Below are 57,067 nucleotides of genomic sequence, written 5' to 3'. Positions count from 1 at the left end.
GCAGGTCGTCGGAGCGGTAGGAGGCGACGATGGCGTAGCCGGCGGAGTCCATGCGGGAGAGCAGGAAGCTGAGCATGTCGCGGGTGGACTGGTCGGCCCAGTGCGTGTCCTCGATGACCAGCAGCAGCGGCGAACGGCGGGCGGCGGCCTCCAGGACGGCGGCCATCGCGCGGAAGAGGTCGGCGCGGTCGAGGGCGGAGGCCTCGGCGTCGACCTGGTCGGACTCGGCCATCTGGCGGCGCACGGGCTGCAGCCGGGCCAGGGCCGGATGGGTGGCGGCCACCTCGGCGGCGACCTCGGGAAGCTCGGCGGTGATCCGGCCGAGCACCTCGGAGAAGGGAAGATAGGGGAGGGCGCTGTCGCCGAAGTCGAGACAGTGCCCGGCGTACACCTGCCAGCCCTCGTCGAAGGCGAGGTCGCGCAGCGCGCGCAGCAGGCGGGTCTTGCCGACGCCCGCGTCACCCGACAGCAGCACGTCGACCAGCCGATCGGCCGGCCGGGAAGGACGAACGCCGAGCGACGAAGCGATCTCCGTCAGCTCGGCGTCTCGTCCGACCATAGTGCTGGATTGGATGGTCACGGGCTCCATTCTGGGCTACCGCTGGCGGGCGGTCAGCCGACGCGCCCGTTGATCTCGGACCGGGCCCCGATGAAGGGCACCCGGGTGCGCTCGGCGTGCCGGTACCGCTTGACGGGCTTGCCCTTGCTGAGCCGCTCGCGGCGGTAGTCGACCTCGGCCTGGACGGTCATCCGGTCGTACATGGTGCTGCTCCTCTACCTCAGTGCCGGTCCTGGTTCCGGCGACAGATAGAGATTCGTCCACTGAGGTAGGCCGCCACATCGGGAAACCGCCTTATCTCCGCGGCCGAGTGCCCAGGGGGTACCTCAGACGGGCGTGAGCCTCGTCATAGGACCCCCTCACCTGGGCTGGAAATGCCCCCCGACCAGCGGTTTTCCTGCTATCCAGGTGGCCGAGACGAGCGGTACGCCCGGGCGGTAGGCCAGGTGGCGGTGGCTGGGCGCGTCGAGCACCATCAGGTCGGCCCGCGCCCCCGGCGTGAGGCGGCCGACGTCGTCACGGTCCAGCGCCCGCGCGCCGCCGGCGGTGGCCGCGCGGACGGCCTCGGCGGGGGTCAGCCCCATCTCCCGGACCGCCAGCGCGATGCAGAACGGCAGGCTGCTGGTGAAGCAGGACCCGGGGTTGCAGTCGCTGGCCAGGGCGATGCTCACCCCGGCGTCGAGGAGCCGGCGCGCGTCGGGGTAGGGCTGCTTGGTGGAGAACTCGACGCCGGCCAGCAGGGTGGCGACGGTCCCGCTGGAGGCCAGCGCGTCGACGTCGGCGTCGGAGAGATAGGTGCAGTGGTCGACGGCGACCAGGCCGAGCTCGCAGGCCAGCTGGACGCCGGGGCCGTAGGTGAGCTGGTTGGCGTGCAGCCGGCCGCGCAGCCCGGCGCGATCGCCGGCCGCCAGGATCGTGCGCGCCTGGTCGGCGTCGAAGGCGCCCCCCTCGCAGAAGACGTCGATCCAGCGGGCGTAGGGGGCCGCGGCCTCGAGCATCGGGCCGGTGACGAGGTCGACGTAGGCGGCCGGGTCGGTGTCGGCCGGGACGACGTGGGCGCCGAGGAAGGTGGTCTCGTCGGTGAACTGGCGTGCGACGGCGAGGCTGCGGGCCTCGTCGCGGACGGTGAGTCCGTAGCCGCTCTTGATCTCGATCGTGGTGGTGCCCTGGCGGTGCATCTCGGAGACCAGCCCGGCGACGTGGGCGGTCAGCTGCTCGTCGGTGGCGGCGCGGGTGGCCGCGACGGTGGTGCGGATCCCGCCGGCGGCGTACGGCGTGCCGGTCATCCGGGCCTCGAACTCCTCGGCCCGGTCGCCGCCGAACACCAGGTGGGAGTGGGAGTCGACGAAGCCCGGCAGGACGGCGCGGCCGCCGAGGTCGACGGCGGTGTCGGCGTCCGGCGCGTCGGCTGCGGCGCCGGCCCAGGCGACGCGCGGCCCGTCGAGGACGAGCGCGGCGTCGGTGACGATCGGGCGCTCGTCGTCCCAGGTGACGAGCTCGGAGATGCCGGTGATGAGGGTCGAGGTCACGTGAGGATCCTCCCGATGATCTGGTCGAGGTCGTGGCCGAGCCGGCCGGGGTCGCGCTCGACCGGTACGCCGCCGCTGACCACCGAGACGACGTCGGCGCCGGTCGCGGCGAAGACCGCGGTGTGCTCGTCGGCTCCGGTGCCGGCCGTGCGCGGGGTGGCGGTGTCGATCGTCACCAGGTCGGCGCGACGGCCCACCGCGATCGCGCCGGCGTCGTCGAAGCCGAGGACGTCGTGGGCGGTGCCGATGCTCATCAGCTCGGCGGCGGTCCAGTGCCCGCGCTGCTGGGTGGCGAGCCGCTCGTCCATCTCGAGTCCGCGCAGCTCCTCGAAGGGGTCGATGATCGCGTGGCTGTCGCTGCCGATCGAGAGTCGGGCGCCGGCGTCCTGGAGGCGGCGTCCGGGGCCGATGCCGTCGGCGAGGTCGCGCTCGGTGGTGGGGGTGAGGCAGACGTTGGTGCGGGTGGCGCCGAGGAGTGCGATGTCGGCGTCGGTGAGGTGGGTGGCGTGCACGACGGTGGTGTGGGGGCCCAGCAGCCCCTCGTCGTGGAGCAGCCGCGTCGGGGTGACGCCGTAGGCCGCCACGCAGGCCTCGTTCTCGGCCACCTGCTCGGAGAGGTGGACGTGGAGCGGCGTCCGGCCCCGGAAGGTCGCCAGGTCCTCGCGCGGGACCGCGCGCACCGAGTGGATCGCGGCGGGCCCGGCACCCGCTCGCTCGGCCCACCGCGCGGCGGTGCCGTCGCTGTAGCGGCGCTGCACGCCCTCCGGCGGTGCGCCGAAGCCGCTGCTGAGGTAGCCGGTGTCGAGCAGGCAGATCCGGATCCGGGCCTCGGCCGCGGCCTCGACGAGCGCCTCGCGCATCGCGTTCGGCGCGTCGTAGGGGGTGCCGTCGGGCCGGTGGTGCAGGTAGTGGAACTCCCCCACGCTGGTGTAGCCGGCCGCGACCATCTCCCGGTAGACCGCCGTGGCCAGCTCCCGGTAGGTGTCGGGGTCGAGCCGCGCGGCGACGTCGTACATCTGGTCACGCCAGGTCCAGAACGTGCCGCGGCCGCGCTGGGTGCGCCCGCGCAGGGCGCGGTGGAAGGCGTGGCTGTGCGCGTTGGCGAGGCCGGGGATGGTGAGTCCGTCGAGCCTGGTGGCCTCCGGGCTCGGCGTGCTCTCGGGGGTGACGGCGGTGAACCGGCCGCCCGCGATCTCGACGCGCACGTCGTCGCGCACCTCGCCGTCGACCCAGGCCCGCTCGAGGTGGTAGCTGGTGGTCGGCTCGCTCATCGGGCCAGCCGTTCGAGGGTGTCGGCGAGGGCCTCGACGCCGGCGAGGCAGTCGGCGGTCTCGGCGTACTCGGACGGCGCGTGGGAGACGCCGGTGGGGTTGCGCACGAAGAGCATCGCGGTGGGGATGCCGGCCGCCGACAGGATGCCGGCGTCGTGTCCGGCCTGGGAGGGGAGGATCGGTCGCCACTCGGGACCCGGCAGGGCGGTGTCGAATCCGACCGAGGCCGACACCGACTCCGCGGTCACCGTCACCGCCGTGCCGTCGCGTCCGGCCCGCTCCCCCGCCTGCCGCTCGACCGCCGCGACCAGGTCGGCCAGCACGGCGTCGGACTCCGCGCGCGCGTCGAGCCAGGCGGTGACGCGCGAGGGCACGGCGTTGGTGCCGTTCGGCGCGACGTCGATGCGCCCGAACGTCGCCCGCGCTCCCGCGAGCCGGGCCTGCTTGTTGGCGGCGAGGGCGGTCATCGCGTAGGTGAGCATCGGGTCGCGCCGGTCCTCCATCCGGGTGCTGCCGGCGTGGTTGGCTTCCCCGGTGAAGTCGAAGCGGTAGCGCCCGTGCGGCCAGATCTCGCTGGCGATCCCGACCGCCTCGTCGAGGTCGACCAGCCCGCGGCCCTGCTCGACGTGCAGCTCGACGAAGGCGCCGACGTCGTCGAGGAGGGTCGATCTGCTCTGCGCGTCGTCGGGTCCGGCGATCACGTCGCCGAGGGCGACCCCTTCGCGGTCGCGCAGCTCGCGGGCGTCGTCCCAGCTGGTGGCGCCGACCGCCAGCCGCGACCCCAGACAGGCCAGCCCGAACCGCGAGCCCTCCTCCTCCACGAACACCGAGACCCCCAGCGGCCGCCCCGGCTCGAACCCGCGCTCGCGCAGCACGTCGATCGCCGCCAGCGCCGACACCACCCCCAACGGACCGTCATACGCCCCGCCGTCGAGCACGCTGTCGAGATGGCTCCCGGTCAGGACCCGCCCTTTGCCCCGGGCGCCAGTGGAGGCTCCCGGCTGGGTGGTGGGGGCACCCGGCTGGGATAGTCCCGGGACTTTGGGTTGGCCCGAGGCCGATTCGGCAACCCAAAGTCCCGGGACTATCGCCCCAGACGGCTCCCACCAGGCCGCGAGGTTGCCGAACGGGTCGCGTTCGAGGCGGAGGCCGCGGGCGGCGCACTGGCCCTCGAACCACGCCACCAGCTCGCGCTCGGCAGAGGCGAAGGGCTGGCGGAAGTAGCCGCCGGAGGACGCCGAGCGGCCGAGCGGGGCGAGGTCGCGCCACATCTGCTCGAAGTCGTCTGGCACGGTCGGCACGTCGGGCACGTCGCTTCCCTAGGATCGGTCGGATGGAGTTCCAGGACGTCGTGCGCCGACGCCGGATGGTCCGCAACTATGCCGCGCGGCCGGTCGACCCCGCCATCGTGGACCGGGCGCTGGAGAACGCGACCCGCGCCCCGAGCGCCGGATTCAGCCAGGGATGGGCGTTCGTCGTCCTCGACACGCCGGGCGACGTGGAGCGGTTCTGGCGGGCCAGCAGCGACGACGTCGACTCCCCCGGCCCGTGGCTGGCCGGGATGATGCGGGCGCCGGTGGTGATCCTCCCGTGCAGCAGCAAGGCTGCCTACCTCGACCGCTACGCCGAGCCCGACAAGGGCTGGACCGACCGCGACGAGGCTCGCTGGCCGATGCCGTTCTGGCACCTCGACGCCGCCATGGCGAGCCTGCTGATCCTCCAGACCGCCACCGACGCCGGACTCGGCGCCTGCTTCTTCGGGGTCGTGCCCGACCGCGCCGACGCCGTCCGGGAGGCGTTCGCGATCCCGCGGAGCCACGACCCGATCGGGGTCATCACGCTCGGCCACCCTGCCGAGGGCGGCGCCGGAGGCTCGCCCACCCGACGTCGGCGCCGGCCGTGGCAGGAGACGGTCCACCGCGGCGGCTGGACCGGCTCAGCGAGCGACGAACCCGGGGACCACCCGATCGACCGAGTCGAGTAGACCGCGCTCGCCGTCCTGGTCGGGACCCAGCCGGCAACTGGAGGCGAATGCGGCCACCAGGAACTCGTTCAGCGCGGCGAAGGCCGGCTGCTCGGGGTTGCCGTACTGCCGGCCGGTCATCGCGACGGTGACCCGGCGGCGTCCGTTGCCGGAGGTGAACGACAGCGTCTGCGTGCCGAACGACGCGCCGTCGTGGCCGTGGAGCGAGCCACCATTCCGGCACGGGTCGGGAAGCCGGTAGCTGCCGTAGCCGTAGGCGACGCCGAGACCGGTCTCCTCGGCGGGTGTCACGACCGATCGCATCAGCCTGACCAGCCGGGGAGCGAGCAGGTCGCCGCGGGACAGGCTCCGCTGGAAGCGGTTCAGGTCGCGGGCGGTCGTGACGAGCGCTCCGGCCGCGGAGAACATCGTCGGGCTGAAGGTGCTGAGATCGATCCGGCGTTTCCCGAACGCGGCGTACTCGCGCAGCTTCGGCGCCGGGAAGCCCTTGGCGAAGGGCCACGAGCTCCGCGTCATCCGCGCCGGGGCGAAGATCCGCCGCTGCGCCAGCTTCGGGAGTGAGAAGCCGGTGGCGCGCCGCAGCATCAGCCCGATGATCACGTAGTTGGTGTTGGAGTAGCTGAACCCGGTGCCCGGCTCGAAGAGCCAGTCCTGTCGCTTGGCCACCCGGACCAGGGCCCGGTCGGTGCGCCGATTGCTGATGATGCGGAGCAGCTTGGGCACCGTGGTGCCCCGCGACGTCAGCACCGACAGGTAGTCCGGTGCGCCGCTGCGGTGTGAGAGGAGCTGGGCCACGGTGACGTCGGAGCGGGCCGGCCACAAGCCCGGCAGGACGTCGCCGATCGTGGTGTCCATGGTCCACCGGCCGCGCTGGACCTGCTGGAGGGCCAGCACCGCGGTGAGCGTCTTGGTGACGCTCGCTGCTCGGAAGTGCGCTGACGGCACCGCCGGGCGGTTCGGACGCAACCGGGCCGCGCCCGCGGCGCCACGCCAGACCTCGCCGCGGTCGACCACCTGGGCGCTCACGCCCACTGCGCCGGCACGGACCACCCGCCGCAGCTCAGGTCGTAGCGTGGCGGGCACCGGTGCGGTGTCGGACTGATCGGCGACGTGCGTGGGGTTCGCCGGCGGCTCGGCGTTGGCCGGGGTCGAGAGTGCGGCGCCACTCGCGAGGAGCACTCCGGCGAGCAGGCTGGCAAGTGTCTTGGTCGAACGCATCATGACTCCCGAGGTGACGGCCGAGGACGCCCACACCTAATCAGGCGGCCGGCGCGATCGGTAGCCGGCGGCCCGTAGGCTGGACTTCTGGATCGGCGGGAGAAGCGATGAGCGAGGAACGAGACCCCCAGCGGGAGCGTCAGCTCCACGATCGCGACATGCGCACCGGCAAGGGCGCGGCGGCCGCCCGGATCGCCCAACAGCACAAGTGGGTGGAGGAGCAGGTCTCCCGCGCCATCGATCGCGGCGAGTTCGACGACCTCCCCGGCGCGGGGAAGCCGATCGAGGGTCTCGGCGACCAGCACGACCCCGACTGGTGGCTGAAGAAGCTGGTCGAGCGCGAGAAGATCGCGGTCCTCCCCCTCTCGGTCGAGCTGCGCAAGGAGGACGCCGAACTCGACGACCGCCTCGACACCGTCGGCTTCGAGGCCGAGGTCGTTCGGATCGTCACCGACTTCAACGAGCGCGTGATCGCCGCCCGCTACCGGCCACCCGAGGGACCGCCACTCATCACGATGCCGCGCGACGTCGACGAGACCGTGGCCGCCTGGGCCGAGCGCCGGGCGGCCCGGCGCGCCGCCGTCCAGGACTCCGTGGAGCCGGCACCGCGGCGTCGTCGTTGGTGGCAGCGGCGGGCCTGAGCACCTCTACATGAGCGCGGCGGTCAGCCGGCACACGTTGTCGACATATCGCTGCCGCCACGGCCGCTGCTGCCACTCCTCGCGGGTGAGGACCCGCGAGACGCTGCGGTAGTCGGCGTCGTTGCGCTGGAGCCGATCGACCAGGTCGCCGCCGAAGGCCAGGAGCATCACCTCGTAGGTGAGCGCGAAGGATCGGAAGTCCATGTTGGACGAGCCGATCACCGCGATCCGGTCGTCGACGGTGAGGTACTTCGCGTGCAGCACGGTCGGCGGCGGGTACAGGTGGATGGTCACCCCGGCCTCGAGGAGCGCGGCGTAGTAGGACCGCTGGGCATGACCGACGAGGAACTGGTCGGCCTGCTCGCCGACGAACAGCTCGACCTCGACCCCCCGGTAGGCGGCGGTCGTGATCGCAGCCAGCAGCGAGTCGTCGGGCACGAAGTAGGGGCTGGTGATCGCGACCCGCGACGTCGCATGGTTGATCAGGGAGGTGAACAGCCGCAGGTTCGGCTCGGTGGGATAGCCCGGACCCGACGGCACCAGCTGCATCGCGTGCCCCGGTCCACCGACCGCGCTCGGCGCGGGCACCCGCAGGTACCGATCGGAGACGAACATCTCGCCGGTCTCGGTGTACCAGTCGGTCGCGAACACGATGCTCGCCGACGCGACGATCTCGCCGCTCACCTGGAGGGACACATCGCTCCACGCCCGGCCGGACGCGATGTTCTTCGCGCTGCCGTAGGAGGGAGCGATGAGGTTGTGCGAGCCGAGGAAGGCGCGTTCGCCGTCGATGACCACGAGCTTGCGGTGGTTGCGCAGGTCGGGGCGGCGCCACCGTCGCTCCAGCGGCTTGATCGGCATCATCAGATGCCACTCGATGCCGGCCGCGGTGAGCCGGCCGCCGAGCTGCTTGCGGCCGGGATACTTGCGCGAGCCGAGATGGTCCATCAGGAGCCGGGTCTCGACGCCGCGGGCGCTCGCGCGGGCCAGCGCCTCGAAGACCGGGGCGGTCGCCTCGTCCCAGGAGACGATGTAGAACTCCACGTGCACGAACTCGCGCGCCTCGTCGATCGCCGCGGCCAGGGCCGCGAAGAACGCCGCCGTGTCGGGGTAGATGGCCTCGTGCGTACCGCTGGTGAAGGGCAGACCGGTCAGCCGCTGGTTCATCTGCAGCACCGAGGCCAGGCCGGGGTCGGCGACGGCGTCGGCGGGCGCCCCGGGAAGGTGCTCGCGACCCTCGACGAGTCCCCGGTTGACCTCGTCCTGGATCCGGTGCCGCCGGCCGCGCACGTAGGGACTGCCGATCAGCCAGTAGAGCGGGAACCCGATCACAGGGAGGAACAGGATCAGCAGCAGCCACGCCGAGGAGGACGCCGGGCGCCGGTTCTCCGGCACCGTGCCGATCGCGATCAGCTTCAGCCCGTACTCGACCACGACCGCGCATCCCGCCACCACCGCCGCCCACGTCACCGCGCCAGCGTAGTGACGAAGCGACCGGGGCAGCCCGGCGTCCCGCCCGAGCCGACGGTCGCGCAATCCCTGTCCAGCGAGAGATCGGTCATACCGGGGCACGGTGAGTGACTGCTAACTTCCGCCCATGCCCGCCTCCAAGAGCGCCAAGGACTTCTTCCGACCTCTGGCGGTCGGAGCGCCCACCCCCCTCACCGAGATCCCGTTCCGGCCCAGCCGGGCGATCCACTTCTTCGACCCGAGCAACGAGAAGATGGCGGCGAAGATCCCGACCATGGTCGGCACCGTCGACGTGCTGCTCGGCAACCTCGAGGACGCCGTCAAGGCGGACAACAAGGTCGCCGCCCGCGAGGGCCTGGTGCGGATCGCGCAGGCCACCGACGGTCTCGGCGGCGACGGACCGACCCAGCTGTGGACCCGGATCAACTCCCTCGACAGCCCCTGGGCCCTCGACGACCTCACCACGCTGGTACCCGCGATCGGCGACAAGCTCGACGTGATCATGGTGCCGAAGGTGCAGGGCGCCGAGGACATCCACTACGTCGACCGGCTGCTGGCCCAGCTCGAGGCGAAGGCCGGCCTGACCCGCCCGATCCTCATCCACGCCATCCTCGAGACCGCGCGCGGCGTGGCGAACGTCGAGGAGATCTGCGGGGCGTCCCCGCGCATGCAGGGCCTCTCGCTCGGCCCGGCCGACCTGGCCGCCGACCGCCGGATGAAGACCACCCGGGTCGGCGGCGGCCACCCCGGCTACCTCGTGCGACAGGACCCCGCCGACGGCTCGCCGGAGGCGATCGCGGCCGATCGCACGACGTACCAGCAGGACCTGTGGCACTACACGATCGCCCGGATGGTCGACGCGTGCGCGACGCACGGCATCTATCCCTACTACGGGCCGTTCGGCGACATCACCGACGTCGTGGCGTGCGAGGACCAGTTCCGCAACGCCTTCCTGCTCGGCTGCGTCGGCACCTGGAGCCTGCACCCCAAGCAGATCGCCATCGCCAACCGGGTCTTCGCGCCGTCTGCCGAAGACATCGCGCACGCCCGCCGCGTGGTCGCGGCGATGGGCGACGGCACCGGAGCGGTGATGCTCGACGGCAAGATGGAGGACGACGCCTCCCTCAAGCAGTGCCTGGTGATGGTCGAGCTCGCCGAGCAGCTCGCGGCGATCGACCCGGAGCTCAAGGCCGCCTACGACGGGATCGAGGACTGATGACCACCGACTTCACGCCCCTGCGCTCGGTCCTCTACATGCCCTCCTCCAACGCGCGAGCGCTGGAGAAGGCCAAGTCGATCCCGTGCGACGCACTGATCCTCGACCTCGAGGACGCCGTCGCCCCCGACGCCAAGGTCGAGGCCCGCGACGCCGCGTGCGCTGCCGCCGCGTCCGGGGAGTACGGACGCCGCACCCTCACCATCCGGGTCAACGGGATCGGCACCGAGTGGCACGACCGCGACCTCGCCGCCGCCGCGGCTGCGGGACCGGACGCCGTCGTGGTGCCGAAGGTCGACAGTGCCGCCGAGGTGCAGCAGCTGGTCGCCGCCCTGGAGCAGGCCGGCGCCCCCGACCACACCCGACTGTGGGCGATGGTCGAGACGCCGATCGCGATCCTCGACGCCCTCGCGATCGCCCGCGCCTCCGAGCGCCTGGCGGCGTTCGTGATGGGCACCAACGACCTGGTCAAGGAGCTCTACGCCGAGCACGTGCCCGGCCGCGCTCCGATCCTGGGCTCCCTGCAGACCGCGCTGCTCGCCGCCCGCGCCGCCGGGATCGCGATCGTCGACGGCGTCTACAACGACGTCAAGGACACCGACGGCTTCCTCGCCGAGTGCGAGCAGGGCCGGCAGCTGGGCTTCGACGGCAAGACGCTCATCCACCCCGGCCAGGTCGAGGGCGCCAACGCCGCCTTCGCCCCCTCCGAGCAGGCGATCGAGGACGCCCGAGGCCTCATCGCGGCCTGGGAGGACGGCGCCGGCGCCGGCGTGGTCACCTACCGCGGCAAGATGGTGGAGAACCTGCACGTCGAGTCCGCCCGCCGCACCCTCGCGATCGCCGACGCCGTCGCCGCACTGGAGGCCTGACCCGGAGGTTCGTGCAAGGCGAGGTCCCATGCGATGTCAACGGGACTGCTCGCCGGGGCGAGACCGACGGCGAGGAAGCGGCCGCCGGGCGGGTCGGCGTCGCACTGCCCGGCAAGAATCCGGACACGCGTGCGGAGCGGTTCCGCCGGCCACCAGGAGAGCGTCGAGGGATTCCCGGGGGACCACCGATCGAGGCCTGGACGGCGTTGATCAGTGGCTCTCTAGGAATCCCTTGGTGATGTAGGTCATACTCACCCCACGCCACTCGGGAGGTGAGCGCGTGGCCCCCACGCCGAACCACGTGGCCCCCACCAGACGTGGGGGTCAGACCTCGATCTGGCCAGCCCAGAACCCGGCGCGGCCGACCGAGACCCCCGGTCTCCACGATCGGCTCGGCGCCTCGATGCGACCGCGCGGACGCTCCGCCGACGCGCGCCCCGTCGACCGCATCTCGCTGCCCGACCGACGCGTCGGCGGCTCATGAGCGCAACCCAGACCGGCGACCCCCACCAGGTGCCGGAGGCCGTGATCGCGGGTGCCGGCCTCGCCGGCAGCCTGGCCGCCCTGGTGCTCGCGCAGGCGGGCTGGCGGGTCCGGGTGTTCGAGCAGCGCGCCGACCCCCGCGACTCCGACCAACGCGAGGGGCGCTCGGTCAACCTCGGGCTCTCGGCCCGCGGTCTGGCCGCACTGGAGTACGCCGGCCTGACCGACCAGGTGCGGGCGATGACCGTTCCCATGCGCGGGCGGGCCATCCACCATCACGACGGTCGGGTGCGGTTCGCCCCGTACGGCCTGGCCGAGCACGAGGTCCTGCGGTCCATCGACCGGCAGGAGCTGCTGAGGGTGCTGCTCACCGCGGCCGAGGGCACCGGCAGGGTGCGGTTCGACTTCGGGGTCTCGGTCACCTCGGTCACCCCCACGGGCCTGGTGCTCTCGCCCGCACCGCCGGACTCGGCCGACGGTCACCTCGCCGCGGATCTGGTCCTCGGTGCCGACGGCGCCTTCTCGGCCGTGCGGCGCGCCAAGGAGGTCGCCGGGGAGTGCCGGTGCGAGCTGACCATCGCTCCCTGGCAGTACAAGGAGCTCACCATCCCGGCCGCTCCCGACGGCACCGCGCGTACCAGGCTGGAGGCCCTGCACGTCTGGCCGGCCGAGCAGGCCCTGATCGTGGCGCACCCCAACCTCGACCGCTCCCTCACCGCCACGCTGTTCCTTCCCGAGTCGGCCGGGTCGGTCAGCGTCGACCGGCTCACCACCGAGGAGCAGGTGGTCGACTGGCTCGATCGCGACTTCCCCGACAGCGCCGAGCTGATGCCGGGCCGCGCCGAGGAGTTCCTGCACCACCCGCCGGGACGGCTGGTCACCGTGCGGGCCCGGCCGTGGTCCTTCGACGGGCGGATCCTCCTGATCGGCGACGCGGCGCACGGCGTCTATCCGTTCTACGGACAGGGCATGAACGCCGCCTTCGAGGACGTGCTCGTCCTCGCCGAGCTCCTCCGGGCCCATCGCGACGACGTCGCGGCCGTCGTCGCCGAGTTCGAGGCCGCGCGCAGGCCGCACCTCGACGTCCTCGCCGATCTCTCGGAGCAGAACTTCCATCAGCTCCAACGCACGACCGACCGCCTGCACCGATGGCGCTCCCGGCTCGACCTCGTTCTCGCGCGCGCCGCCCCCCGGGCGTGGGTGCCGCTCTACACGATGATCTCGCATCGCCGCACCCCGTACGCCGACGCGCTGCGTCGGGCCCGGCGCCAGGATCGGGTGCTCCTCGGTGCCGCCACGACCGTCCTGTCCACCGCCCTCGGCCTCGGTCTCCTCCTGGGTCGCCGCTTCGTCTCGGAGAATCGTCGTGCCCGATCCTGACTCGCCCGCGTTGCTCGCCCTCGACGATCCACGGCTCGACCTCGCCGATCCGTCGGTGGCCACGGTCGTGACGTGGGCCCGCGAGTTCCTCGCCGCACCGCACCCCGACCTGGGCCGCACCGGCAACGTGTGCCCGTTCGTGGGAGCAGCACTGGAGAAGTCCTCGATCTTCATCGCCGCACACCCGGGCGACCCCGAGATCGAGGAGGCGATCGCCTTGATGCGCGCCTACCGCGCTCAGTTCGCGCAGCTGGCCCAGGACGCCGGCCGCGAGCGGGTGTTCTTGGCCGTGCTGGTCGTGTTCGGCGACCTCGCGCCCAGTCGATACGCCGAGTTCATCGAAGGGATCCAGCAGCGACTCAAGCCGGAGTTCATGAGCGAGGGCCACATGATCGGCGAGTTCCATCCCGGCCCGCCCGATCGGCCCGGCCTGTGGAACCCGGACTTCCGGCCCTTCCATGCCCCCGTGCCGATCCTGGCGATCCGGCACATGGTCGCTGCCGACGTCCCGTTCGTCACCGACTCGAACGTGCACCTCGACCTGTATCTGGCCCGGTTCGGTGCCGAGGTTCCCCGCCACCTGGCTCGCCGGATCGCGGCGTCGCAGGAGGGCTCCTCGTGAGCGCACCGGCACCGGCCACCGACATCCAGCGCCAGCTGTGGTTGGCCGACCGCCTGGTGGCCGATGCGTCCTACACGGTCGGGATCTCGTGGCGCCTGGTCGGCGAGGTCGACGCGGACGCGCTGGCTGCGGCCCTGGAGGCCGTCCAGGCCAGGCACCCCGCGACCCGCACCACGCTGCGCGAGCACGACGGCGACCTTCGACAGTTCGTCCTCACCGAGGCTCCGCCGGTGACGTGGGTCGACCTCGACGACGACGCCGAGGTCGCGCAGGTGCGCGCCCGGTTCGGGTCCCGCGCGCTCGACCTCGAGAGCGGGCCGGTGAGCGCGGTCGAGGTGGTGCGGTCGCCGAACGAGACCGAGCTGCACCTGGTCGTCCATCACGCGCTCGCCGACGAGACCTCGCTGAGCATCTGGCTGGCGGACCTGATGGCGTTCTACCGCCACCTCAGCGCGGGCACCGCCCTCACCCTGGAGGAGCCGAGCACGACGCTCGCGGCGATCGGCACCGCGCAGACCGAGCCGCGGCATCGGCGGCGCGTCGAGGAGGCGCTGGAGTTCTGGGAGTCAGAGCTGGCCGATGCCCCTGCGGCGCTCGACCTGCCGCGTCCTCGCACCCTGCCGCCCGAGGACGAGCCGGTCGGCTACCTGCGCGCGGAGATCTCCCCGGCGGCGGGCGATTCCGTCGCGAAGCTGCGCGAACGGGGCTTCACCACGTTCCACTGCGTCACCGCCGCCATCGGCCTGGCGCTGGCGCGCTACAGCACGCAGGACGACGTCGTCATCGGCACCCCGATCTCGGGACGCCTCACCGCCCCACTGCAGGGCGTCATGGGGATGTTCGCCAACACCACGCCGTTGCGGCTGCGGCCCACCCCGTCCCGCACGCTGCTCGACTACCTGAGCGCGACCAGGGACTCGGTCTTCGACGCCGTCGACTTCGGCTCGGTGTCCTTGGAGCAGGTCGTCGACCGGGTGCGCCCGCCCCGGACCGGCCGGCACCCGCTGTTCCAGGTGATGCTCGCCTACAACCTGGAGCAGCCGGCCGACGGCCACGACGGACTGCGGGCAGTGCCGGTCTATCTACCGCCCGCCGGCGCCCGGTTCGAGCTCACCCTGTTCGTGATCGAGCGCCCCGACCGAACGCTGGTGATTCGTAGCGACTACCAGACCGACGCCGTCGATCCGGGCGTCGTCGAGGGGATCGTCGCCTCGGTCGACCGGGCGCTGGCCATGCTCGCGGAGCATCTGGACACCCCGATCGTCGACCTGCCCTGGTTCACCGAGCACGAGCGACTCCAGCTGACCGTGGGAGGCATCGATCTGCGCCCGGAGTTCGGTGCTCTCGCCCCCGTGACCGAGGCGGTGGCCGACCGGATCGCCACGCAGCCGGACCGCATCGCGGTGATCGAGGCCGACCACCGCGAGGTGACCTACGCCGAGCTCGGACGGCGGGCGGCGGCGGTGCGCGACGTCCTCGACCGCCACGGGCTCGGCCCCGGCGACACGGTCGCCGTCGAGAGGCCCGACGGCGCGGACGCGCTGGCCGCGATGCTCGCCGTCATGGGCTCCGGCGCCGCGTGGATGCCGATCGACCCCCACGCGCCCGCGGCGCGTCGCGAGCTGCTGCTCACCCTGGCGGGCGCCCGGGCCGTGGTCGGCAGCGGCGACGACATCACCCTGCTCCCGACCGATTCCGGCCCCGCACTGGAGGTCCACCCCGACCAGCGGCTGCCGGATCCCGGCGGGATCGCCTATGTGTACTTCACCTCCGGGTCCACCGGAGCGCCGAAGCCCGTGGCGGTGACCCACCGGTCCTTGTCGAACCTCACCGAGGGCTTCGTCGCGGCCCACTCGTTCACCGCCGACGACGTCGTCCTCGCGCTGCCGCCGCTCACCTTCGACGCCGCGCTCGGCGACGTGTTCCCGGTGCTGTGCTCGGGCGGCACCGTGGTCTTCCACGACGACCCGGCCGCGCTCGACGTCGCCGCACTGTTCGCGCTGTGTCGCCGGCATCGGGTCACGGCCGTCGACGCACCCAGCGCCCTGTGGCAGCAGTGGTGCGTAGACCTCTCGACCCGCTGCGCGCCGCTGCCCGCGACCTTGCGCCGGATGATGGTCGGCGGAGAGGCCGTCCCGGCCGAACACCTCCGGCTCTGGCTCGAGGGCACCGACGCACGGGTGACCCTCTACAACCACTACGGCCCGACCGAGACCACCGTGTGCGCCACCGTGCACGAGGTCGCCGAGCGGGTCGTCGACGACGAGCTCGGCGAGCAGGGCCTCACCATCGGGCGCGCCCTGCCCAACGTGGCCTGCTATGTCCTCGATCCCCAACTGAACCCGGTGCCGGCCGGCGTGCCGGGCGAGCTGGTGATCGGCGGCGCCGGTGTCGCGGCGGGCTATCTCGGGATCGCCGACGACTCCCCCGGCTCACCGTTCGTGCCCGACCCCTATCTGCCGCGGTGGCTCGAATCCTCCGGACAGGCGGGCCGGGGCGACTTCCCGGCCGGCCCCGACGCCCGCATGTATCGCACCGGCGACTTCGTGGTCCGCGCCGCAGACGGGCGACTGCACTTCCTCGGACGCCGCGACCAGCAGGTCAAGATCCTCGGACGCCGGATCGAGCTGGGCGAGGTCGAGGCGGCCCTGGCCGCCCATGACGCGGTCGCCCGGAGCGTGGTCACCGCGCCGCCGGACGCGACGGGTCAGCGCCGACTGGTGGCCTACGTCCAGCCCGGACCCGCCGCCGACGGACTCGACGCCGACGTCCTGCGCGACCATCTGGCCGACCGCCTGCCGAGGCACATGATCCCCACCTCGATCGTGGTGATCGAGGAGCTTCCCCTGACGTCGCGCGGCAAGGTCGACCTGGACGCGCTGCCCTCGCCGGAGTCGACGGACGGCCGGCGCGTCAGGTTCGTCGAGCCCCGGACACAGACCGAGCGCGATCTCGCGCGACTGTGGTCGGAGGAGCTCGGCGGCGCGCAGGTCGGGCGACACGACCGATTCGACGAGCTGGGCGGGACGTCGCTGTCGGCGGCTCGGCTCGGCGGCCGGATCGGAGCGTTCTTCGAGACCCGCATCTCTCCTCGCGACCTGCTCGACGGCAGTGACCTGGCCCAGGTGGCGAGCACGATCGAGGCTGGCCGGACGGACACCGACGCCGCCCACGGCGCGGCCCACGACGCGGCACTGTCCGGCGGGCCGGATGCGGCGGCCGAGGCGGTCGAGGCGCTCGCCCGGGCAGACCTGAGGCTTCTCGACGACGTCCCGGTGGCCAGGACTCGCCGAGCCCCGGGCACGGGCGGACCCCGCGTGCTCCTCACCGGGGCCACCGGCTTCCTCGGGGCCCACCTCGTCCATGCCCTCGACCGCGCCGGGGCCGGATCGGTCCGTCTGCTGGTGCGGGCCGGTGACGAGTCGGACGCCGCCGAACGGGTCGCGACCCAGCTGCGCAGCCTGGATCTCCCGGCGGCTCCGGACAGTTCGGAGTACCGGGTCGGCGACCTCGCCGCCGAGACCGGCGACCTGGCGATCTCCTGGGGCGATGCGCTCGCCGACGTCGACATCGTGCTCAACGTCGGCGGGCTGGTGAGCACCGAGTCCGACTATCCGGGCCATCGCGGAGCCAACGTCCTCGGACCGGCACGGGCGATGCGTGAGGCCGCTCGACACGGGATCGCGGTGCATCACGTCTCGACGCTGGGCGTGTTCTGGTCGCCGTCGTTCGGTGACTCCGCGCATGCGGTCCTCGAGGCCGACCGGCCCGACCGCGGGTTCCCCTCGGGCGGCTACAACCAGTCCAAGTGGGTCAGCGACGTCCTCGCCGTCGAGCTCGGCGCGCGGGGACTGCCGGTCACCGTCCACCGCCCGGCCCGCCTCACGGCCGCCTGGGGCAACCGTAGCGTCGCGCACGGCACCTGGTGGGGCGGGATGCTGGGCGCCTGCCTCGAGCTGGGCCTGGCGCCCGACCTCGGGTGGGCCGAGGACCAGCTGCCCGTCGACTGGGCCGCCGAGGCGATGGCGCGCGCCGTCCTCGGCGACGACGAGCGGCCGGTCTGGCACTACTGGTCGGGCGACACGCTCACCTACGCCGAGATCGCCGACGAGCTGTCCACGCCGTCCGCGCCGGTCGAGCTGGTCGGCTACGCACGGTGGTACCACGCGCTCCGCGACGCGGTGGCGGCCGGCGGCGTGACCGACTTCGCGCCGTTCGCCGGCGGCTTCCCGCCGCCCGGGAGTGCGGTCGGCGGGCGTCCCGCGTTCGACGCGAGCGAGTCGATGGCCGGCTTCGCCGCACTCGGTACCCCTGCCCTTCCCGGAGCTCTCGACCTGCTGCGCCGGGAGAGAGCGCTGCTCGCACAGAACCTGGCGACCGTGGGCGCGCCTCCAGTACGGAAGGAATCACGATGACGAGCGAACCCGACCAGCACGAGGTGTCCCGCGGGCGCATCCGCGCGCTGCCCCTCGGCCTGCTCACGGTGTGGTTCGGCCAACTGGTCTCCTCGGCCGGCTCGGCCATCACCGCGTTCGTGCTGGGCGTGTGGGTCTTCGAGCAGACCGGCTCGACCACTCAGTTCGCGATGCTGATGCTCTCGGCCGTCGTGCCCGGCATCCTCATCTCGCCCTTCGCGGGGATCTGGGCCGACCGCTACAACCGGCGAGTGCTCATGGTGGTGGCCGACCTGACCGGCGGGGTCGGGACGGCGAGCCTGCTGACGCTGGTGCTGACCGATCATCTGGCGACCTGGCAGATCTATCCGCTGACCATGCTCACCGCGGCCGCCGCAGCCGTGCACGGCATCGCGTTCTCCTCGACCCTGCCGGCGCTGGTCGCCGCCGCCAACCTCAGCAAGGCCAACGGCCTGACCCAGACCACCCAGGCGGTCCAGATCGCCGCGCCGGTGCTGGCTGCGGCGATGCTGGCCGCCTTCGGACTGCGCGGGGTGTTGATCCTCGACCTGGCCACCATGTTCTTCGGGGTGTTCATGCTGGTGAGCGCCCGGCTCCCACCCGGCTCCACGTCGCCGGCGAACAATGGCACGAAGATCACGGTGCGCTCGGACCTGACCCACGGATGGGCCTACCTGCGAGCCGACCGCCCGTTGCGCGACCTGGTGCTCGTCTTCACCGCCTTCAACGCGGTCTTCGCAGTGGCCGGAGTGCTGGTGCAGCCCCTGATCCTGTCCTTCACCGGAACCGAGACCCTGGGCGTCCTGATGCTGCTCGGTGGCGCCGGAATCTTCGTCGGCGGCCTGGTGATGGCGACGTGGGGAGGGCCGGTGCCTCGCATCCCCGGGATGGCCAAGTTCCTGGTCCTCGGCGGCCTCGCCCTCGCCGCCCACGCGCTGGCGCCTTCGGCGCTGCTGATCGGCATCGTCGCGCCACTCTTCTTGTGCGCCATCCCGATCCTGGGCGGTTCGGCGATGACCCTCATCCAGCAGCGCACCAAGCCGGAGTCGATGGGCCGGGTGATCGCGACCGTGCGGATCCTGGCCCAGGCGGCGATGCCGGTCGGCTACCTGATCGCGGGGCCGGTGGCGGATCGGATCTTCGAGCCCGCCATGCAGCCTGGCCACTGGCTCGGAGACACACTCGGCAAGGTGATCGGGACCGGCGAGGGTCGCGGGATCGCCGCGATCTACCTCGTGCTCGGGCTGTTGACCCTCCTGCTGGCCGCCCGGGTCGCCACCTGGCGCAACCTGCGCCTCCTGGAGGCCGAGGTGGACGCACGGCTCGCGCAGGCCGGAGGTCCCGCGGGCGCCGAGAGCCCCGTGGCCGACCGCGGCCGCGGCACCGGCGAGGCGGGCGAGCCGGAGGTCGCCGCGGCCCTCGACCCGGATGCCCCCGCCGCGTCCGATGCGGCGCTCGACGTGGAGACGAGAGGAGCCTGACGTGCCGGCACGACTCAACGAGGGCCAGCGAGAGAGCTTCGACTCCGGACTGGCACCGGCTGCGCACCTGGACATGATCGGCGCGCTCGCCTTCCGCGCGGTCGCCGCGGGCTCCCGCTTGGGCGTGTTCGCCGCTCTCGCCGACACAGAGGCCACCGCCGAAGCGCTGGCCGACGACCTCGGCCTCGATCGACGCGGTCTCACGCTGCTCCTCGACGCGCTGGCGGCCAACGGCTACCTCCTGCGCTCCGAGACCGGCTACGCCCTGTCGGAGGGGGCGCGCCGCTGGCTGCTCCCCGAGGGCGGCTTCAGCGTCGTCGCGGAGTTCTGGTCGGAGGTGCTGGCCGAGCAGTGGGACAGCCTGGAGGACTCGATACGCACCGGCACGCCGGCTGCCGACTTCTACGGCTGGCTCGAGGAGCGACCCGACATGCGGGAGCGGTTCCACGCCATGCTCGCCGGGATCGCGGAGTCGCTGAGTCCGGCCGCCGTGGAGGCGCTGGGACCGATCAGCGGCCACATCGTCGACGTCGGCGGTGGACACGGCGCCTACGCGACCGCACTGCTGAGCGCGAACCCGGGGACCGAGGCGACGATCGTCGACCTCCCCGGCGCCTTGGAAGTGGCTCGTGCGCGAGTGCAGCAGGCGGGCCTCGCCGACCGCGTCCACTTCGTGCCCGCCGACGTGACCGAGCCCTTGGACCTGCCCGCGGACACGTTCTCCGTGGCCCTGCTCTTCAACATGCTGCACGGCTTCGACGGGCCCGCGAACCGGCGCCTGCTCGGCAGCGTGCACCGCTCGCTGCGTCCGGACGGCCGGGTGGCGGTCGTGGAGCAGCTGGCCGGCGGGCCACCCTCCGACGACCTGGCCGGCGCGTTCGTCTCGGTGTTCTCCCTCAACCTGTTCCACACCCAAGGCGGGCAGGCGCCGCACGAGGACGACCTCCGGGGCTGGCTCGCCGACGCCGGGTTCGTCGACGTCGCCGCGAGCCCGTTGCGGGAGTCGGCCGCCGAGTGGCTCTTCGTCGGGTCGGCCGGCCCGAGGGGCGAGTGACCGACTGACAGGTTCTACCGGGCGTCGGCGAGGCGCTCCTCGACCAGGCGCGCGAGGCCGGCGACGGTCGGGGTGGCGAAGAACTGCCGGAACCGGAGCTCGACGTCGAGGTCGGCGGCGATCTGGGAGATCACGTTGGCGGCGAGCAGCGAGTGCCCACCGAGGATGAAGAAGTCGACGTCGACGGCCACCTCGTCGACGTCGAGGACGTCGGCGAAGATCGCCATGATCCGCCGCTCCAGGTCGGACGCCGGCTGGGCGCCGCCGGCGGCCAGGGGCGCCTCGATCAGGGGGAGCGCCTCGCGGTCCAGCTTGCCGGACGGCCCGAGCGGGAGGGCGTCCAGGCGGTGGATCGAGGCGGGGACCAGAGCCTCGGGCAGGCGGGTGGCCAGCCACTGACGCAGGGCCTCGAGGTCGGTGTCGTCGCCAGTGACGACGTAGGCCGCGAGCCGCTGGTCGCCGGGCTGCGGCTCGTGGACCCGGGCGGCTGCGGCGGCGACGTCGGGATGCTCGGCGAGCACCGACTCCAGCTCGCCCAGCTCGATGCGCTGCCCGCGCAGCTTCACCTGTCCGTCGGACCGGCCGAGGAACTCCAGGACGCCGTCGGATCGCCACCGCGCCCGGTCGCCGGTGGCATACATCCGAGCGCCCGGTGGCCCGTAGGGGTCGGGGAGGAACCGGTCGGCGGTGAGTGCCGGCCTTCCGAGGTAGCCGCGCCCCGGTCCGGTCCCGGCGAGGTAGAGGTCGCCGGAGACGCCGGGAGGCACCGGCGCGAGCGCACCGTCGAGCACCAGGCACCGCGCATTGGCGATCGGGCGGCCGATCGGCACGCGGGCGTCGAGATCGAGCGAGGAGGGCGCGCACTTCCAGGCGGTGACGTCGATCGCCGCCTCGGTAGGCCCGTACAGGTTGTGGAGCTCGCAGTCGGGGAGCACCTCGAAGAACCGGCTCACGATCGCCGGTGGCAGTTCCTCGCCGCTGCAGATGACGCGCCGCAGGCTCGTGCACTCCTCGACCTGCGGGGTCGCGAGGAAGGCGGCGAGCATCGAGGGCACGAAGTGGATCGTGGTGACGCCCTGCTCGATGATCGTGCGGCGCAGCCGGATGGGGTCCTTGTGGTCGCCGGGGTCGGCCATCACCAGGCGGGCGCCGACGGCGAGCGGCCACAGGAACTCCCACACCGACACATCGAAGCTCGTCGGCGTCTTCTGCAGCACGACGTCGTCGCGGCCCAGGTCGAACTCCCGCTGCATCCAGGCGATCCGGTTCGTGATGGCCGCGTGGGTGTTGATGGCGCCCTTGGGCCGGCCCGTCGAGCCGGAGGTGTAGAGCACGTAGGCGGCCTGGTCGCCGGTGATCGGATCCTGCCAGCGCGGCGACGACCGTTCGGACGCATCCTCGGGCGCACTGGCCGCGCCCACCCCGGCGTCCGCGATCTCGACGATCTCGACGGTGTCGGGGACGGCGAAGGCGGGGGCTTCGTCGGTGAGGAGCGCCGTCAGGCCGGCGTCCTGGGCCATGTAGGCCAGCCGTTCGGCCGGGTAGTCGGGGTCGAGCGGGCAGAACGCGGCGCCGGCGCGCAGCACGCCGAGCACCGCGACCGCGAGATCGGCCGAGCGGCGCAGGCTGATGCCGACCAACGACTCGGGTCCGACACCGAGCCTGCCCAGCCGGTCGGCCAGATCGGCCGTGCGCGCCAGGAGCTGCGCGCCGTCGAGGTGGCCCTGCCCGTCGGACACCGCGACGGCGTCCGGGGCGGCCGCCCACGCGGCCTGCATCCGTGCCATGAGGCCGGTCCCGGCGGAGGTACCGCCGACGAGATCGGGATCGGCGGTGTCGTTCCAGCGATGGACGACGTCGTCCCGCTCGTCGGCGGAGAGCCAGCCGACCTGGGACATCGGACGATCGACGTCGGCGACCAGCCCTTCGGCCATCCGCACCCAGCGCGCCCCGATCGATGCGACCGTTCCCGCGTCGAACAGGTCGGTGCGGTACTCGATGCGGGCCGCCGCGTCGGCGATCTCGAGCCCGAGCTCGTCACGGGTGGTGCCGAAGGAGCAGTTGAGCTCGGAGATCGGCAGCTGGTTGAACCCGATCTGGTAGATCGCGTGCACGCTGCCGCGGGCGGGCGCGAGCTCCTCGACGAGACGCTGGAAGGGCACCAGCTGATGCTCGGTGGCGTCGAGGATCGCGGCCCGGACGGCGGTCACGAGGTCGCGCATCGTCGGGTCCGGCGCCATCTGGATGCGGATCGGCAAGGTGTTGACGAACATCCCCACGAGGGGGGCCGTCTGCGCGGTGGGACGGCCCGCGAACGGCACCCCCACCACGAGGTCGCGCTCCCCCGACATCCGTGCCAGCACCGCGACCCAGGAGGCGAGCTGCACCATCGCCGTGCTGGCTCGCATCTCGGCGGCCACCGCGTCGATGCCGCGGCGCAGCCTCTCGGGGAGGTCGAGGATCACCTCGTCGCCCAGGGACGTGGCCGAGGACGGCCGTGGGCGGTCCAAAGGCAGGGCGTGCACGGGCGGGGCGTCGGCGAGCCGGTCGCGCCAGAATCGGAGCTCGGCCTCGAGCCGCTCGCCCTGCATCAGCTCGCGCAGCCAGTGCGCGTAGTCGGCGTACTGGATGTCGAGCTCGGGCAGGTCGGGCGCGGTCCCGGCGGCGACGGCGCGGGCGATGGCGTCGACGTCGTCGACCAGCACGCCGTAGGACGCGCCGTCGAACACCGTGTGATGGGCCACCAGGACCAGCAGCCACCCGCCCCCCACGGTGGGCCGTGCGGTGGCGCGCCACAGTGGCGCGCGATCCAGCGGCAGCTCGATCGTGGTCGCGACCCGGTGCAGGTCGGGCGACCTCATCACCTCGCGGGTCGGCTTGAACGGCGTCGGGTCGATGTCGGAGATGACCACCGGGACTTCGTCGTGGATCACCTGCTCGACGCGCCCGTCGACCTCGTGCAGCGTCGTCCGCAGGGGTTCGTGCCGTGCGACGACCAGGCGCAGCACCTCGTGCAGCTGGTCCAGGGTGAGGTCCTCGGTGACGTACACCGGCGCGACGAGGTTGAACGCGCGCGCGGTGGAGTCCAGCCGGCTGGCCAGCCACATGCGTTCCTGGCCGAACGACGACGGCGCGACCCAGCCCGGCTGCTCGGACTCGGGGGCACCGGGAAGGACCTGGTCGGCGGCCTCGGACAAGGTGGAGGACTCGGGCTCGCGGGTGGTGCTCACTGCGTCGTCATCGCCTCGCGCAGACGGTCAGAGCACGACGGGACATGGTGGGGGTACCTCCGAGAACGACCGACACACGAGAACGAGCCGGCGCGCCGGCTCGTCAGGCGCTCATGTTAGCCACGTCACACAACTCTGAGAAGGCAGAGCCACCCGATCGGCCGCCGACCGGTCACCTCACACCCAGGGAACCTAGAGCCGTCCGCCCGAGCTCGTCGAGCGTGGCTTCGGGGGTGAGGGGATGGAAGGGGCCGCCACGCACGTCGCGGTAGGCCCGCTCCAGGCGAGAGGTCCGGTAGAAGGCCGGCCCTCCGGCCACCTCCAGAGCGAGATCGGCCACGACCCGCGCGGCCGTGACCGCCTCTCTCTTGGCGAGCATCAACGTCTCCAGCGTGGGCTGGTCGAGAGCGAGATCCTCGCCGGTCTCGGCGAGCGCACCGAGCAGCGCCCAGCGAGCGGCCCGCAACCGCGCGGTCATCTCCCCCACCTGCCGTAGGACACCGGGCTTCGACACCGCCTGACGGCCCACGACACGACGCGCCTCGTCGTAGGCGCCGCGAGCCACGCCGAGGTAGGCCGCGCCGGCAAGAGGAGCGAAGTGCACCACCGCCGCGAGGAGCGGGCCTTCCAGGCGGCCGTACTGACGTCGTCCGAGCACCTTGTCGGCCGGAACGAACACATCCTCGAACACCAGGTCGTGACTGGCGGTGCCGCGCATGCCGAGGGTGTCCCAGGTCTCGACCAGACGCACCCCTGGGCCGGCCAGGGGCACGCCGGCGTGGAGTACCTCCGCCCCGGGGCCGGTTTCGCCGAGGACCGCGCTGGTCGAGAGCACCGTGGCGACCGGGGCCTGGGAGCAGAAGCCCTTGCGGCCGTTGAAGAGGTAGCCACCGTCGACCTCGGTGGCGACCGTGCTCGGGCACACCCAGTCCGAGCCGCCGCTGGTGGCCATCACCAGCCGGTCGTGAGCGATCCGGCCGAGCACGGCAGCGGCGTCGGAGGCCCCGCGCCGGTAGCGCCAGCACTGGACGAAGGTGAGGTAGTGATGCATCGTGCTGGAGAGGGCCGCCGCGCCCGACCAGCAGCCCAGCTCCTCCTGGGCGAGGGTCATCTGTCGCAGCGACGCACCGCGGCCACCGAGTTCGGCCGGCACGGCGAGCGCGAGGTAGCCGGAGTCGTGCATCGCGTCGTAGGCCTCGGTGACGAAGGTGGCGTCGCGGTCGTGGGCGGCGTCGTGCTCGAGAGCGACGGCGCCGACCGCGGCCGCCATCGCGAGCACCTCGGCATCGGCGATCGCTGTCTGTGTGTGGGCAGTGGGATTCGAGGTGAGAGTCATAGCGCGAGCGTCCGCGCGAATGACCAATGTGGATAGTTCACAAACTGAACTCCGAGGCCCACGCTGGATGGATGTCCCGGTACGGCCAGTACTGCCCGGTCACCCGATCCCTGGAGATTCTCGGGGATCGCTGGACCCTGCTCATCGTGCGCGACCTGCTGCTCGGCGCCCACCGGTTCAACGAGCTGAGCCGCGGCCTGCCCGGGATGTCGCGCGCGATCTTGTCCAAGCGCCTGGACCATCTCGAGCGGCACGGCCTGGTCGAGCGCGACCCGGGCGGCGACGGCTACACGCCGACCGCCTCCTGTACCGACCTCCAGCCGATCGTGTTCGGCCTGGCCGAATGGGGCGCCCGCTGGGCCTTCGGCGAGCCGCGGCCCGACGAGCTCGACCCCACGGTCCTGATGTGGTGGATCCGAAGCGGCATCGACCCGTCCTCCATCGACGGCTCACGCACCGTGCTCCAGGTGAACCTTCCCGGCGGGCGGCGCACCCGGTACTGGTTCGTGATCGCGCCCCACGATGTCTCGCTGTGCTTCACCGACCCTGGCTACGACGTCGATGTCGTCCTCGAGACGCCGCTCGCGACGCTCTACGAGATCTGGGAGGGGCGCATCGAGCTCGGCCGCGCCGTCCGCGACGGCCAGGTGAGACTGCTCGGTCGACGCGACGTTGTCCTGCGCCTGCCCTCGGCGCTCCTGCTCTCCCCGGTCGCGCCCTACGTGCGCCGGTCACTGGCGATGGGCTCGGGCCGCGACACCGCCGCTGCCGATCGAGGCGGCTCGTAGGCGGCCGCGTCGAAAGCGACCGCCGTCGCAACCTCCGGACCTCGGATCGCGTCTCCCCTACAGGCCTCTCAACGCTTCGGAAAGGAACCGACATGCACACCACGAGCCGATGGTCGCAGCGCCTGCTGGCCGGCGCCGTCGCACTGGCCGGCGTCGCGATCCTCGCAGCGACGCTCGCGAGCACCCCGAGCGGCGCCGCCACACCGAACGAGGCCGTGACGACGTCGGCTGCGACAGCCGCGTCGACGGCCGCCGATGCCACGAAGGTCGTCACCGTCCGCCCGGTCGACGCCGCCGGCCGGCCGGCCGCGGGCTACACGGTCAAGCGGGAGCGGCTCGGCGCCGGCATCACCTGCTGGGGTGCGTCGCCGTCGGCGGTCGAGTCCGGAATCGCGATCTGCGGCCCGTCGGCGGCGTACCTGCCGGCGTGCTGGAAGTCGCGCAACCACACCGTGCTGTGCCTGCGGGATGCCCGGTCGACCCAGCTGGTCCGGGTCCGCTACGAAGGGCGGTTCCGGACCCGCGGGCTGCAGGAGGTCGCCAGCCCGATCAACCTCGACCTCCCCAAGCAGCAGTGCGGCATCCGGGTTGGTGGCGCGTGGTCGTATCCCCCGAGCCACCCGCGCTGGGTCGGGTACTACTTCTGCCAGAAGGGCGGGATCTACGGCCCCAGCGACGGCAACGGCGGCATCGACCGCTCCAGCGACACCTGGACCGTGCGCTTCTGGAACGAGTCCGGGCCGCGGGTGCCGCAGCGCAGAGTCGAGACTGCCTACGTCGTCGGGACCGCCGCCTGAGCCACCTCGCGGGCCCGGTCGCTCGCCGAAATTGCCGGCGGTGCGGGACCTACCGCGTCGCCGAGCGAGCCCACAGCTCGCCGACCTCGTCGGCCAGCTCGCGCCCCTGCGCGTACCCCGCGCGGGCGGCGGGCGGTCGGGCCGACGGATCGAGGACGTTCTTGCCGATCGCGAACCGGGCGCCCTCGTCGGGGGTGATCACCAGGTGCGGGACGTCGAGGTCGGCGAGCATCGAGGCGGCACTGCGCATCGGCCCGATGGTGCGGTCCACGGGGGTCAGAGCGACGACCACGTCGCAGCCCGCGGCCAGGTCGGCGTTCGACCCGGACCGCACGCCACCATCGATGACGATCCGCGGACCGATCCGGATCGGCGGGTACACCAGCGGCACGGCGCAGGAGGCGTTCACGGCGTCCTCCAGACTCACCTCGGGCTCCGGCCCGCGCGGACCGTAGGTGACCAGCTCGCCGGTGACCGCATCGACCGCGGTGACGACCAGGTCGCGGTCGGGCCAGGTCAGCCCGCCGATCCGCTGGCCGATCTGCTCGTAGCGCTCGGCGACCGACGGCAGTCCGCCTCCCATCGCCTTGAGGACCGCGGCGCGGCCGAGCAGACGCCCGAACCGCTCCAGGTCGCCGCGCGAGCGCAGCAGGTACCAGCCGAAGCGCAGCACCACGAGCGGGCTGATCGAGGCCACCGGGATGTCGCCGTCGCCGAGCTCGGCCGGCGAGAGGAGCTGGCGCCGATAGAGCTGCTCGAGCGAGTCGCCGCCGGTGATCTGGGCACCGACCACCGAGCCCGCCGACGTCCCGATGACCCGGTCGGCGGCGGTGAGGTCGACCCCCTGCTCGGCGAGCCCCCAGAGCAGCCCGGTCTCCCAGGCGATGCCCGTGTTGCCGCCGCCGCCCAGGACCAATGCTCGCCTCGTCACAGGGCAAGTGTGCACGGCGCGGGGTCGAGCGCGTCCGGATGGCTGCGGCGACCCAGGACCTCCCCAGCGAGGTTTCACCGTTTCCGGGACGCGGTGGCCGGGGCTGTCTTAACTTTGCCGCTCCCCTCCCTCGCTGATCGCGTGCCGACGACAGACGCCCGCTCGCCTCGCCCCTAAGCGTGGATCCAGGCTGAAGGGCCGACTCATGTCACAACTTCGAATGAAGCTTGAGACTCTGGAGCGGAAGTTGCTCGACCTCGATGCCCCGCTGCTAGGTCATCTACGTCCGGGAGCAGAGCCCGACGTGATCACGGACACCCTGGCCTCCCGTGGGATTCCACCCCACCCCGACCTCATCACCTGGTTCGGTTGGCATGACGGCACCGACGAGCCTCGGTCAGTGCAACCCGCCGGGGGGTTGATGCCGGCGGACGGTAACCGCCTGATCGGTGACCTGCACCTACCCGGACTGGATGAAGCTCTCGTCGCGCACGACCATGCCATCGCTGGCGAGCTCAAGGTAAACCCGGAGCCTGCACACCCCTGGTTCTACTGGCCCGGCTGGTTTCCGGTGCTGAGGTTCACTGACCCGTGGACGGTCTGCATTGACACTCTCGGCTCCGCCGGACCAGCCGGGACCCTCTTCGTCCACGATGTCGGCGTCGACAACGATCCGCCTCGGGTGTTCTTTCGCTCCCTGAGCTACCTCGTGGACGCCGTCATCGAGACCTACGCCACCGGCCTGGTATCCCCAACCGAGCCACTCGTCGACTTCACGCTGGTCCCGCCCGCCGCGCAGCCGCTGGCCTACTGAGCGGCCAGGAGCTGGCGACGTCGCGACCGGCGGGGACACTTCGGCGCAATTCGAACAATTCGACACGTAGTCCTCAAGGGCGCGACGCGGCTATCTCTCATAGGAGACCGCCCGTACCGCGACCGACAGAGCGATTCCAGGGTCGTAACCGCCGATGCACGACAGGCGCACGCGCTCAGGTTGCCACACGCACAAGTTTTCGGCCCGCCTAATCAATATGCTCTTCGCGTCATTCCAGCCGATCAGATCGTCAGCCGCAAGTCGGCGCGGCCAAGCCAACGTCTGACCGGGCTGGACGTTCCCGTCGATCCCGAAGACCTCGACCCGCGAACCTGTCGCAGAACCGGTTTCGGCGAGACTGTCTATGAAGGCGGCAACATCTGAACCTATTGAGACGCCTGGAAGAGGATTCTTCCAGGCGAACGGGATCGCCAACTCGCTCCGCGTCCCGTCCGGGCTCCGTTTCCCTATGACGGCGCGCCCTCGAGTGCCTTCAAAACTCAGGATGGAACCGTCGTCTAGGACCTGCACCCGAAATCGCGGCACGTCGAGCGACGTAAGGGCCATCGTGTCGACGTTAACCAGATAGGACGCTCGGCGTCTGTCATTAGAGCCGACCACGAGCTGGTCTGGTCCGAACCATGCGGGGAGGTCGGCAATTCGCCGTCGGGCAACTCTGCGGTCTGGACCCGTCCCGTCGCTAGGGTAAGCGTCACGACCTTCTCTCGTGTGACCATCGCCCACATCTCACCGCTCGGCGAGAGAGCCCCCAGCCCCGAGCCGTCTGCAGCGATCCATTGATCTTGGCCTAGGCCCAAGTCGGTGGGATCGAGACTGCGCCGCTGACCCTCGGCGTCGATGAAAGTAACTGGTTGGTCGGCGAAACTCGTCGCCTCTGCTTCTGCATCGATCTGGACCGCCGCGACGATGGCGGGGCCGCTCAGGGGCTCATCCAGGATGCTGAGATACGACGACGGGTCGATGCTTGGTAATCCGGCGGGCAGATTGCTCCTGAGCGGTCGCGCAGAACCGAAAAGCCGCTGAGGGTCCGTTCTGACTGTCCCGCTGCTCGGCGAAGACGAGGGCGGTGCACCGACCACCGGCACTGACTCCTCCGTGGTACCGCCCGGCGCCGGATCATCGTCGCTGCAAGCGCAGAGGATGGAGGCAACTGCCACGATGACGACGCACGCGTGCACGTGCGAGCGGAGGATCACCGAGACAGTCCGGCCTGTGCCGGGTCAGGGCGTGTCGGGGGCAATGAGACAGCCTGTAAGGCCTTGGCCCCGTCCCAATCCGACATGGCAGTGAAAGTACGGGGTTCAACAGGCACCGCCGCTGGAGAAGTCCTCCAAGGATCGCGGCGCAGGGAGCATCACCCGTGGTGGCCGGATCGAGGTGGTGACGCCTGCCCGGCGGCCCGGAGGTCGCGCGCGCCGACGAGAGGAGCAGCGCTCCGGGTGCGATCGGTCCAGATCCCGGCCCGTCGGCTTGCGCACGACCGACGTTCACGGGCCTGATGGGAGCAGCGATCACGAGGGGGAGCCGATGGACGAGGAGACGACGGCGAAGGTGCCGCGGGCGGCCTACGAGACGGAGCTGCTGCGCCTGCAGGCCGAGCTGGTCGAGCTGCAGGAGTGGGTGAAGGCGACCGGCCAGCGGGTCGTGGTGGTGTTCGAGGGGCGCGACGCCGCCGGCAAGGGCGGGGTGATCAAGCGGATCACCGAGTATCTCAACCCGCGCGTCGCCCGGATTGCCGCACTGCCCGCTCCGAGCGACCGCGAGCGCACCCAGTGGTACTTCCAGCGCTACGTCGAGCATCTGCCCGCCGCCGGCGAGATCGTGCTCTTCGACCGCTCCTGGTACAACCGCGCCGTCGTGGAGAAGGTGATGGGCTACTGCACCCAGGAGGAGTACGAGCTCTTCCTACGGCAGTGCGCTCCGTTCGAGCAGATGCTGATCGACGACGGCATCCTGCTGCGCAAGTACTGGTTCTCGGTCTCCGACGAGGTACAGGAGGAGCGCTTCCGCTCGCGGCTGGAGGATCCGATGCGGTCGTGGAAGTTCTCCGAGAACGACCTGCTCACCCGCGAGAAGTGGGTCGACTTCAGCCGGGCCAAGGACGAGATGTTCGTCCACACCGACCTCGAGGCCTCCCCGTGGTACGTCGTGGAGGCCGACGTGAAGCGCAACGCGCGCCTCAACATGATCGCCCACCTGCTCGGATCGATCCCCTACGTCCCGCAGGAGCGGCCACCCATCGAGCTGCCGCCGCGCCCGCCCGCGGCGGACTACGAACGCCCGCCGCGGGAGCAGTTCCGCGCGGTCCCCGACCACGCGGCGACCCTCCTGGATCGGTGACCTCAGCCTGGATCCACCGATTGTCGGCTTGGCGAGCGTCACCAGATGGGTGCGATGGCAAGGCGCGGTCGCGAAGGGCGGTCTGGTTGACCCTCGAGCGGCCGCAACGCCGCCAGCGTGCCCATATGGTGGCGCGTAGCCGGCGAGAATCGGTGGATCCAGTCTCAGGCGATCCCGTCGAAGGGCCGCACCTCGACCCGGCTGCCGCACGCCTCGGACCCCTGTGCGGCGAGCCGGAGGGCGACGTCGAGGTCGGGTGCCTCGATCACCCAGAACCCCGCAAGCACCTCCTTGCTCTCCAGGAACGGGCCGTCGGTCAGCACGGGGGTCGGCCCGCGCCCGTCGACGACGGTCGCGGTGGCCGTGGACTGGAGTCCGCCGCCGAAGACCCAGTGCCCCTCGGCGACCAGCATCTGGTTGAAGACGCCGGTGTCGGCGAAGGACTGCTCCATCGCCTCACGGGACGCGTAGCCGGAGAACTCTCCCGGCTCGGCGGGTCCGATCACGCTCAGCAGGTAGTGCGTCATGTCGATCTCCTCGTGGTGTCAGGGCGGTCCGGGTGACCGTCCGTCGAACTCACCACGAACGAGACCGTGCCGATCCGACACCGAACCGTCATTCTCCCAGCGGACGGAGCTCATCGGCGTAGGAGACGGAGTACCTGCGCATCACGCCCGAGGCGGAGATGGAGTACTGCCCCATCCGCCACAGCGGCGGGGAGTAGGCGTGGATCGACACCGATCCGTCGACCGCGCCGCCCATCCGGTGGATGTGGTCGGGGCCGAAGTCGAAGACGCGTCCGGCGCGCACCGTCCGGGACGACGGCGTCCCACCCAACCGCGGACGGCTCTCGGTGACCGCCCCGCGGGTCACGGCCACCGCGCCCGACGACGTGTCGTGGTCGTGCCATCCGGTGTCGTCGACGAGGTTCCAGCACAGCAGCCAGACGTCGATGTCGGCGTCGCGGTAGAGCGAGACGTAGTGCCGGCCGCTCTCCGGGTCGTGGCGCACGTAGCGCTCCCACAGCTCGGGCCGGGAGGCCACCTCACGCACCCAGGCGTGCAGCTCGTCGCGGGTCAGCGTCCGGCCGGGAAGTGCCGGGAGCTGCGCGGCGTCCAGGACGCTGGCGGTCGCGGGGGGCGCGGGGGAAGGGGCGAGGGTCATCGGAGACCTCCGTTCATCAGGTGGTGGGGATTGGCGGCGTGGACGGCGTGGGAGAACGCCGCGCCCAGGCCGGGGTCGGCGGGGACGGCGTAGGGCAGGTCGGAGCCGTGGACGATCGGGTCGACCCCCACCACCCGGACCATCGCGTCGATCGCGCGCGGGCCGTAGGACGAGGTCTCGTAGTAGACGTGCCGGTCGATGGCCCCGAAGCTCCCCCCGCGGGCCACCAGCCTCTCGTGGTGCAGGGGCGCGAGCCCCGCAAGCGCGACGAAGGCGATCCGCAGCCGGGGCAGCAACGATCGGCCCGCGACGTGCCAGGCGAACCACGCGGCGGCCTGTTGCGCGGGGTAGGAGGCCAGGGCGGGCCACCAGCCGGGAACTTTGTCGGCACCCGGGCTCGACTGCGCGGGCCCGGGATGCACCAGCACCGGCAGGTCGGCGTCCTCGACGACGGCGAGGACCGGCGCGAGCCGCTCGAGTGCGGCCGGGTCGGCGAGCGCGGTCGCCGGCACCTGGAGGCCGTGGGCCGCGGGCGCGGCGAGGATCGCGCGTAGGACGGCGAGGTCCGGCTCGATCAGGTTCACCGCTGCCCAGATGCCGTGTCGGTCGTCGAGCCCGGCGACGATGCCGTGCCACGCGTCGAGGAGCGGCTCCGCCTCCTCCGGTGGCAGCGTCTCGATGCCTAGCGGGCTCGACAGCGAGAGCAGTCCGAGATCGACGTCCTCGCGAGCCGACGGGGTGCGCAACGCCGGGTCGATCCGGTAGGGCGGCTCGCCGTCGAGGATCAGCTCGTCGCCGTCGACGTACGGCGCACGCGCTCGTCGACGCAGGGCGTCGACGAGCGCTTCGGGCCACGCGTGCTGGTGGCAGTCGATCCGGATCACCTAACTACTATAATCCTATTGAATCACTGCACTACTCGAACCCCGTACGGTGAGTCCATGGTGTCCTCTCTCGCCTGCATCGGATTCGACGTCGCCGATCTCGACGAACTGGGCGGCATGATCCAGCCGATGACCGCCGAGGTCGTCGGTCGAGCCGGCGAGGTCGTCACCGCTCGCTACGCGGACCCCAGCGGTGCGCGGCTCCTGATCAGTCGCCGCGAGGGCACGCCGGTCGACCTGGTGGCCTCCTACTCCGCCGCACCCGGTGCGCTGCTCGCCGCCGCCAGCCAGACGCCCGAGGGCCACACGATCGCCGATCTGGTCGACGACGACGGCCGCGTCCTCACGCGACTCCGCGTCGACCTGGAGCAGCACCGTCAGCTGGGCGACGAACCGCGCTCGCTGCACGTCTCGCTGGTCGCCCTGGGCGTCGAGATGGCGGTGTACGCAGACCATGAGGCGTTCGCCGCGTCGCCCGCGAGTCACGTCGGCGACGCGGCCGGCCCCCAGTGGTCGGCAGAGTCCTTCGTGTCCTACGGGGTGCTCCACGACGCGGACGGGTCTGAGCTGGCCGAGCCCACGGGATTCCTCGCCGGCACCGTGCTCGAGTGCACCACCCAGGAGAACGCCGCGTCGGGCCAGTCGTTCCACGCCGCCCGGGTACGCAGCGCCGGCTTCGAGGCCACCGTGTGCCTGGCCGCCTCGGAGTTCCCGACCGCCCCCGAGCCCGGCAACGTCGTCGCCGGGTCGTGCTACCTGGTGGCCGACGCGCCGCAGCTGTGGTCGCCCGAGGTGCCTCCGGGACAGCGCAAGTGGTGGCGCCCCACTGCGGAGTGAGTGGTTCGCGGGGACTGCCTACCTCCTCACCCGGATGGTCGGGCTGGTCGCCGCCCGACAGCCGGGCTTGGCCTTCACCCTGGCGAAGAAACGTCCGGTGGTGCCGGTGTTGCCGGCCGACCAGACGTAGCTGCGCCCCTGGAGCTGGGTGGTGTCGCTGGCCCACAGGTGCGGCTCGCCGTCGACGAGCTTGTAGAGGTCGACGGTGCGGTCGGCGGCACATCGCAGGAGTGCCGAACTGGTGACCGTGCCGTGGATGTCGGTGCCGTCGGCGGTGATCGTGACCGCGACCCGGGCCCGCGCCGGAGCAGCGGACGCGGGCGCGGGCTGCACGAGTCCCGCTGCCAGGGCAGCGCCGACGACGACTGCGGCGGCCGGAGCGAGGGTGGACTTCTTCATGGGTTCCTCCTGATGGGTCGGACTACTGATCACCGGCGGGGACGCCGGTGAAGGTCGTGGTGAAGTAGCCGAAGAACGCCTCGACCTTGGCTTGGTCGGCGTCGCTGATCTCGTCGGCGTCGGCCTCGTCGACGAGCACCTCGAATCCCGCCCGCGCATCGCCCGGGATCCCCGGCGGAGTGCCGGTCTCGAACAGGTCGTGGGCGAACGTGTCGGGCGCGGAGGTCTCGATGCTCCCGATCACGCGGCAGAAGTCGACGACGTCGGCGTCGGTCGGCGCATCGGCCCCCTCGGGCCCTCCGCAGGCAGTGAGAACGAGCAGGGCGAGCAGGACCAGCGCGGCCCCACAGCGACGTGGCGCAGTCATGGGATTCCTTCCTCGGCGTTGTCGGAGGCTCACCTTCGCCGCGCGGCCTTTCGGCTGCCTGTCGCGCACCTCGGATGCCCCGACTGCCGACGACAGGACAGCGACAGATAAGCGACGCACCCTCGCGCCATGGAGACCACCGCACCCCGCGCATCCCGCACATTCCGCAACGCAGTGGCGACGTCGCGCCTGACCCTTCCGCTGATCTGCCTGGCCCAGTTGATGGCGACGCTCGACGTGACGATCGTGAACCTGGCGCTCCCAGCGATCCAGCACGACCTGGCGATGTCGAACGCCGGGCTGGCGTGGGTGGTGGACGCCTACACCCTCGGCTACGCCGGCCTCCTGCTCCTGGGTGGGCGGGCCGGCGATCTACTCGGGCACCGGCGCACGCTGATGATCGGGATCGCGGCCTTCACGATCGCATCGATCGTGGCCGGGCTCGCAGAGGGCGCCGGCGTCCTCCTCGGCGCCCGCGCCGTGCAGGGTCTGGGCGCGGCGCTCGCCACGCCGACGACGCTCTCGCTCATCACGATCCTCACCTCGACGGGTCCGCGTCGCACCCGGGCGATGGTGGCCTACGGATCCATGGCCGGCATCGGCATCACCCTCGGCCTCGTGCTCGGCGGCGTCCTGACCGAGCACGCCTCGTGGCGCTGGGTCTTCTGGGTCAACGTGCCCCTCGGCGTCGTGGTGCTGATCGGAGCGGCGCGACTGTTGCCCGATACCCGCGGCCGCCGCCGTCGCCTGGATCCCGCCGGCGCCGCGCTCAGCACGGCTGCCCTGGTCGCACTGGTGTACGGGATCGTCCGCGCCGGGACCCACGAGTGGGGCGAGACCTGGTCGACGGCCGGCCTGGCGACCGGTGTGCTCGGGCTCGCGGCATTCGTCGTGGTCGAGAGCCGTGTCGCGGAGCCGACGCTGCCACTCGCACTCCTGCGCCACCGCGTCCGCCTCGGCGCCTATCTGGTGGCCGGCCTGCTCTTCGCGGCCCTGTACCCGGCCTTCTTCCTGCTGAGCCGATCCCTCCAGGACGTCGCCGGGCTCGATCCGCTGGACGCCGGGCTGCGGTTCCTCCCGATCGGTGCGGGAGTCCTGGTGTTCGCCGTCGCCGCCCGCAGGCTGCTGCCCCGGGTCGGGACCACTGCGCTGGTCGTGGGCGGCACCGCTGCGGCGACGCTCGGCTCACTCGCCCTGGTAGGTCTCGACCCCCACTCCGGCTACGCGCTCCTTCTGCTGCCGAGCCTGGTGGGCCTCGGCGCCGGCGTCGGGACGACGTTCGTGGCCACCTCGGCGATGGCGATGACCGACGTCGAGGAGTCCGACATGGGCATCGCCTCGGGACTGGTCAGTACCTTCCAGGCCGTGGGTGGAACCCTCGGCGTGGCGGTCGTCGCTGCGCTTGCAGCGGCCCGCACCGAACGATCGCTCGACGGCCTCGTGCCCACCCCGGAAGTCGTGCGGGCCGCGCTGCTGCACGGTTTCGATCTGGGTTTCGCAGTCGCCGCGGCACTCGCCGCGCTGGCGACGCTCGTCGCCGCGCTCACTCCGCAGCTGCGGCGGTGACGAGTTCGACCAGTCGCGGCAGCGGCGACGTCCCCCAGCCGGGGAGCTTCGCGCCGGTCCGGATGCGGGCCTGGGCCAGGAGACCGGTCTGCCATCTCGTGAGGTGGATCCCGGTGCGCTCGAGGATCGCCTCGGTCGCCTCGAGGATGGCGGTCGCCTCCGGACGCTCCAGGCGAAGGAGCGCCAGACCCGCACCGAGGGCCGACTCGACCGTGCGGTGATCCTCCGCGCGCCCCCGGCCCGCACCTGCGACGAGGGCGAATCGCTCGAGAGCCTCACCCGGGGCGCCGCTGACCAGCAGTGCCCAGGCATGGTTGAGATGCAGGAAGGCGGGGATGGCGCCGGGGGGCTGGAGCACGACGGCCTCGGCTGCCACCCGCAACGCGACCTCGGGGCGCTCCGCACCGAGAGCCGCCCAGACCACGTTGGTGCCGACCGAGGCGGCCGCTGCGGCCGAACCGGAGGCCAGCGCCAGCGACCAGGCCTCCTCACCGGCACGTCGAGCCAGGGCGGGGTCGTACTCGGCTGCCACCGCGGCGAGGGTGCCGAGTGCGTCTGCCTGCCGTTCCGGCGTCGAACTGCGAGCAGCGCTCACTGCACGTTCGGCCAAGGCGCAGGCCTGCGCGGACTCGCCCGCAACGTCTCGCTCGAGGGCCCACGAGTCCAGCGCGCCGATGAGCCAGCTGGTCTCCGCATGTCGCTCGAGCACCGGGACGGCGCGGACGAGACCGGCGCGAGCACGAGCGGGGTCGTGCTGGAAGAGCAGCACGCTGCGCATCGTCAGCACTCGCGCCGCGGAGAGCTCGTCGAGCAGACCGGAGTCCAGCGCCCGCTCCGACCACTCGAGGCCGGGACCGAGTTGGTCGCCGTAGATCCACAGCCGCCCGAGCGTCAGGGTGAGGTCTGCCAGAGCGGCCGCGTCGCCGTCCTGCAGGCTGGATCGCAGCGCCGCCAGATAGTCGCCGTAGTGGTCACGGACATCGAGGAGCAGGGCGTCGCTGCGCAACGCACCGCGCCAGCGCTCGGCGTGCCAGGTTCTGTGGCGCGCCCGGACGACGCCGGCCTCGCCGGTGGCCTCCAGCTCTTCGAGGGCGAGGTCTCGGACCGTCCGCAGCAGCCGGAGGCGGATCCCGTCGGGGCACCGCTCCAGGTGCACCAACGCATCGCGGACCAGCGCCTTGAGGGAGTCCCGTACGGCGCCTCGATCCGGGGATCGGCCGGCCACGGCCTCGGCGGCATCGCGACCGAAGGTCCCGGCGAAGACGGCGAGGCGGGCAAGGGTCGCGCGGTCGCGGGGTTCGAGTCGGCCCACGCTCCACGCGATGGTGTCGCGGATGGTGCGATGGCGCGCCGCACGGCCTGCCTCGTCGGAGGCGAGGGCGAGCGGATCGTCGAGCGCGGCGTCGAGGTCGTCGAGGTCGTGACCCGGCATCTGCGCGGCAAGCAGCTCCAAGGCCAACGGGAGGCCGTCGACCCGACGGGCGAAGTGGCCGAGCCGGACCAGGTCGTGGTCGCCTGGCTCCCAGGCGCCGATCCGGTCCGCGATCCGCTCGACCAGCAGGCTCACCGCCGGAGACCGAGCCGACTCCGCCGCGTCCGACCGCGGCGCGGGGCAAGCGAGAGGGGCGAGCGGAAGCTGCGCCTCACCCAGCGCGCCGAGCGGCCGGCGAGACGTGACGACGATCCGGAGCCCGGGCCAGCTGCGAAGCAACGTCTCCAGGACGACTGCCAGCTCGCCCGGGCTGCGCTCGCCCTCATCGATGAGCAGCCGGACGGGCCCAGGCCGACTGGCCCGGGCCAGCGAGGCCGGGCCGTCCTGGGCGATGCCGACCCCCAACGCCTTCCCGACCAGGTCGCTCACCGCCTCGACGCTCGCCAGGGACTCCAACGGCGCGAGGTCGACGTAGGCGAGGTCGTACCCCAAGAGCAGGGCGAACTCGGCCAGCAGCCGGCTCTTGCCGACCCCACCCGGTCCGACGATGGTGACGAGCCGCCGGCTCTCGGCCAGTCCGACCAGCTCCGCCAGTTCGGCCGCACGGCCGATCAGCCGGTTCGTAGGCGCCGGAAGGGCTGGGCGGATCGCCTCCGGGCCCTCGTCGAAGGTCTCCTGCTCGAGGACCCGCCGTTGGATCTCGCGCGCGGTCTCACCCGGATCGATCCCGAGCTCCTCCCGAAGGGTTCGGCGCAGCTCGTGGAAGATCTCCAGGGCCTCCGCCCTAAGGCCTGAGCGCGCCGCGGCCACCATCGCCAGCTCGTAGGCCCGCTCGCGCAACGGTTCACGCCGGATCAGGTCGCGAGCCAGCGTGAGCGCGCTCGGCACCCCATCACCACCGGGGACGTCGAGATGCCGGGCGACCAACACCTCCTGCGCCTTCGACCGCGCCTCCCCGAGCCGAGCCACCTCCGGATCGACGAGTCCCGGGGTCACATCCGCGTACGCGCGCTCGCCGCGCCACAGGGCCAGCGCCTGCTCCAGTGCACTCACCGCGGACCGCGGGTCGGCGGCTTCGTCGGCTCGACGCACCAGGCGGAGGAACGAGTCCGCGTCCGTTTCGTGCGGACCGAGGCGGTAGCCCGTCGTCGTCGTCTCGATCGCCTGGCCGCCGAGGGCGCGCCGCAGCCGCGCGACCTGCGTGTGTACCACCGCGACGCCGAGTCCGGCGCCGTCCCACACGGCATCGAGGAGAGCGAGCGGGTCGACCGACTGACCGGCACGCGAGAGCAGCACGGCGAGCAGATCGCGCGACCGCGGGCCACCCACCGAGCGAACGAGACCGCCCGCGTCGTGGGCGCGCAGATCGCCCAGGACGCCGAACTCCATCCGTCCACCATCGCCCCCTGGCCACACCCCTCGCATCGCCGAATCCGGGGTTGATCGACGCCGGGCGCCGCGCGTTCGCAAGCAGGACAGTTCGGTGACAGGCCGGACGCGGACGGTGGGAACCCGCCCGAGATCCTCCGAGGAGCGCTCATGATCCAACTGCCGTCCCAAGACCCCTTCTACGACCCGGCTCCGGTGCGTGGCCTGCCCGGCGATCCGATCCGGGTGCGCCGCGTCGCCCTACCACTGCAGGAGCGCTGCCGCGCCTGGCAGGTCGTGTACCAGTCGACCGGCGTACTCGGTCGCCCGGTGGCGATGTCGGGGACCCTCCTCGTCCCCGCGAGCCCTGCTGCCGGTTCCGGCGACCGTCCGGTGCTTGCCTACGGCGTCGGCGTGCACGGGCTCGGGCGGGACGCGGCGCCAAGCCATCTCCTGCGCGTGGGCACCGAGCCCGAGCAGCCGGCGATCGAGGCCGCCCTCGCCCGCGGCTGGGTGGTCGTGGTGCCTGACGGTGAGGGCCTGGGCATGCCGGGACCTCACACCTACGGCGCCGGGGAGCCCGGCGGACATGCCCTGCTCGATCTCGTCCGCGCCGCACGGGTCCTCACTCCTGAGGCGTCGACCGCGTCTCCGGTGCTGCTGTGGGGCTACTCCGAGGGCGGACGGTGTGCGGCGTTCGCGGCCGAGAGCGCCGCTCTCTATGCCCCCGAGCTCGACGTCGTCGCCGTCGCCGCAGGAGGGGTGCCGGCGGACCTGCGGGCCGTGGCACGCGCGATCGGGCAAGGACCCTTCGCCGGACTCGCGCTTGCCGTCCTGATCGGCCTGGCGACGGCGTACGACGACGATCGGCTGTGGCACATCCTCACCGAGGAAGGACGAAAGACCGCACGCCGTGCGGCCGACTGCGACGTCGTCGGACTGGTGCTCGAGCACGGGAGGCCGCTCACCGAGCTGACCGTGCGGGAGGAGCCGTGGGACTCGCCGCGCTGGCGTGAGGTTCTGAGCAGGGAGCTGGCCGGCACCCGGGCGCCGTCCGCGCCGGCCTACCTCTACCACTGCGGTGACGACGAGATCGTGCCCGTGCCGGTGGGGCGCGCACTCGCCTCCGCGTGGATCGCGCGCGGCGGCGAGGTGACCTGGAGCGACGTCGACGCCGAGTCCCATCTCGCCGGCGGGCTGGCCGGCATGCCCGACGCGCTGGCCTGGCTCAGCGCTCGGCTCGAGACGCGATCCTCCTTCGAGGCGAGGCTTGCCCGATAGAGTCCGCGGCGATGCGGATCCTGTTCACCTTCATCGGCGGCGTCGGCCACTTCCACCCGCTCGTGCCGATCGCCCGCGCGGCCCAGGCGGCCGGCCACGAGGTCGCGGTCGCCTGCGCCGCGGGCCTGGTCGGCCCGGTGGAGTCGGCCGGTTTCGCCGCGATGCCGACCAGCGAGCCGCGTCCGGTGCCGGCGTCGACGGGATCCGCACGAGACCTGACCCCACTGGCTCCGACCGACGCCGGGGCCGCCGAGATCGAGTTCGCCGAGAACTTCGCCGACAAGGGCGCCCGCAGACATGCGACTGCCATCCAACGGTGGATCCGCGAGTGGCAGCCTGATGTCGTCGTCCGCGACGAGGCCGACCTGGGCTCGGCGATCGCGGCCGAGGTGCTCGGCGTCCCCGTCGCGTCGGTGGTGGTGCTCGCCGCCGGCATGCTGATCCGGCCCGAGCTCGTCGGACCGCCGCTCGCCGCCGTCCGCGCCGAGCACAGCCTGCCGCCGGATCCGGATCTTGCGATGCTCACCCGTGGCCTGGTGCTCTCGCCGGTCCCGCCGTCGTTCCCCGACCCGGCCTCGCCCCTTCCCACCACCGGGCTCACCCACCACTTCCGGACACCGGTCGCGCCGCGGGTCGAGCGTCTCCCTGGGAGGCAGCGCGTCTATGCGACCCTCGGCACCGAGTTCGGGACGACGTCGGGCGATCTGTACGAGCGGATGCTCACCGGGCTCGGCACCCTCGACGCCGACGTCCTGCTGACCGTCGGGAGCCGGATCGACCCGGCCGAGCTCGGTCCAGCACCTCCGGGCGTCCGCGTCGAGCGATTCGTCCCGCAGGACGAGGTGCTGTCATCGGTCGACGTCGTGGTCTCCCACGGCGGCTCCGGCAGCCTGCTGGCCGCGCTCGCCCACGGGCTGCCGTCGGTGCTCCTCCCTCTCGGCGCCGACCAGCCCCACAACGCCACACGCGCCGAGGCCCTCGGCCTCGCCACCGTGCTCGACGCTGCCTCGGCCACCGCCGACGACCTCGCTCGTGCCGTCGGCGAGGCGCTCCACGACGTCGAGATGAAAGCGCGAGCGCAGGCGATCGCCGTCGAGACCGCCGCCCTCCCCGACGTCACGACCACCGTGACCGCCCTGGAGCACCTCTCACGCACCGAAGGTTGAGCAAGCGCCAACGAAACCCCGGCAACCGCCCCTGCCAACGTCTCCGAGGGAGGCTTACGAGGTTTCGTCAGCGCCGGTCAGGCTCGTTCCTCGCCCTCCCGGCTTGCTCAACCTCCGACGCTGACAATCGGGCCGGAGGTTGAGCAAGCGAGCGCCAGCGAGCGCCGACGAAACCCCGGCAACCCTCCCAGCCAACGCTCCCGTGGACCTCGCCCTCCCGGCTTGCTCAGTCGCCGCGCCGGAAGCGCTCGTCGAGCCAGAGCTTCATGCTTCCCGCCGCGCCGGCGATCTGGTGGACCAGGTTGCCCAGCGCGTCTTGGGACGCCTCGAACGCCTCGCCGTACGACTTCGCGGCGTCCTTCGCCGCCTCGCTGACCAACGCGTCGTCGTCGTCACCGCGGCGGGGGTAGTCGCCGCCGAGGATCGCAGCGTAGGCGCCCGAGTCGACCCAGCGCCGCAGCTCCGCCGCCCGCACCACCGCGAACGGGTGGGTCGTCTTCTCCACGAGCATCAGCTTGAGCACCGAGTCGCGCAGGTCGCCGCTGTCGAGGTACTCCTGGCCCTGGGCCATGAAGGTGGCGAGGTCGAGGTCGCCCATCAGCCCGCCGCTGGCCAGCTGCATGTGAGCGCGGGTCGCGGCGGCGGGGTCCTGGGTGGCGAGCAGCCCGGCGCGGTCGGCGGACAGCTCCGACTTGCGAGCCCACTCGTAGAGCGCGGCGATGATCGCGCGGAGCCCGAGTCCACCGAGGGGGACGCTGCCGAGAACCCCGGTGAGGTTGATGAGTCGCAGGAGCAGCGTGCGGTAGACGGCGTGGCCGCTGAGCGCGTGCCCGAGCTCGTGGCCGACGACGAACCGGAGCTCGTCCTCCTCCAGTAGATCGACCAGCGCCGAGTTGAGGACGATCACCGGCTTGTCGAGGCCGATGGTCATCGCGTTCAGGGTCGGGTCGGCTCGGACGTAGAGCTCCGGCAGCGGGCCGTCGACGTCGAGCACCCGACCCGCGTCCCGAAGCAGGTAGTGCAGGGTCGGGAACTGACGCTCGTCGACGCGTACCGCGGTGCCGAGGAGCAGCAGCCGCGTGGTGCGCTCGTTCACGAGGCCGGAGACCGCCTTGAGCACGGTGTCGAAGCCCTTGAGCCGACGCAGCGCGACCAGCGCGCCACGGTCGGCCGGGTGCTCCCAGGCACGGGAGCTGATACCGGGAAGGGGAGCCCGCTTGCGGGCCGGCTGCGTCGTCACGGTGACACTGTGACACGCGATGTCGAACCGTCACCGCGTCGTGACGGATCGGGTACGTGGCGGATCGCGCACGTGAGGGACCCGCTACGTGGGGGATCCGCTACGTGGGCGATCGCTCTCAGCGCAGGTAGACCGACACCTCGGTCGCCTTGACGCTGAAGGTGACCAGGTCGCCCGGCACCAGGGAGAGCTCCGCTGCCGCCGATGCGGTCACGTCCGCGCTCAGTGTGGCCGACCGGATCCGGATCAGGTCGCCGCGCGGCTCGATCCGCGTGACGGTCTCGGTCAGCGCGTTGCGCGGACTCCCATGTGGCGGATCCCGGTAGAGCGCGACCGCGGTCGGCCGGAACACCGCCAGCACCGGCGCACCGCCGGTCGGCGCAGGACCGACCGGGAGACCCTGGACGACCCCGCCGCCGTCGAGGCGCACCGCCCCCGACTCCCACCGGCCGGCGAGCAGGTTCAGTCCGGCCAGCCGGGCCGCGAACGCGCTGCGTGGACGCGCCAGCACCTCGGCGCTCGCGCCCTCCTCCACGACCGCTCCGTCCTCCACGACGACGATCCGGTCGGCGAGCAGCAGGGCGTCGAGCACGTCGTGGGTGACGACCACCGCGGTGCGCTCGGCCAGCACCTCGCTGAGGGTGTGTCGCAGCGCGGGGCGGACGTCGACGTCGAGCGCCGCCATCGGCTCGTCGAGCAGGAGCAGGTGTGGGGAGGCGGCGAGCGCACGGGCGATCGCCACGCGCTGGGCCTGACCACCGGACACCTGCGCCGGACGCCGGTCGGCCAGGTCGCCGACGTCCACCCGGGCCAGCCACCCCTCAGCTCTACTGCGGGCGGCAGCACGGCCCGCTCCCCCGCTGCGCGGGCCGAAGGCCACGTTGTCGCGCACCGACAGGTGCGGGAACAGCAGTGGATCCTGGGCCAGCAGCGCGACACCGCGCCGGTGCGGCGGGAGGTCGATGCCGGCGGCGGAGTCGGCGAGGGTCCGGCCGTCGAGCACCACCCGACCGGCATCGGGTCGCAGCAGCCCCGCGATCACGGCGAGGGCCGTCGACTTCCCGGCGCCATTGGGCCCCAGGAGCGCGACCGTCTCGCCGTCGGCGACGTCGAAGGCCAGTTCGACGCCTCGTTCCTCGACCCGGGCCGAGAGCTCCAGACTCACCCGACACCCCGTCTGTTGCGGGCGAGCCCGATCACCAGCACCGCGACGACCACCAGCACCAAGGCGAGCGCGACCGCGGCGTCGGGGTCGGTGACCCGCTGCTGGTAGATGAGGGACGGCAGCGTCTGCGTGGTGCCCTGGAGGCTCCCGGCGAAGGTGATCGTCGCTCCGAACTCCCCCAGCGACCGAGCGAAGGCAAGCACCGCCCCCGACAGCAGTCCGGGCAGCACGAGGGGGAGGGTGATCCTGCGGAACACGGTGGTCGGCGCCGCACCGAGCGAGGCCGCCACGGTCTCGTAGCGCTGACCTGCGGTGCGCAGAGCACCTTCGAGGCTCACCACGAGGAAGGGCATCGACACGAATGTTTGCGCCATCACGACCGCCGCGGTGGTGAAGGCGATCTCGATCCCCCAGGCGCTGAGAGTCTCCCCGAGCAGGCCGCGGCGTCCGAACGTGTAGAGGAGCGCCAGCCCGCCGACCACCGGCGGCAGCACGAGCGGGAGGAGCACGAGCGAGCGCACCACCCCCTGTCCCCGGAACTCGGTGCGCGCCAGGACGACGGCCATCGGCACCCCGAGCAGCACGCACAGCAGCGTGCTCGTCGCCGAGGTACGCAGGCTGAGCCAGAGCGCCGCTCGCGCCGACTCGGAGGTGATGAGCGGGAAGAAGTTGGCCCAGTCGACCTGCGCGACGATCGCCGCGAGCGGCAGCAGCACGAACGCCGCCCCGAGCGCCGCGGGCACGAACACCCACGCCGGAAGCCCGAACGAGCGCGGTCGCCCGTGCGACGACGTCGTCATGGTGCAGGTGCGAATCCGGCGTCGCCGAGGACCTTCTGCCCGGCCGCGCTCGTCACGAGGTCGACGAACTCCTGGGCGAGGTCGGCCTGGCCGCTGTCGCGCAGCGCGACGATCGGATAGGTGTTCACCGCAGCCGAGGACTCGGGGAACTCGATGCCCTCGACGTCGTCGCCCGCGGCGATCACGTCGGTCACGTAGACCAGGCCGGCGTCGGCCTCGCCCGAGGTGACCTTGCCGAGGACGTCGGTGACCGACTGCTCCTCGCTCACCGGCGAGAGCGTGACTCCGGCGTCTTCCTCCACCTTCGCCGTGGCAGCCCCGCACGGCACCTCGGGTGCGCAGACCACGAGCTTGACGTCCGCACCGGCGAGGTCGGCGAAGCTGGAGATGCCCGCGGGATTGTCGGGTGGCACCGCGATCTCGAGGGTGTTGGTCGCGAAGTTGACCGGGTCGGAGGCAAGGCCGTCGGCGGTGAGCTTCTCCATGGTGGCCAGGTCGGCCGAGGCGAACACGTCTGCCTCGGCGCCCTGCTGGATCGAGGTGACGAGGTCGGAGGAGCCGGCGAAGTTCAGCGTGACGTCGACGCCGTCATGCTCGGCCTCGAACTCGTCGGCGATCTTCTCGAAGGTCTCGGTGAGGGACGCGGCGGCGTAGACCCGGATCGTGATGTCGTCCTGGCCGTCGCCCGCCCCACCGCAGCCGGCGAGGGCCGGGACGATGATCAGAGCGGCCAGCACGCCGCGGGAGAGCACGCTCATGGCGTCTCGACGACGACGTTGGTGGCCTTCACCGACGCGACGATCCGCGACCCGGGCTCGAGTCCGAGCTCGTCGGCGGCCTCGGCGCTCATCAGGGAGACCAGGCGGTAGGGGCCGCAGACCATGTCGACCTGCGCCATCACGACGTCCTTGGTCACGCCGACGACGATCCCGGCGAGCCGGTTGCGGGCGCTGACCGACGCGGCGCGGGTGAGCCGGCGGTCGGGGTCGTCGGCGAGGGAGACCGCGAGCGCGGCCAGCTCGGCCCCGGCGATCTCGGTCGGCCCCGAGCCCCCGCCGGAGGTCGCAGGCAGGCGGCCGGCGTCGATCCAGCGCCGCAGCGTGTCGTCGCTGACGCCGAGCAGCGCGGCCGCCTCGGCCACTCGATAGGTCGTCATGAGAGTCACAGTATCCGCATCTGCGGATGCCGTGCCACGGATTCATCCGCAGATGCGGGTCCCAGTCCGCCCCGCGCGGCGCCCGATAGGTTGCAATCGTGCCGGCGGTCCTCGATCACGCGCTGTTCGGCCTGGGCCTGGCAGTGCTGTGCAGCCTCACCCTCGCCCTGGGCTTCTGGGCGCGCGTCGGACTCGCCTGGCTGCCCCTGTGGGCGCTGGTCCGCGCGACCGTGCAGTTGGCCGCCGTCGCCCTCATCCTCAGCGGGGTACTGTCGGCGCCCGCGACGGTCGCGGCCTTCCTGGTCCTCATGCTCGCGACCGCCTCGCTCACCGCCGCCGGACGCCTCAAGGGCCTGCGTCACGGACGCCGGATCGCGGCCCTCGGCGTGGTCGTCGGCGCCACCGCGACCGTCGCCCTGATCCTCGCGCTCCGGCTCGTCGAGTTCGAGGGGCGCTACGTGATCGCGGTGGCCGGCATCGTCATCGGCAACACCATGTCGGCAGCGACCCGGACGGGCCGGAACTTCCGCGACTCCACACTGCAGCGTCGTGACGAGGTCGAGGCGTGGTTCTCGCTCGGCGCGACGCCGAGCCAGGCGCACGACGAGATCGCCCGTGCCGCCGTCCGCGAGGCGCTGCTGCCGAACCTGGACCAGACGAAGACCACTGGACTGGTCACCCTTCCGGGAGCCTTCGTCGGCGCACTGTTCGGCGGGGCGGATCCCGTCGAGGCGGCGCAGTTCCAGCTCGTCGTCCTGGCCGGACTGGGACTGGCCGGGATGCTCACCGGCGTCATCGTCGCCCGGCTGGCCGCGCGGACGCCCTACCTGCCACCGGACGTCGCGGCCGAAGTTCAGCCTGGATCCGCCGATTATCGGCTTGGCGAGCGTCACCAGATGGGTGCGATGGCAAGGCGCGGTCGCGAAGGGCGGTCTGGTTGACCGTCGAGCGGCCGCAACGCCGCCAGCGTGCTCATATGGTGGCGCGCGTAGCAGGCGAGAATCGGTGGGTCCAGGCTCACACGGCGCCGTCGGCCAGCAGTCGGTCGAGCTTGGCGTAGCCGTCGTTGACGCCGACCTCCATGCCGCTGCGCAGCCAGGCGTCGCGGCCCTCGAAGCTGTCGACCAGCGACTGAGCGTGCAGGCGGGTCCGGCCGTCGCCGAGGTCCTCGAAGCGCAGGGTCTCCAGGGAGACGCTCTCCGGCATCCCCTCCCAGGTGAAGGTCTGCACGATCCGCTCCGGCCCGACCTCGTGGAAGCAGCCGCGGAAGGCGTACTCCTCCTCGCCGCGCACGTTGCGGAAGCGCCACGAGCCACCGGAGCGGGCATCCCACTGGTCGATCTCGGTCGCGATGTCGTTCGGTCCGACCCAGCGGACGTACAGCTCCGGATCGGTGTGGGCCCGCAGCAACTGCGCCGGGGTGGCGTCGAAGTCGCGGGTGATCCGGATCATCGGCACCCGGTCGTCGGCCTCGATGGCGGCCTCGGCGTAACGGCTCTGCACAGCGGTGTTCTCGGTCATGACTCGTTCTCCTTCATCTCCTCCAACACCGCGTCGAGCCGCGCGTAGCGCTCCTCGGCCTGGCGTCGGTAGCGCTCGATCCATGCGGTCATCAGGTCGAGCACCTCTGCCTCCAGATGGACGGGCCGGGTCTGGGCGACCCGGCCCTTGGTCACCAACCCGGCGTCCTCGAGCACCCGCAGGTGCTTCGAGACCGCCTGGACGGACACGTCGTAGGGAGCGGCCAGCTCACCGACCGTGGCGTCGCCGACGGCGAGTCGGGCCACCAGGTCGCGGCGGGTGGGGTCGGCCAGCGCCGAGAACACCCGCGAGAGCTGATCGGTCATCACCGCTCCTCAACTAGTTGGTTGATTAAAGGATGGCCCGCGGCCGGATCGTTGTCAACCCATTGGTTGAATAAAGATCAGGAGCGCCACTCGTGGAGCAGTCGCGCCATCAGCCGGAAGGGGATGGCCTGCCCACGGACCTGGTCGACGGTCCCGGCCAGCGTCAGCCCCAGCTCGGGGCACCAGAAGAGCCACGTGCCGCTGACGCCGGAATGCCCCACCAGCGTGAGCGGCGGGCGCCCGGCCGTCATCGTCCGGCCCAGGCGGAAGACCATCGTGCCGAGGCCGTAGCGCATCGGCAGGCCGCGGAGCCGGCGAGTGCGCTCGGTGAGCAGGCGCGCCGTGCGCGGGTCGTCGAACACCTCGCCGCGCCGCAGCGCGCGGCCGAAGGCGATCAGGTCGGCGGTCGTGCTCACCAGGTCGTTGCTCGACGCCATCAGCCCGGGCACGTCGATCCGGCGGCTGCCCGAGTAGACCGGAAGCGGCGCCACCGCGCCGACGCCCCCGGCCGGCCGGGTGGAGGCCAGCCCGAGTGGCCTGGCGATGCGTTCGGCGAGCAGGGCACCGAACCCGCGGTCGCACGCCTGCTCGAGGATCCGGATCAGCAGCTGGAAGCCGGTGTCGCTGTAGCGCGCCGTGGCACCGCGAGCGGCGAGGTCCCGAGGAGGGAAGTGCGGGCGCTGCCGGGTTCGGATGGTGGCGACCACCTCGTCGAGGCCCCAGGTCTCGTCGCGCCCGGCGAGCATCGCGTCCCGGATCGACGGCCCACCCGCGCGCCGCTCGAAGTAGTCGGGCAGTCCCGACGCATGGCTTGCCAGGTGCCGCACCGTGACCTGCTCGGTGCGGTCGACTCCACGAAGGACGTGCAGCCCACGAGCCATGCCGGCCGGCAGGTAGCGCGAGATCGACGCGTCGAGCGCGACCTCGCCGCGCTCGTGCGCCTGAAGCAGCAGCGCGACGATGAAGAGCTTGGTGACCGAGGCGGTGAAGAACTCCGCGTCCGGCCGCACCATCGGCCCGCCGTCGGGCACCTCCGCAGGTCCTAGGCCGACCGACCACGCGTCGCCACTCTCACCCGAGAGCGCGACGACGGCGTGAGGCACCCGTCCACGCTGGACCGGTCGCGCGACCACCCGGACCAGGCGGCCGGCGAGGTGCTCGTCCACCAGGGCATCGGCGCCCACCGTCGTTCTGATCTCCGTTGCCACCGTCATCTCCCCTTCGAACCAACATATCTCATAGACAGGTCTTGTAGACATGTCTATGGGGCACAAGGCCCTAGGCTCTACGCCGTGGCGCATGTGATCCTCGGACTCCTGCTGATCGCTCCGCGGAGCCTCTACGACCTGATCAAGGGATTCGAGTCCGGAGTCGCGCTCTTCTACAGCGCGAGCTCGGGCAGCATCAAGCGCTCCCTCGACGCCCTCCTCGAGCAGGGCCGCATCGAGGTCGCACACGTCGAGCCCGGCGGGCGAGGGCGCAAGACCTACCGGGTCACCGACGCCGGGCGCGCCCACTTCCACGAGTGGATCAGGTCGACGCCGTCCGGATCCGACATCGAGACCGCCGCCCTCTCCCGCCTGTACTTCCTCGGCCTGGTGCCACCGGGCGAAAGAGGCGACGTGCTGCGCGCCCTCACCGGGCGCATCGAGGCCGATCTAGCGACGCTCACCCGGCTCGAGGGGTCACTCGAGTCGGTCGAGGTGCCCGCCGAGCTCACCGACGTCGCCCGGTTCCAGCGGGCGACGCTGGACTACGGCCTGGCCTCCCACCGGTTCGCCGCGAAGTTCCTCACCGACCTCGCCGACGACCTCTGAGGACCGGCCTGCCCCGGTGGCGACCTTCATCCTCGCCGGATCATCGGAAGGCTCGAGCACGACCTCGCTGGACAGGCCGCGGACGGCGGTCACGACATCGCGACTGCCCGCCGGAACGAGGCCAGATCGCCCCACGCGTCCGGTTCATCGAGCGGGTGCTCGTCATAGGCCGCGTAGCTCGCACCGACCTCGGCGGCAGGATGACGCGCCAGTAGCGCCGCGAGCGCCTCGTCGACCAACGCGGCGTCCGTAGACCCGGATCGGATCCCCCGGGCGGCGGCCAGCAACTCCGAGTCGACCGTCGCGCTCAGTCGTATGCGCGCCATGCCATGACCTTGCCACGCCAGGGAGCGTAAGCGTCTCACCCCTCCCGCATCGGGATCCGGACATCGCGCTCGGCGGCCACCTCGGCGGCCCGGTCGTACCCGGCGTCGACGTGCCGGATGACGCCCATGGCGGGGTCGTTGGTGAGCACCCGCTCGATCTTCTGCGCGGCCAGGTCGGTGCCGTCGGCGACACATACCTGCCCGGCGTGCAGCGAGCGGCCCATCCCGACGCCGCCGCCGTGGTGGAAGGAGACCCAGGTCGCGCCGGAGGCGGTGTTGACCAGGGCGTTGAGGATCGCCCAGTCGGCGATGGCGTCGGAGCCGTCGAGCATCGCCTCGGTCTCGCGGTAGGGCGAGGCGACCGACCCGCAGTCGAGGTGGTCGCGGCCGATGACGATCGGCGCCGACAGCTCGCCGGAGGCCACCATCTCGTTGAACTTCAGGCCGGCGAGGTGGCGTTCGCCGTAGCCGAGCCAGCAGATGCGGGCCGGCAGGCCCTGGTAGGAGACCCGCTCGCCGGCCATGGTGATCCACTTCCGCAGCCGCTCGTTGTCGGGGAAGAGCTCGAGGATGGCGCGGTCGGTGGCGGCGATGTCGGCCGGGTCGCCGGAGAGCGCGGCCCACCGGAAGGGCCCCTTGCCCTCGCAGAACAGCGGCCGGATGTAGGCCGGCACGAAGCCGGGGAACTCGAAGGCCCGGTCGTAGCCGCCCTTGCGGGCCTCGTCTCGGATCGAGTTGCCGTAGTCGAAGACCTCCGCGCCCTTGTCACCGAACTCGACCATCGCCCGCACGTGCGCGGCCATCGAGGCCTGGGCGTCCTTGGTGAAGCCGTCGGGGTCGCGCTCGGCGGCGTCGGCCCAGTCCTCGACCGAGACGCCGACCGGCAGGTAGCTCAGCGGGTCGTGGGCGGAGGTCTGGTCGGTCACGATGTCGATCGGGGCGTCCATCTCCAGCAGCAGCGGGAAGATCTCGGCGGCGTTGCCGAGCAGCCCGATCGAGAGCGGACGCCGCTCGTCGCGGGCCGCGACGGCGCGAGCGATCGCGTCCTCGACGGAGTCGGCCTGCTCGTCGAGGTAGCGGTGCTCGATGCGGCGGGTGATGCGCGACTGGTCGACGTCGACGCAGATGGCGACGCCGTCGTTCATGGTGACGGCGAGCGGCTGCGCGCCGCCCATGCCGCCGAGCCCGGCGGTGAGCGTGATCGTGCCGGCCAGGGTGCCCCCGAAGCGCTTGTCGGCCACGGCAGCGAAGGTCTCGAAGGTGCCCTGGAGGATGCCCTGGGTGCCGATGTAGATCCACGAGCCGGCGGTCATCTGGCCGTACATCGTCAGGCCGAGGTCCTCCAGGCGGCGGAACTCCTCCCAGTTGGCCCAGTCACCGACCAGGTTGGAGTTGGCGATCAGCACGCGCGGCGCCCACTCGTGGGTACGCATGACGCCGACCGGCCGGCCCGACTGCACGAGCATCGTCTCGTCGTCGGCCAGCGTGGTGAGCGTGCGCACCAATGCGTCGTAGGAGGCCCAGTCGCGCGCTGCCTTGCCGGTGCCGCCGTAGACGACGAGGTCCTCGGGACGCTCGGCGTTCTCCGGGTCGAGGTTGTTCATCAGCATCCGCAGCGGCGCCTCGGTCTGCCAGGAGCCGGCGGTGAGGTCGGTGCCGTGCGCTGCATGGATGGGCAGGCGGGGGTTGGCGTCTGGGGCGTTCATGCGAGGTCTCCGATCACTTCTTCGACGGCGGCGAGCACGGCCCCAGAGGCGACCAGCTCGACGACGGTCTCGATCTCCGGGGCCAGGTGACGGTCGGGGCCGGGGCCCGGCACCCCGGCGTCGTGGAGCAGGGCGATGACGGCGGCCGAGGCCGGCGACGGCTCCAGCGGAGCGCGCAGCTGGAGGGCGCGGGCCGCGGTAAGGATCTCGATGGCGATCACGCGGGTCAGGCCGTCCAGCGAGCGGCGCAGCTTGCGGGCCGCCGACCAGCCCATCGAGACGTGGTCCTCCTGCATGGCGCTGGAGGGGATGGAGTCGACCGAGGCGGGCGCGGCCAGTCGCTTGAGCTCGGACACGATCGCGGCCTGGGTGTACTGGGCGATCATCAGGCCGCTGTCCACGCCCGGGTCGTCGGCGAGGAAGGGCGGCAGCCCGTGGTTGCGGGCCTTGTCGAGGAAGCGGTCGGTCCGGCGCTCGCTCATCGAGGCGACGTCGGCGGCGGCGATCGCGAGGAAGTCGAGCACGTAGCCCACCGGCGCGCCGTGGAAGTTGCCATTGGACTCGACCCGTCCCTCCTCGGGCAGGACCACCGGGTTGTCGATCGCCGCCTGCAGCTCGCGCTCGGCGACCAGCGCGGCGTGCTCGGCGGTGTCGCGGGCGGCGCCGTGCACCTGCGGCGAGCAGCGCAGGGAGTAGGCGTCCTGGACGCGGTTGCAGTCGGGCCCGCGGTGCGAGGCGACGACGCCGGAGTCGGCCAGCACCCGGCGCAGGTTCACCGCCGAGGCGGCCTGCCCCGGATGGGGTCGCAGCGCCTGGAGCTCGGCGGCGAAGACCCGGTCGGTGCCGAGCTGGCCCTCGACCGACATCGCCGCGGCGATGTCGGCGGTGCGAAGCAGCCGGCCGAGGTCGTCGAGGGCCAGGACGAGCATCCCGAGCATGCCGTCGGTGCCATTGATGAGGGCCAGCCCCTCCTTGGCCACGAGGTCGACCGGCTCGAGGCCGGCCGCGGCGAGCGCGGCGGCGGCGTCGACGAGGTTGCCGTCGGCGTCGCGCACCTGGCCCTCCCCCATCAGCGCCAGCGCGCAGTGGGCGAGCGGGGCGAGGTCGCCCGAGCAGCCCAGCGAGCCGTACTCGTGGACCACGGGCGTGATGCCGTGGGTGAGCAGGTCGGCGAGCAGCTGCGCGGTCTCCCGGCGGACGCCGGTGTGCCCGGTGGCCAGCGTGGAGAGTCGCAGCAGCATCAGCGCCCGGGTGACCTCGCGCTCGACCTCCTCGCCCGAGCCGGCGGCGTGGGAGCGCACCAGCGAGCGCTGGAGCTGGGCGCGCAGGTCGGCGGGGATGTGCCGGGTGGCGAGTGCGCCGAAGCCGGTGGAGACGCCGTAGGTGGGGGTGGCCTCGGCAGCGAGCTCGTCGACGACGTCGCGGGCGCGATCGATGGCGGTCAGCGCCTCCTGGCTCAGCTCGACCCCGGCCCCGTCGCGGGCCACCGCGACCAGGTCGGCGAACGAGACGGGACCGGTCGAGACGACGACCGGGTCGGCGGAGGGGACGGGGGTGTCAGTCACCCGCCTATCCAAACGCCTCACCCACGAGAGGGCTAGTTCCGCACAAGTTACGCGCCAGTAGGATTGATCTCACCCCGAACACCTCGCGACGAACCGGCGCGCGCCCCCTAGGCTCGCAAGGGCTTCGGGGCGCACCGGAGCACCCGAGCACCTGGAGTACGTCGCATGCAGATCGTCGCCATCGTCATCGCCCTGGCACTCACGCTCGTCACCGTCGTGGCGGTGGTCGTCGCCGTCCGCAAGATGGTGGGGGTGATCAAGCAGGGCCAGCGCTCGATGAACCGGCACCAGGAGCCGGCCCGGCGCACGGTCACCATGCTCAAGGAGACCTTCCTACACACCCGGATGCTCCAGTGGCACTGGGTCGGGATGATGCACTGGTTCGTCTACGCCGGCTTCCTGATCCTCAGCTCGGCCGTGCTCACCGGCTACTTCCAGCTCTTCGACCCCGAGTTCGCGCTGCCGCTCATCGGCCACTTCTACCTGTTCGAGTGGGTGTGCGAGGCGATCGGCCTGCTCAGCACGGTCGGCATCGTCTTCCTGATCGTCTACCGCCAGATGTACAAGCCCAGCAAGCTCGGGCGGCGCAGCCGGTTCTTCGGCTCGAACATGGGTCAGGCCTACTTCGTCGAGGCGATGGCCCTGCTCGAGGGCTCTGCGATCCTGTTCATCCGGGGAGCGGAGTACAACCTCGGACAGACCACCGAGCACGCCGACCAGTTCACCCGGGGCCACTTCCCGATCAGCTCCTACGTCGGGGACCTGCTCTACCCCTCCGGCGCCGGGTCGAGGGACTCGCTCGAGAACATCATCATCCTCATCGCGCTGTTCAAGATCGTCCTGGCGATGGTCTGGCTGCTGGTCATCGCCCGCAACCTCACCATGGGCGTCGCCTGGCACCGCTTCACGGCCTGGCCGAACATCTGGTTCAAGCGCGACGCCTCAGGCCGCACCGCGCTCGGCGCGGTCAAGCCGCTGACCTACGAGGGCGTCGCGATCACCCTCGACGACATCGACGAGCTCGACGAGGACACCCCGCTCGGCGTCGGCGCCGTCGACGACTTCGCCTGGAAGGGCATCCTCGACTTCACCACCTGCACCGAGTGCGGCCGCTGCCAGTCGCAGTGCCCGGCGTGGAACACCGAGAAGCCGCTGTCCCCCAAGCTCCTCATGACGGCGCTGCGCAACAACGCCTACGAGAAGGCCGCCGGCGAGGAGTCCGCCGAGGCCCGCACCCTGATCGGCAAGGCCGAGGAGGGCGAGTGGTTCTACAACCCCGAGGGCGGCGACTTCGTCATCGACGCCGACGCCCTCTGGGCCTGCACCACCTGCGGGGCGTGCGTCCAGCAGTGCCCGGTCGACATCGAGCACGTCGACCACGTCGTCGACATGCGCCGCTATCAGGTGCTGGTGGAGTCGAACTTCCCCGCCGAGCTCAACGGGCTGTTCAAGGGCCTGGAGAACAAGGGCAACCCGTGGAACATGTCCGGCACCGCTCGCATGGACTGGGCCAAGGGCCTGGACTTCGAGGTCCCGGTGGTCGGAGACAGCATCGAGTCGCTCGACGAGGTCGACTGGCTGTTCTGGGTCGGCTGCGCCGGCGCCTACGAGGACCGCGCCAAGAAGACCACGCGTGCCGTGGCCGAGCTGCTCGACCTGGCCGGCGTCTCGTTCGGCGTCCTCGGCAACGGCGAGACCTGCACCGGTGACCCTGCCCGCCGGGCCGGGAACGAGTTCGTCTTCCAGGGCCTGGTGGCCCAGAACGTCGAGACGTTCCAGGAGTACCGGGTCAAGAAGGTGGTCTCCACCTGCGCCCACTGCTTCAACACGTTGAAGAACGAGTACAAGCACTTCGGGGTCGAGCTCGAGGTCGTGCACCACACCCAGCTCCTCAACCGGCTGGTCCGCGAGGGCAAGCTCACCCCGGTGCGCGACGGCGCCGGTTCGCACGAGCGCAAGATCACCTACCACGACCCGTGCTACATCGGACGCCACAACAACATCTACACCCCGCCCCGTGAGCTCCTCGAGGTCCTGCCGGGTGCCGACTTCGTCGAGATGCCGCGCCACGGCAAGCGCTCCTTCTGCTGTGGCGCCGGCGGCGCCCGGATGTGGATGGAGGAGAACATCGGCGAGCGGATCAACATCGACCGCACCAAGGAGGCCGTCGCCACCGGCGCCGACCAGATCGCCGTCGGCTGCCCGTTCTGCCGCGTGATGCTCTCCGACGGTCTCACCGCCGAGCAGGCCAAGGGCGAGGCGCGCGAGGAGGTCGAGGTCCTCGACGTCGCGCAGATGCTGCTGGCCTCGGTGAAGGGCCAGCAGGCCACCAAGCTCGCGCCGGGCGCCGGCGCGGCTGCCCCAGCCAAGGCCGCTCCCGACGCTGCCCCCGACGCCGCTCCCGCCGCCGCCCCGACCGCTACCGCCACCGTCGTGGAGGAGACCGAGGTCGTCGAAGAGGCTCCGGCCGCTCCCGCGCCTGCGCCGGGCTCGGGCGGATCGCTCTTCGACGACGGCGGCTCCATGTTCGACGAGCCGGCCGCCCCGGCGAAGCCGGCCGGCGACTCTCCCGCAGGCTCCGGCGGCTCGCTCTTCGACGCCGGTGAGCCCGAGGCTCCGGCGAAGCAGGCCGAGCCTGCCGCGTCAGGAGGGTCGCTGTTCGACGTCGCCGCCGACGAGCCCACCGACGGGCCCGAGAAGGCAGCGACACCGGAGAAGTCCGACGTCGATCTGTCCGGCGGCGGCTCGCTCTTCGACCTCGCCGAGCCCGAGGCCGCACCTGCGCCTGCGCCCCAGACGACGAGCGCTCCTGCTGCTCCTGCCTCGTCCGCTCCGGCCCCGGCCGCCGAGATCCCCGAGGGCGGATCGCTCTTCGATCTGGCCGCGCCTGAACCGACCCCGGCCGCGCCCAGCACCCCGGCCCCGGAGCCCGAGGCCCCCGCCGCCGCATCACCCACGCCCGCAGCCAAGCCCGCAGCCGCGCCCGCCCCGACCGCCGAGATCCCCGAGGGCGGCTCGCTCTTCGATCTGGCCGCGCCTGAACCGACCCCGGCCGCGCCCAGCACCCCGGCCCCGGAGCCCGCCGCACAACCCGAGGCCCCCGCCGCCGCGACACCCACGCCCGCAGCCAAGCCCGCAGCCGCGCCCGCGCCGACCACCGAGATCCCCGAGGGCGGCTCGCTCTTCGACATCGCCGCACCGGAGCCTGCGCAGGCGGCGTCCGCCCCGGCCGCCCCCCAACCGGACACTTCGACACCTGCCTCCCCCGAGCCCACCACCCCCGATGCCGAGACACCCCCGCAGGCCCCGTCCAAGCCCGCGACGGACACCACGGCTCGGACGCCTGGGGAGGCCACTGGAACGTCCACTGGCGCGGCCCCCGTCCCGGCCACCGCCATCCCCGAGGGCGGCTCGCTGTTCGACATCGCGGCGCCCGAGCCGAGCGCCCCGAAGGCCGACGAACCCGTCGGCACCACAGCCGAGACCGCTGCCGCGCCCGAGCCCCACGTCGAGACCGAGACCGTCACGGCAACGGAGACCGAGGAAGCGGAGCCGGAGCCGGCCGCCGAGGCGCCCTCGTCGCCGAGCGGCAAGGCTGCCCACCAGCCGCGCACCGACGTCGAGATCGGCGAGGGGTCCCTGTTCGACCTCTGACGTCACCCGACATCAGTCGTGACATCACGTGATGTCACAAAATCCTTGACTTGACATCACATTGATGTCATCGTGATGCACATGGACATCACCCCGTACGTCGACCACCTCCGCCGCGACCTCCTCGCAGCCGCTGACGGAGCCGGCGACGAGCTGCGCGGCGCGGCCGAGCGGCTGGGCTTCGCGCTCGATCCCGCCGCCCGACTGGCCCTCATGGAGGCGATCAGCCAGGCCTGCGCCGAGATCACTGCCGAGATGCCCGACGGCGGCGTCGACGTCCGGCTCGAGGGCCGCGACCTCGCCTTCGTCGTCGACTCGGCCGCCCCCGCACCCCCGAGTGCTCCCCTGCCGCCGACGCCCCCGTCCCCGCCGACTCCGCCGGCACCTCCCGGCGAGGAGGCCGAGGAGGGTGGCATGGCCCGGATCACCTTGCGGCTCCCCGAATCGGTCAAGGGCAAGGCCGAGGACGCCGCGGCTGCCGCCGGCCAGTCGCTCAACACCTGGCTGGTCACCGTCATCCGGGCCGCCACCCGAGGCGGGAACGACCGCGGCCCCGGAGCGGTCCACGTCGACGTCGACTTGTCCAGCATCTTCCGCGAGGGCTTCGGCGATCGCGGCAAGCGTGGCAACCGCCGGATGACCGGCTGGGTCTAGGAACCCGCACGCACCTCACCTCACCTCACCTCACCTCACGCAGCGATACCGATCGACCGGGTCCGGCACATGGCCGGCCCCGCGGACGAGCACACCCTCAACCAGACCTCAAGGAGCACCCTCATGACCGAGTACCAGTTCGAGACCCACCAGCCGATCAACCTCTACGTCGAGATCGGCAAGGGAGGCGTCGACCTCCATGCCGAGGACACCACCGAGACCAG

The 57,067-nt window shown here is 72.0% G+C and carries 49 protein-coding genes (2 of these 49 cut by a window edge); 22 read left to right on the top strand and 27 right to left on the bottom strand.

The window, feature by feature from the left end; all coding sequences use genetic code 11:
• The 5 genes from WMR31_RS17815 to WMR31_RS17795 form a co-directional block, all read right to left on the bottom strand.
• Positions 1–580 carry the start of a helix-turn-helix transcriptional regulator gene (locus WMR31_RS17815; protein ID WP_340540229.1) on the bottom strand. Its footprint begins 2,372 nt before the window's first position, so only the first 580 of its 2,952 coding nucleotides appear in the window; it begins with the start codon at positions 578–580; the stop codon falls past the left edge of the window.
• A 32-nt stretch (positions 581–612) separates the two neighbouring features.
• Complete coding sequence (locus WMR31_RS17810) at positions 613–762, bottom strand: hypothetical protein (protein WP_340540228.1); 150 nt, start codon at positions 760–762, stop codon at positions 613–615.
• A 156-nt stretch (positions 763–918) separates the two neighbouring features.
• Entirely contained in the window at positions 919–2,088 is a 1,170-nt protein-coding gene (gene hutI, locus WMR31_RS17805; RefSeq protein ID WP_445321646.1) for an imidazolonepropionase, read from the bottom strand.
• Complete coding sequence (locus WMR31_RS17800) at positions 2,085–3,359, bottom strand: formimidoylglutamate deiminase (protein ID WP_340540227.1); 1,275 nt, start codon at positions 3,357–3,359, stop codon at positions 2,085–2,087. The genes hutI and WMR31_RS17800 overlap by 4 nt, the downstream gene beginning before the upstream one ends.
• Entirely contained in the window at positions 3,356–4,630 is a 1,275-nt protein-coding gene (locus WMR31_RS17795; protein ID WP_445321647.1) for an allantoate amidohydrolase, read from the bottom strand. Before WMR31_RS17795 ends, WMR31_RS17800 begins: the two co-directional genes overlap by 4 nt.
• Positions 4,631–4,692: 62 nt before the next feature.
• On the opposite strand from WMR31_RS17795, the gene WMR31_RS17790 reads away from it, so the two are divergent.
• On the top strand, positions 4,693–5,343 hold the full coding sequence (locus WMR31_RS17790; protein ID WP_340540225.1) for a nitroreductase family protein: 651 nt from the start codon (positions 4,693–4,695) through the stop codon (positions 5,341–5,343).
• Here WMR31_RS17790 and WMR31_RS17785 read toward each other — a convergent pair.
• Positions 5,296–6,564 (bottom strand): serine hydrolase domain-containing protein, encoded by a 1,269-nt coding sequence (locus WMR31_RS17785; RefSeq protein WP_340540224.1) that lies wholly within the window; start codon positions 6,562–6,564, stop codon positions 5,296–5,298. The two genes, WMR31_RS17790 and WMR31_RS17785, sit on opposite strands and share 48 nt — an antisense overlap.
• Positions 6,565–6,668: 104 nt before the next feature.
• Here WMR31_RS17785 and WMR31_RS17780 point away from each other — a divergent pair, with 104 nt between their 5' ends.
• Positions 6,669–7,202: a DnaJ family domain-containing protein gene (locus tag WMR31_RS17780; RefSeq protein WP_340540223.1), complete on the top strand. Its 534-nt coding sequence runs from the start codon at positions 6,669–6,671 to the stop codon at positions 7,200–7,202.
• 6 nt (positions 7,203–7,208) lie between these two features.
• Here WMR31_RS17780 and cls read toward each other — a convergent pair whose 3' ends face one another.
• The gene (gene cls, locus WMR31_RS17775; protein ID WP_340540222.1) at positions 7,209–8,672 is read right to left on the bottom strand and encodes a cardiolipin synthase; all 1,464 of its coding nucleotides are present in this window, start codon (positions 8,670–8,672) and stop codon (positions 7,209–7,211) included.
• 127 nt (positions 8,673–8,799) lie between these two features.
• On the opposite strand from cls, the gene WMR31_RS17770 reads away from it, so the two are divergent.
• The 7 genes from WMR31_RS17770 (at position 8,800) to WMR31_RS17740 (ending at position 20,192) form a co-directional block, all read left to right on the top strand.
• The gene (locus WMR31_RS17770) at positions 8,800–9,888 is read left to right on the top strand and encodes an HpcH/HpaI aldolase/citrate lyase family protein (RefSeq protein ID WP_340540221.1); all 1,089 of its coding nucleotides are present in this window, start codon (positions 8,800–8,802) and stop codon (positions 9,886–9,888) included.
• The gene (locus WMR31_RS17765; protein WP_340540220.1) at positions 9,888–10,757 is read left to right on the top strand and encodes an HpcH/HpaI aldolase/citrate lyase family protein; all 870 of its coding nucleotides are present in this window, start codon (positions 9,888–9,890) and stop codon (positions 10,755–10,757) included. Before WMR31_RS17770 ends, WMR31_RS17765 begins: the two co-directional genes overlap by 1 nt.
• A gap of 480 nt (positions 10,758–11,237) precedes the next feature.
• Positions 11,238–12,620: an FAD-dependent oxidoreductase gene (locus WMR31_RS17760; RefSeq protein WP_340540219.1), complete on the top strand. Its 1,383-nt coding sequence runs from the start codon at positions 11,238–11,240 to the stop codon at positions 12,618–12,620.
• On the top strand, positions 12,607–13,242 hold the full coding sequence (locus WMR31_RS17755) for a DUF6875 domain-containing protein (RefSeq protein ID WP_340540218.1): 636 nt from the start codon (positions 12,607–12,609) through the stop codon (positions 13,240–13,242). The genes WMR31_RS17760 and WMR31_RS17755 overlap by 14 nt, the downstream gene beginning before the upstream one ends.
• Positions 13,239–17,657, top strand: coding sequence for a non-ribosomal peptide synthetase (locus WMR31_RS17750; protein ID WP_340540217.1), 4,419 nt, complete (start codon positions 13,239–13,241; stop codon positions 17,655–17,657). Before WMR31_RS17755 ends, WMR31_RS17750 begins: the two co-directional genes overlap by 4 nt.
• The gene (locus tag WMR31_RS17745) at positions 17,654–19,138 is read left to right on the top strand and encodes an MFS transporter (protein WP_340540216.1); all 1,485 of its coding nucleotides are present in this window, start codon (positions 17,654–17,656) and stop codon (positions 19,136–19,138) included. Before WMR31_RS17750 ends, WMR31_RS17745 begins: the two co-directional genes overlap by 4 nt.
• Position 19,139: 1 nt before the next feature.
• A complete protein-coding gene (locus tag WMR31_RS17740) occupies positions 19,140–20,192 on the top strand; it encodes a methyltransferase (RefSeq protein ID WP_340540215.1) in 1,053 nt (350 codons plus the stop codon).
• Between the two features lie 14 nt (positions 20,193–20,206).
• On the opposite strand, the gene WMR31_RS17735 is transcribed toward WMR31_RS17740, so the two are convergent.
• Complete coding sequence (locus tag WMR31_RS17735) at positions 20,207–23,422, bottom strand: non-ribosomal peptide synthetase (RefSeq protein WP_340540214.1); 3,216 nt, start codon at positions 23,420–23,422, stop codon at positions 20,207–20,209.
• 172 nt (positions 23,423–23,594) lie between these two features.
• On the bottom strand, positions 23,595–24,758 hold the full coding sequence (locus tag WMR31_RS17730) for an acyl-CoA dehydrogenase family protein (protein WP_340540213.1): 1,164 nt from the start codon (positions 24,756–24,758) through the stop codon (positions 23,595–23,597).
• A 71-nt stretch (positions 24,759–24,829) separates the two neighbouring features.
• Here WMR31_RS17730 and WMR31_RS17725 point away from each other — a divergent pair, with 71 nt between their 5' ends.
• Positions 24,830–25,546 carry a winged helix-turn-helix transcriptional regulator gene (locus tag WMR31_RS17725; RefSeq protein ID WP_340540212.1) on the top strand — a complete coding sequence of 239 codons (717 nt, stop codon included), beginning with the start codon at positions 24,830–24,832 and terminating at the stop codon, positions 25,544–25,546.
• Positions 25,547–25,638: 92 nt separating this feature from the next.
• Positions 25,639–26,343, top strand: coding sequence for a hypothetical protein (locus WMR31_RS17720; RefSeq protein WP_340540211.1), 705 nt, complete (start codon positions 25,639–25,641; stop codon positions 26,341–26,343).
• Positions 26,344–26,392: 49 nt separating this feature from the next.
• Here the strand turns inward: WMR31_RS17720 and WMR31_RS17715 are convergent, their stop codons facing one another.
• Positions 26,393–27,274, bottom strand: coding sequence for a patatin-like phospholipase family protein (locus WMR31_RS17715; RefSeq protein WP_340540209.1), 882 nt, complete (start codon positions 27,272–27,274; stop codon positions 26,393–26,395).
• 304 nt (positions 27,275–27,578) lie between these two features.
• Between WMR31_RS17715 and WMR31_RS17710 the strand changes: the two genes are divergently transcribed.
• Positions 27,579–28,088: a hypothetical protein gene (locus tag WMR31_RS17710; RefSeq protein WP_340540208.1), complete on the top strand. Its 510-nt coding sequence runs from the start codon at positions 27,579–27,581 to the stop codon at positions 28,086–28,088.
• 1,548 nt (positions 28,089–29,636) lie between these two features.
• Positions 29,637–30,449, top strand: coding sequence for a polyphosphate kinase 2 (gene ppk2, locus WMR31_RS17705; protein WP_340540207.1), 813 nt, complete (start codon positions 29,637–29,639; stop codon positions 30,447–30,449).
• Positions 30,450–30,613: 164 nt separating this feature from the next.
• On the opposite strand, the gene WMR31_RS17700 is transcribed toward ppk2, so the two are convergent.
• The 3 genes from WMR31_RS17700 to WMR31_RS17690 all read right to left on the bottom strand — a co-directional run bounded on the left by WMR31_RS17700 (position 30,614) and on the right by WMR31_RS17690 (position 32,497).
• Positions 30,614–30,976, bottom strand: a complete 363-nt coding sequence (locus WMR31_RS17700; RefSeq protein WP_340540206.1) for a YciI family protein — start codon at positions 30,974–30,976, stop codon at positions 30,614–30,616.
• Between the two features lie 88 nt (positions 30,977–31,064).
• A complete protein-coding gene (locus WMR31_RS17695) occupies positions 31,065–31,613 on the bottom strand; it encodes a cysteine dioxygenase (protein ID WP_340540205.1) in 549 nt (182 codons plus the stop codon).
• Entirely contained in the window at positions 31,610–32,497 is an 888-nt protein-coding gene (locus tag WMR31_RS17690) for an amidohydrolase family protein (RefSeq protein ID WP_340540204.1), read from the bottom strand. The genes WMR31_RS17695 and WMR31_RS17690 overlap by 4 nt, the downstream gene beginning before the upstream one ends.
• A 57-nt stretch (positions 32,498–32,554) precedes the next feature.
• Here WMR31_RS17690 and WMR31_RS17685 point away from each other — a divergent pair, with 57 nt between their 5' ends.
• On the top strand, positions 32,555–33,334 hold the full coding sequence (locus WMR31_RS17685) for a hypothetical protein (protein ID WP_340540203.1): 780 nt from the start codon (positions 32,555–32,557) through the stop codon (positions 33,332–33,334).
• 18 nt (positions 33,335–33,352) lie between these two features.
• Here the strand turns inward: WMR31_RS17685 and WMR31_RS17680 are convergent, their stop codons facing one another.
• Together WMR31_RS17680 and WMR31_RS17675 are read right to left on the bottom strand one after the other, a co-directional pair.
• Positions 33,353–33,733, bottom strand: a complete 381-nt coding sequence (locus tag WMR31_RS17680; RefSeq protein WP_340540202.1) for a hypothetical protein — start codon at positions 33,731–33,733, stop codon at positions 33,353–33,355.
• 22 nt (positions 33,734–33,755) lie between these two features.
• On the bottom strand, positions 33,756–34,100 hold the full coding sequence (locus tag WMR31_RS17675) for a hypothetical protein (RefSeq protein ID WP_340540201.1): 345 nt from the start codon (positions 34,098–34,100) through the stop codon (positions 33,756–33,758).
• Between the two features lie 129 nt (positions 34,101–34,229).
• Here WMR31_RS17675 and WMR31_RS17670 point away from each other — a divergent pair, with 129 nt between their 5' ends.
• Positions 34,230–35,666, top strand: coding sequence for an MFS transporter (locus WMR31_RS17670; protein WP_340540200.1), 1,437 nt, complete (start codon positions 34,230–34,232; stop codon positions 35,664–35,666).
• Here WMR31_RS17670 and WMR31_RS17665 read toward each other — a convergent pair.
• A complete protein-coding gene (locus tag WMR31_RS17665; RefSeq protein WP_340540199.1) occupies positions 35,644–38,487 on the bottom strand; it encodes an ATP-binding protein in 2,844 nt (947 codons plus the stop codon). The two genes, WMR31_RS17670 and WMR31_RS17665, sit on opposite strands and share 23 nt — an antisense overlap.
• A gap of 150 nt (positions 38,488–38,637) precedes the next feature.
• On the opposite strand from WMR31_RS17665, the gene WMR31_RS17660 reads away from it, so the two are divergent.
• Entirely contained in the window at positions 38,638–39,747 is a 1,110-nt protein-coding gene (locus WMR31_RS17660; protein WP_340540198.1) for a lipase family protein, read from the top strand.
• A gap of 11 nt (positions 39,748–39,758) precedes the next feature.
• A complete protein-coding gene (locus WMR31_RS17655; protein ID WP_340540197.1) occupies positions 39,759–40,913 on the top strand; it encodes a glycosyltransferase in 1,155 nt (384 codons plus the stop codon).
• A 226-nt stretch (positions 40,914–41,139) separates the two neighbouring features.
• Here WMR31_RS17655 and WMR31_RS17650 read toward each other — a convergent pair whose 3' ends face one another.
• The 5 genes from WMR31_RS17650 to WMR31_RS17630 all read right to left on the bottom strand — a co-directional run bounded on the left by WMR31_RS17650 (position 41,140) and on the right by WMR31_RS17630 (position 45,274).
• Entirely contained in the window at positions 41,140–42,153 is a 1,014-nt protein-coding gene (locus WMR31_RS17650) for a M48 family metallopeptidase (RefSeq protein ID WP_340540196.1), read from the bottom strand.
• Between the two features lie 118 nt (positions 42,154–42,271).
• Positions 42,272–43,318: a sulfate/molybdate ABC transporter ATP-binding protein gene (locus WMR31_RS17645; RefSeq protein WP_340540195.1), complete on the bottom strand. Its 1,047-nt coding sequence runs from the start codon at positions 43,316–43,318 to the stop codon at positions 42,272–42,274.
• Entirely contained in the window at positions 43,315–44,118 is an 804-nt protein-coding gene (locus tag WMR31_RS17640; RefSeq protein ID WP_340540194.1) for an ABC transporter permease, read from the bottom strand. The genes WMR31_RS17645 and WMR31_RS17640 overlap by 4 nt, the downstream gene beginning before the upstream one ends.
• On the bottom strand, positions 44,115–44,876 hold the full coding sequence (modA, locus tag WMR31_RS17635) for a molybdate ABC transporter substrate-binding protein (RefSeq protein ID WP_340540193.1): 762 nt from the start codon (positions 44,874–44,876) through the stop codon (positions 44,115–44,117). The genes WMR31_RS17640 and modA overlap by 4 nt, the downstream gene beginning before the upstream one ends.
• Complete coding sequence (locus tag WMR31_RS17630; protein ID WP_340540192.1) at positions 44,873–45,274, bottom strand: TOBE domain-containing protein; 402 nt, start codon at positions 45,272–45,274, stop codon at positions 44,873–44,875. The genes modA and WMR31_RS17630 overlap by 4 nt, the downstream gene beginning before the upstream one ends.
• A 98-nt stretch (positions 45,275–45,372) precedes the next feature.
• On the opposite strand from WMR31_RS17630, the gene WMR31_RS17625 reads away from it, so the two are divergent.
• Complete coding sequence (locus WMR31_RS17625) at positions 45,373–46,215, top strand: ABC transporter permease (RefSeq protein WP_340540191.1); 843 nt, start codon at positions 45,373–45,375, stop codon at positions 46,213–46,215.
• 76 nt (positions 46,216–46,291) lie between these two features.
• On the opposite strand, the gene WMR31_RS17620 is transcribed toward WMR31_RS17625, so the two are convergent.
• The 3 genes from WMR31_RS17620 to WMR31_RS17610 form a co-directional block, all read right to left on the bottom strand.
• Positions 46,292–46,795 (bottom strand): SRPBCC family protein, encoded by a 504-nt coding sequence (locus WMR31_RS17620; RefSeq protein WP_340540190.1) that lies wholly within the window; start codon positions 46,793–46,795, stop codon positions 46,292–46,294.
• The gene (locus WMR31_RS17615; RefSeq protein WP_340540189.1) at positions 46,792–47,121 is read right to left on the bottom strand and encodes an ArsR/SmtB family transcription factor; all 330 of its coding nucleotides are present in this window, start codon (positions 47,119–47,121) and stop codon (positions 46,792–46,794) included. The genes WMR31_RS17620 and WMR31_RS17615 overlap by 4 nt, the downstream gene beginning before the upstream one ends.
• A 77-nt stretch (positions 47,122–47,198) precedes the next feature.
• A complete protein-coding gene (locus tag WMR31_RS17610) occupies positions 47,199–48,329 on the bottom strand; it encodes a serine hydrolase domain-containing protein (protein WP_340540188.1) in 1,131 nt (376 codons plus the stop codon).
• Between the two features lie 84 nt (positions 48,330–48,413).
• Between WMR31_RS17610 and WMR31_RS17605 the strand changes: the two genes are divergently transcribed.
• Entirely contained in the window at positions 48,414–48,938 is a 525-nt protein-coding gene (locus tag WMR31_RS17605) for a PadR family transcriptional regulator (RefSeq protein ID WP_340540187.1), read from the top strand.
• Positions 48,939–49,027: 89 nt separating this feature from the next.
• On the opposite strand, the gene WMR31_RS17600 is transcribed toward WMR31_RS17605, so the two are convergent.
• The 3 genes from WMR31_RS17600 to hutH are packed head-to-tail and all read right to left on the bottom strand — an operon-like array spanning position 49,028 to position 52,535.
• The gene (locus WMR31_RS17600; protein WP_340540186.1) at positions 49,028–49,264 is read right to left on the bottom strand and encodes a hypothetical protein; all 237 of its coding nucleotides are present in this window, start codon (positions 49,262–49,264) and stop codon (positions 49,028–49,030) included.
• A 35-nt stretch (positions 49,265–49,299) separates the two neighbouring features.
• Positions 49,300–50,970, bottom strand: a complete 1,671-nt coding sequence (hutU, locus tag WMR31_RS17595; protein WP_340540185.1) for a urocanate hydratase — start codon at positions 50,968–50,970, stop codon at positions 49,300–49,302.
• Positions 50,967–52,535, bottom strand: coding sequence for a histidine ammonia-lyase (gene hutH, locus WMR31_RS17590; protein WP_340540184.1), 1,569 nt, complete (start codon positions 52,533–52,535; stop codon positions 50,967–50,969). The genes hutU and hutH overlap by 4 nt, the downstream gene beginning before the upstream one ends.
• A gap of 165 nt (positions 52,536–52,700) precedes the next feature.
• Between hutH and WMR31_RS17585 the strand changes: the two genes are divergently transcribed.
• The 3 genes from WMR31_RS17585 to WMR31_RS17575 all read left to right on the top strand — a co-directional run.
• Positions 52,701–56,189, top strand: coding sequence for a (Fe-S)-binding protein (locus WMR31_RS17585; RefSeq protein ID WP_340540183.1), 3,489 nt, complete (start codon positions 52,701–52,703; stop codon positions 56,187–56,189).
• An 81-nt stretch (positions 56,190–56,270) separates the two neighbouring features.
• Complete coding sequence (locus WMR31_RS17580) at positions 56,271–56,843, top strand: pilus assembly protein HicB (RefSeq protein WP_340540182.1); 573 nt, start codon at positions 56,271–56,273, stop codon at positions 56,841–56,843.
• Positions 56,844–56,966: 123 nt separating this feature from the next.
• A protein-coding gene (locus tag WMR31_RS17575) for a DUF4097 family beta strand repeat-containing protein (RefSeq protein WP_340540181.1) crosses the window boundary here: on the top strand, positions 56,967–57,067 show its start. Its footprint extends 724 nt past the window's final position; 101 of the gene's 825 nt are visible here — the first part of the coding sequence; the start codon lies at positions 56,967–56,969; the stop codon falls past the right edge of the window.

Origin of the sequence: Nocardioides epinepheli, assembly GCF_037936805.1 — a bacterium.
In the GTDB taxonomy this organism is placed as follows: domain Bacteria; phylum Actinomycetota; class Actinomycetes; order Propionibacteriales; family Nocardioidaceae; genus Nocardioides.
The sequence above is the reverse complement of the archived record's forward strand: the minus strand, read 5'-3'. Positions and strand labels throughout refer to the sequence as shown.

What these genes read in the sequence shown, in the direction of transcription:
- WMR31_RS17720 (WP_340540211.1), top strand. Translation starts at nt 25,639, where the DNA reads ATGCACACCACGAGCCGATGGTCGCAGCGCCTGCTGGCCGGCGCCGTC.
- WMR31_RS17580 (WP_340540182.1), top strand. Translation starts at nt 56,271, where the DNA reads ATGGACATCACCCCGTACGTCGACCACCTCCGCCGCGACCTCCTCGCA.
- WMR31_RS17615 (WP_340540189.1), bottom strand. Translation starts at nt 47,121, where the DNA reads ATGACCGATCAGCTCTCGCGGGTGTTCTCGGCGCTGGCCGACCCCACC.
- modA (WP_340540193.1), bottom strand. Translation starts at nt 44,876, where the DNA reads ATGAGCGTGCTCTCCCGCGGCGTGCTGGCCGCTCTGATCATCGTCCCG.
- WMR31_RS17785 (WP_340540224.1), bottom strand. Translation starts at nt 6,564, where the DNA reads ATGATGCGTTCGACCAAGACACTTGCCAGCCTGCTCGCCGGAGTGCTC.
- ppk2 (WP_340540207.1), top strand. Translation starts at nt 29,637, where the DNA reads ATGGACGAGGAGACGACGGCGAAGGTGCCGCGGGCGGCCTACGAGACG.
- WMR31_RS17730 (WP_340540213.1), bottom strand. Translation starts at nt 24,758, where the DNA reads ATGACTCTCACCTCGAATCCCACTGCCCACACACAGACAGCGATCGCC.
- WMR31_RS17655 (WP_340540197.1), top strand. Translation starts at nt 39,759, where the DNA reads ATGCGGATCCTGTTCACCTTCATCGGCGGCGTCGGCCACTTCCACCCG.
- WMR31_RS17765 (WP_340540220.1), top strand. Translation starts at nt 9,888, where the DNA reads ATGACCACCGACTTCACGCCCCTGCGCTCGGTCCTCTACATGCCCTCC.
- WMR31_RS17680 (WP_340540202.1), bottom strand. Translation starts at nt 33,733, where the DNA reads ATGAAGAAGTCCACCCTCGCTCCGGCCGCCGCAGTCGTCGTCGGCGCT.
- WMR31_RS17695 (WP_340540205.1), bottom strand. Translation starts at nt 31,613, where the DNA reads ATGACCCTCGCCCCTTCCCCCGCGCCCCCCGCGACCGCCAGCGTCCTG.
- WMR31_RS17800 (WP_340540227.1), bottom strand. Translation starts at nt 3,359, where the DNA reads ATGAGCGAGCCGACCACCAGCTACCACCTCGAGCGGGCCTGGGTCGAC.
- WMR31_RS17790 (WP_340540225.1), top strand. Translation starts at nt 4,693, where the DNA reads ATGGAGTTCCAGGACGTCGTGCGCCGACGCCGGATGGTCCGCAACTAT.
- WMR31_RS17780 (WP_340540223.1), top strand. Translation starts at nt 6,669, where the DNA reads ATGAGCGAGGAACGAGACCCCCAGCGGGAGCGTCAGCTCCACGATCGC.
- WMR31_RS17640 (WP_340540194.1), bottom strand. Translation starts at nt 44,118, where the DNA reads ATGACGACGTCGTCGCACGGGCGACCGCGCTCGTTCGGGCTTCCGGCG.
- WMR31_RS17725 (WP_340540212.1), top strand. Translation starts at nt 24,830, where the DNA reads ATGTCCCGGTACGGCCAGTACTGCCCGGTCACCCGATCCCTGGAGATT.
- WMR31_RS17760 (WP_340540219.1), top strand. Translation starts at nt 11,238, where the DNA reads ATGAGCGCAACCCAGACCGGCGACCCCCACCAGGTGCCGGAGGCCGTG.
- WMR31_RS17630 (WP_340540192.1), bottom strand. Translation starts at nt 45,274, where the DNA reads ATGACGACCTATCGAGTGGCCGAGGCGGCCGCGCTGCTCGGCGTCAGC.
- WMR31_RS17585 (WP_340540183.1), top strand. Translation starts at nt 52,701, where the DNA reads ATGCAGATCGTCGCCATCGTCATCGCCCTGGCACTCACGCTCGTCACC.
- WMR31_RS17810 (WP_340540228.1), bottom strand. Translation starts at nt 762, where the DNA reads ATGTACGACCGGATGACCGTCCAGGCCGAGGTCGACTACCGCCGCGAG.
- WMR31_RS17700 (WP_340540206.1), bottom strand. Translation starts at nt 30,976, where the DNA reads ATGACGCACTACCTGCTGAGCGTGATCGGACCCGCCGAGCCGGGAGAG.
- WMR31_RS17600 (WP_340540186.1), bottom strand. Translation starts at nt 49,264, where the DNA reads ATGGCGCGCATACGACTGAGCGCGACGGTCGACTCGGAGTTGCTGGCC.
- WMR31_RS17665 (WP_340540199.1), bottom strand. Translation starts at nt 38,487, where the DNA reads ATGGAGTTCGGCGTCCTGGGCGATCTGCGCGCCCACGACGCGGGCGGT.
- hutU (WP_340540185.1), bottom strand. Translation starts at nt 50,970, where the DNA reads ATGAACGCCCCAGACGCCAACCCCCGCCTGCCCATCCATGCAGCGCAC.
- WMR31_RS17795 (WP_445321647.1), bottom strand. Translation starts at nt 4,630, where the DNA reads ATGTGGCGCGACCTCGCCCCGCTCGGCCGCTCGGCGTCCTCCGGCGGC.
- WMR31_RS17685 (WP_340540203.1), top strand. Translation starts at nt 32,555, where the DNA reads ATGGTGTCCTCTCTCGCCTGCATCGGATTCGACGTCGCCGATCTCGAC.
- WMR31_RS17620 (WP_340540190.1), bottom strand. Translation starts at nt 46,795, where the DNA reads ATGACCGAGAACACCGCTGTGCAGAGCCGTTACGCCGAGGCCGCCATC.
- WMR31_RS17770 (WP_340540221.1), top strand. Translation starts at nt 8,800, where the DNA reads ATGCCCGCCTCCAAGAGCGCCAAGGACTTCTTCCGACCTCTGGCGGTC.
- WMR31_RS17745 (WP_340540216.1), top strand. Translation starts at nt 17,654, where the DNA reads ATGACGAGCGAACCCGACCAGCACGAGGTGTCCCGCGGGCGCATCCGC.
- WMR31_RS17670 (WP_340540200.1), top strand. Translation starts at nt 34,230, where the DNA reads ATGGAGACCACCGCACCCCGCGCATCCCGCACATTCCGCAACGCAGTG.
- WMR31_RS17660 (WP_340540198.1), top strand. Translation starts at nt 38,638, where the DNA reads ATGATCCAACTGCCGTCCCAAGACCCCTTCTACGACCCGGCTCCGGTG.
- WMR31_RS17675 (WP_340540201.1), bottom strand. Translation starts at nt 34,100, where the DNA reads ATGACTGCGCCACGTCGCTGTGGGGCCGCGCTGGTCCTGCTCGCCCTG.